Annotated in this window: 51 protein-coding genes and 2 tRNA genes (2 of these 53 only partly in view); 16 read left to right on the top strand and 37 right to left on the bottom strand. The window is 70.5% G+C overall.

The features are described from left to right. The 4 genes in view from ACWD3H_RS01230 to ACWD3H_RS01245 are tightly spaced (at most 36 nt apart) and all read left to right on the top strand, a layout consistent with a single transcriptional unit that may run on beyond the window. Positions 1-878: the 3' portion of a lantibiotic dehydratase family protein gene (locus ACWD3H_RS01230; protein ID WP_451953611.1), read on the top strand. It extends 1,147 nt beyond the left edge of the window; only the last 878 of its 2,025 coding nucleotides appear in the window; the start codon falls outside the window, past its left edge; it ends in the stop codon at positions 876-878. Beyond that, complete coding sequence (locus ACWD3H_RS01235; protein WP_451953612.1) at positions 875-1,936, top strand: lanthionine synthetase C family protein; 1,062 nt, start codon at positions 875-877, stop codon at positions 1,934-1,936. The genes ACWD3H_RS01230 and ACWD3H_RS01235 overlap by 4 nt, the downstream gene beginning before the upstream one ends. Positions 1,937-1,972: 36 nt before the next feature. Then, positions 1,973-4,021, top strand: coding sequence for a methyltransferase, FxLD system (gene fxlM / locus ACWD3H_RS01240; protein ID WP_451953613.1), 2,049 nt, complete (start codon positions 1,973-1,975; stop codon positions 4,019-4,021). A 15-nt stretch (positions 4,022-4,036) separates the two neighbouring features. Then, entirely contained in the window at positions 4,037-5,155 is a 1,119-nt protein-coding gene (locus ACWD3H_RS01245) for a hypothetical protein (protein WP_451953614.1), read from the top strand. Between the two features lie 120 nt (positions 5,156-5,275). On the opposite strand, the gene ACWD3H_RS01250 is transcribed toward ACWD3H_RS01245, so the two are convergent. Together ACWD3H_RS01250 and ACWD3H_RS01255 are read right to left on the bottom strand one after the other, a co-directional pair. Continuing rightward, positions 5,276-6,370 carry a hypothetical protein gene (locus ACWD3H_RS01250; protein ID WP_451953615.1) on the bottom strand — a complete coding sequence of 365 codons (1,095 nt, stop codon included), beginning with the start codon at positions 6,368-6,370 and terminating at the stop codon, positions 5,276-5,278. A 698-nt stretch (positions 6,371-7,068) separates the two neighbouring features. Next, positions 7,069-7,833, bottom strand: coding sequence for a DUF2637 domain-containing protein (locus ACWD3H_RS01255; RefSeq protein ID WP_451953616.1), 765 nt, complete (start codon positions 7,831-7,833; stop codon positions 7,069-7,071). 790 nt (positions 7,834-8,623) lie between these two features. Between ACWD3H_RS01255 and ACWD3H_RS01260 the strand changes: the two genes are divergently transcribed. From ACWD3H_RS01260 to ACWD3H_RS01270, 3 genes are all read left to right on the top strand, one after another. Then, positions 8,624-9,040 (top strand): PASTA domain-containing protein, encoded by a 417-nt coding sequence (locus tag ACWD3H_RS01260; protein ID WP_451953617.1) that lies wholly within the window; start codon positions 8,624-8,626, stop codon positions 9,038-9,040. Between the two features lie 252 nt (positions 9,041-9,292). Beyond that, positions 9,293-9,547: a hypothetical protein gene (locus ACWD3H_RS01265; protein ID WP_451953618.1), complete on the top strand. Its 255-nt coding sequence runs from the start codon at positions 9,293-9,295 to the stop codon at positions 9,545-9,547. A gap of 187 nt (positions 9,548-9,734) precedes the next feature. Beyond that, complete coding sequence (locus ACWD3H_RS01270; protein WP_451953619.1) at positions 9,735-10,028, top strand: hypothetical protein; 294 nt, start codon at positions 9,735-9,737, stop codon at positions 10,026-10,028. A 378-nt stretch (positions 10,029-10,406) separates the two neighbouring features. Here the strand turns inward: ACWD3H_RS01270 and ACWD3H_RS01275 are convergent, their stop codons facing one another. From ACWD3H_RS01275 to ACWD3H_RS01325, 11 genes are all read right to left on the bottom strand, one after another. Beyond that, a complete protein-coding gene (locus ACWD3H_RS01275; protein WP_355547407.1) occupies positions 10,407-10,604 on the bottom strand; it encodes a hypothetical protein in 198 nt (65 codons plus the stop codon). A gap of 38 nt (positions 10,605-10,642) precedes the next feature. Further along, positions 10,643-10,723, bottom strand: a tRNA-OTHER gene (locus ACWD3H_RS01280). A gap of 79 nt (positions 10,724-10,802) precedes the next feature. Further along, a tRNA-Tyr gene (locus ACWD3H_RS01285) sits at positions 10,803-10,883 on the bottom strand. A 142-nt stretch (positions 10,884-11,025) separates the two neighbouring features. Continuing rightward, complete coding sequence (locus ACWD3H_RS01290) at positions 11,026-11,838, bottom strand: enoyl-CoA hydratase-related protein (protein ID WP_451953620.1); 813 nt, start codon at positions 11,836-11,838, stop codon at positions 11,026-11,028. Next, entirely contained in the window at positions 11,835-13,016 is a 1,182-nt protein-coding gene (locus ACWD3H_RS01295; protein WP_451953621.1) for an acyl-CoA dehydrogenase family protein, read from the bottom strand. The genes ACWD3H_RS01290 and ACWD3H_RS01295 overlap by 4 nt, the downstream gene beginning before the upstream one ends. Positions 13,017-13,030: 14 nt before the next feature. Next, positions 13,031-14,164 (bottom strand): acyl-CoA dehydrogenase family protein, encoded by a 1,134-nt coding sequence (locus ACWD3H_RS01300; RefSeq protein WP_451953622.1) that lies wholly within the window; start codon positions 14,162-14,164, stop codon positions 13,031-13,033. An 11-nt stretch (positions 14,165-14,175) separates the two neighbouring features. Continuing rightward, on the bottom strand, positions 14,176-15,285 hold the full coding sequence (locus ACWD3H_RS01305; RefSeq protein ID WP_451953623.1) for a CaiB/BaiF CoA transferase family protein: 1,110 nt from the start codon (positions 15,283-15,285) through the stop codon (positions 14,176-14,178). A 93-nt stretch (positions 15,286-15,378) separates the two neighbouring features. Then, positions 15,379-16,146, bottom strand: coding sequence for an SDR family NAD(P)-dependent oxidoreductase (locus ACWD3H_RS01310; RefSeq protein WP_451953624.1), 768 nt, complete (start codon positions 16,144-16,146; stop codon positions 15,379-15,381). A gap of 44 nt (positions 16,147-16,190) precedes the next feature. After that, complete coding sequence (locus ACWD3H_RS01315) at positions 16,191-16,622, bottom strand: nuclear transport factor 2 family protein (protein ID WP_451953625.1); 432 nt, start codon at positions 16,620-16,622, stop codon at positions 16,191-16,193. A 174-nt stretch (positions 16,623-16,796) separates the two neighbouring features. After that, the gene (locus tag ACWD3H_RS01320; RefSeq protein WP_451953626.1) at positions 16,797-17,615 is read right to left on the bottom strand and encodes an SDR family NAD(P)-dependent oxidoreductase; all 819 of its coding nucleotides are present in this window, start codon (positions 17,613-17,615) and stop codon (positions 16,797-16,799) included. Then, on the bottom strand, positions 17,615-18,409 hold the full coding sequence (locus ACWD3H_RS01325) for an SDR family NAD(P)-dependent oxidoreductase (RefSeq protein ID WP_451953627.1): 795 nt from the start codon (positions 18,407-18,409) through the stop codon (positions 17,615-17,617). The genes ACWD3H_RS01320 and ACWD3H_RS01325 overlap by 1 nt, the downstream gene beginning before the upstream one ends. A gap of 621 nt (positions 18,410-19,030) precedes the next feature. Here ACWD3H_RS01325 and ACWD3H_RS01330 point away from each other — a divergent pair. From ACWD3H_RS01330 to ACWD3H_RS01340, 3 genes are all read left to right on the top strand, one after another. Next, positions 19,031-20,266, top strand: a complete 1,236-nt coding sequence (locus tag ACWD3H_RS01330; protein WP_451953628.1) for a cytochrome P450 — start codon at positions 19,031-19,033, stop codon at positions 20,264-20,266. 63 nt (positions 20,267-20,329) lie between these two features. Beyond that, positions 20,330-21,067: an SDR family NAD(P)-dependent oxidoreductase gene (locus ACWD3H_RS01335; protein WP_451953629.1), complete on the top strand. Its 738-nt coding sequence runs from the start codon at positions 20,330-20,332 to the stop codon at positions 21,065-21,067. A 461-nt stretch (positions 21,068-21,528) separates the two neighbouring features. Continuing rightward, on the top strand, positions 21,529-22,362 hold the full coding sequence (locus ACWD3H_RS01340; RefSeq protein WP_451953630.1) for an IclR family transcriptional regulator: 834 nt from the start codon (positions 21,529-21,531) through the stop codon (positions 22,360-22,362). Between the two features lie 35 nt (positions 22,363-22,397). On the opposite strand, the gene ACWD3H_RS01345 is transcribed toward ACWD3H_RS01340, so the two are convergent. From ACWD3H_RS01345 to ACWD3H_RS01400, 12 genes are all read right to left on the bottom strand, one after another. Next, a complete protein-coding gene (locus tag ACWD3H_RS01345; protein ID WP_355610991.1) occupies positions 22,398-22,589 on the bottom strand; it encodes a ferredoxin in 192 nt (63 codons plus the stop codon). 102 nt (positions 22,590-22,691) lie between these two features. Next, positions 22,692-23,366 carry an RraA family protein gene (locus ACWD3H_RS01350; protein WP_451953631.1) on the bottom strand — a complete coding sequence of 225 codons (675 nt, stop codon included), beginning with the start codon at positions 23,364-23,366 and terminating at the stop codon, positions 22,692-22,694. Continuing rightward, positions 23,363-24,022: an RraA family protein gene (locus ACWD3H_RS01355; protein WP_451953632.1), complete on the bottom strand. Its 660-nt coding sequence runs from the start codon at positions 24,020-24,022 to the stop codon at positions 23,363-23,365. The genes ACWD3H_RS01350 and ACWD3H_RS01355 overlap by 4 nt, the downstream gene beginning before the upstream one ends. Beyond that, complete coding sequence (locus tag ACWD3H_RS01360; RefSeq protein ID WP_451953633.1) at positions 24,015-24,413, bottom strand: RidA family protein; 399 nt, start codon at positions 24,411-24,413, stop codon at positions 24,015-24,017. Before ACWD3H_RS01360 ends, ACWD3H_RS01355 begins: the two co-directional genes overlap by 8 nt. After that, positions 24,410-25,072 (bottom strand): RraA family protein, encoded by a 663-nt coding sequence (locus ACWD3H_RS01365; protein ID WP_451953634.1) that lies wholly within the window; start codon positions 25,070-25,072, stop codon positions 24,410-24,412. The genes ACWD3H_RS01360 and ACWD3H_RS01365 overlap by 4 nt, the downstream gene beginning before the upstream one ends. Beyond that, positions 25,069-26,148, bottom strand: a complete 1,080-nt coding sequence (locus ACWD3H_RS01370) for an amidohydrolase family protein (RefSeq protein ID WP_451953635.1) — start codon at positions 26,146-26,148, stop codon at positions 25,069-25,071. The genes ACWD3H_RS01365 and ACWD3H_RS01370 overlap by 4 nt, the downstream gene beginning before the upstream one ends. Beyond that, a complete protein-coding gene (locus tag ACWD3H_RS01375) occupies positions 26,145-27,170 on the bottom strand; it encodes a DODA-type extradiol aromatic ring-opening family dioxygenase (RefSeq protein ID WP_451953636.1) in 1,026 nt (341 codons plus the stop codon). Before ACWD3H_RS01375 ends, ACWD3H_RS01370 begins: the two co-directional genes overlap by 4 nt. 75 nt (positions 27,171-27,245) lie before the next feature. Further along, positions 27,246-28,214, bottom strand: coding sequence for a PDR/VanB family oxidoreductase (locus tag ACWD3H_RS01380; protein WP_451953637.1), 969 nt, complete (start codon positions 28,212-28,214; stop codon positions 27,246-27,248). Then, on the bottom strand, positions 28,198-29,388 hold the full coding sequence (locus ACWD3H_RS01385; protein ID WP_451953638.1) for a Gfo/Idh/MocA family protein: 1,191 nt from the start codon (positions 29,386-29,388) through the stop codon (positions 28,198-28,200). Before ACWD3H_RS01385 ends, ACWD3H_RS01380 begins: the two co-directional genes overlap by 17 nt. A 10-nt stretch (positions 29,389-29,398) precedes the next feature. Further along, the gene (locus ACWD3H_RS01390; protein WP_451953639.1) at positions 29,399-30,748 is read right to left on the bottom strand and encodes a Rieske 2Fe-2S domain-containing protein; all 1,350 of its coding nucleotides are present in this window, start codon (positions 30,746-30,748) and stop codon (positions 29,399-29,401) included. 72 nt (positions 30,749-30,820) lie between these two features. Continuing rightward, a complete protein-coding gene (locus ACWD3H_RS01395) occupies positions 30,821-31,603 on the bottom strand; it encodes a citryl-CoA lyase (RefSeq protein WP_355611020.1) in 783 nt (260 codons plus the stop codon). Continuing rightward, positions 31,600-33,741 (bottom strand): acetate--CoA ligase family protein, encoded by a 2,142-nt coding sequence (locus ACWD3H_RS01400; protein ID WP_451953640.1) that lies wholly within the window; start codon positions 33,739-33,741, stop codon positions 31,600-31,602. Before ACWD3H_RS01400 ends, ACWD3H_RS01395 begins: the two co-directional genes overlap by 4 nt. Before the next feature lie 119 nt (positions 33,742-33,860). Between ACWD3H_RS01400 and ACWD3H_RS01405 the strand changes: the two genes are divergently transcribed. The 4 genes from ACWD3H_RS01405 to ACWD3H_RS01420 all read left to right on the top strand — a co-directional run bounded on the left by ACWD3H_RS01405 (position 33,861) and on the right by ACWD3H_RS01420 (position 38,091). Further along, the gene (locus tag ACWD3H_RS01405) at positions 33,861-34,061 is read left to right on the top strand and encodes a hypothetical protein (RefSeq protein WP_355619424.1); all 201 of its coding nucleotides are present in this window, start codon (positions 33,861-33,863) and stop codon (positions 34,059-34,061) included. 1,113 nt (positions 34,062-35,174) lie between these two features. Further along, positions 35,175-36,275, top strand: a complete 1,101-nt coding sequence (locus ACWD3H_RS01410; RefSeq protein WP_451953641.1) for an ABC transporter substrate-binding protein — start codon at positions 35,175-35,177, stop codon at positions 36,273-36,275. Between the two features lie 121 nt (positions 36,276-36,396). Next, positions 36,397-37,179, top strand: coding sequence for an ABC transporter ATP-binding protein (locus ACWD3H_RS01415; RefSeq protein WP_451953642.1), 783 nt, complete (start codon positions 36,397-36,399; stop codon positions 37,177-37,179). Positions 37,180-37,221: 42 nt separating this feature from the next. Next, positions 37,222-38,091, top strand: a complete 870-nt coding sequence (locus tag ACWD3H_RS01420) for an ABC transporter permease (RefSeq protein ID WP_451953643.1) — start codon at positions 37,222-37,224, stop codon at positions 38,089-38,091. Positions 38,092-38,164: 73 nt separating this feature from the next. Here the strand turns inward: ACWD3H_RS01420 and ACWD3H_RS01425 are convergent, their stop codons facing one another. The 6 genes from ACWD3H_RS01425 to ACWD3H_RS01450 form a co-directional block, all read right to left on the bottom strand. Beyond that, positions 38,165-39,349, bottom strand: a complete 1,185-nt coding sequence (locus ACWD3H_RS01425; protein WP_451953644.1) for an acyl-CoA dehydrogenase family protein — start codon at positions 39,347-39,349, stop codon at positions 38,165-38,167. 24 nt (positions 39,350-39,373) lie between these two features. Then, a complete protein-coding gene (locus ACWD3H_RS01430) occupies positions 39,374-41,713 on the bottom strand; it encodes a CoA transferase (protein ID WP_451953645.1) in 2,340 nt (779 codons plus the stop codon). Positions 41,714-41,727: 14 nt separating this feature from the next. Continuing rightward, positions 41,728-42,561, bottom strand: coding sequence for an enoyl-CoA hydratase/isomerase family protein (locus tag ACWD3H_RS01435; protein ID WP_386312169.1), 834 nt, complete (start codon positions 42,559-42,561; stop codon positions 41,728-41,730). 42 nt (positions 42,562-42,603) lie between these two features. Then, a complete protein-coding gene (locus tag ACWD3H_RS01440) occupies positions 42,604-44,877 on the bottom strand; it encodes a CoA transferase (protein ID WP_451953646.1) in 2,274 nt (757 codons plus the stop codon). 416 nt (positions 44,878-45,293) lie between these two features. Then, positions 45,294-45,554 (bottom strand): hypothetical protein, encoded by a 261-nt coding sequence (locus ACWD3H_RS01445; RefSeq protein WP_451953647.1) that lies wholly within the window; start codon positions 45,552-45,554, stop codon positions 45,294-45,296. Positions 45,555-45,783: 229 nt separating this feature from the next. Beyond that, the gene (locus ACWD3H_RS01450; RefSeq protein ID WP_451953648.1) at positions 45,784-46,227 is read right to left on the bottom strand and encodes a hypothetical protein; all 444 of its coding nucleotides are present in this window, start codon (positions 46,225-46,227) and stop codon (positions 45,784-45,786) included. A gap of 476 nt (positions 46,228-46,703) precedes the next feature. On the opposite strand from ACWD3H_RS01450, the gene ACWD3H_RS01455 reads away from it, so the two are divergent. Both ACWD3H_RS01455 and ACWD3H_RS01460 read left to right on the top strand, forming a co-directional pair. Further along, a complete protein-coding gene (locus tag ACWD3H_RS01455; RefSeq protein WP_451953649.1) occupies positions 46,704-48,785 on the top strand; it encodes a cellulase family glycosylhydrolase in 2,082 nt (693 codons plus the stop codon). A 376-nt stretch (positions 48,786-49,161) separates the two neighbouring features. After that, positions 49,162-49,833 (top strand): hypothetical protein, encoded by a 672-nt coding sequence (locus ACWD3H_RS01460; RefSeq protein ID WP_451953650.1) that lies wholly within the window; start codon positions 49,162-49,164, stop codon positions 49,831-49,833. A 211-nt stretch (positions 49,834-50,044) separates the two neighbouring features. Here the strand turns inward: ACWD3H_RS01460 and ACWD3H_RS01465 are convergent, their stop codons facing one another. The 6 genes from ACWD3H_RS01465 to ACWD3H_RS01490 all read right to left on the bottom strand — a co-directional run. Next, positions 50,045-52,027: an FtsX-like permease family protein gene (locus ACWD3H_RS01465; RefSeq protein WP_451953651.1), complete on the bottom strand. Its 1,983-nt coding sequence runs from the start codon at positions 52,025-52,027 to the stop codon at positions 50,045-50,047. After that, positions 52,024-52,737 carry an ABC transporter ATP-binding protein gene (locus ACWD3H_RS01470; RefSeq protein WP_451953652.1) on the bottom strand — a complete coding sequence of 238 codons (714 nt, stop codon included), beginning with the start codon at positions 52,735-52,737 and terminating at the stop codon, positions 52,024-52,026. The genes ACWD3H_RS01465 and ACWD3H_RS01470 overlap by 4 nt, the downstream gene beginning before the upstream one ends. A 165-nt stretch (positions 52,738-52,902) precedes the next feature. Next, the gene (locus ACWD3H_RS01475) at positions 52,903-53,346 is read right to left on the bottom strand and encodes a carboxymuconolactone decarboxylase family protein (protein WP_451953653.1); all 444 of its coding nucleotides are present in this window, start codon (positions 53,344-53,346) and stop codon (positions 52,903-52,905) included. After that, positions 53,343-54,167: a class I SAM-dependent methyltransferase gene (locus ACWD3H_RS01480; RefSeq protein ID WP_451953654.1), complete on the bottom strand. Its 825-nt coding sequence runs from the start codon at positions 54,165-54,167 to the stop codon at positions 53,343-53,345. The genes ACWD3H_RS01475 and ACWD3H_RS01480 overlap by 4 nt, the downstream gene beginning before the upstream one ends. Before the next feature lie 3 nt (positions 54,168-54,170). Continuing rightward, on the bottom strand, positions 54,171-55,844 hold the full coding sequence (locus tag ACWD3H_RS01485; protein WP_451953655.1) for a class I adenylate-forming enzyme family protein: 1,674 nt from the start codon (positions 55,842-55,844) through the stop codon (positions 54,171-54,173). Positions 55,845-55,858: 14 nt separating this feature from the next. After that, positions 55,859-56,998, bottom strand: the 3' portion of a protein-coding gene (locus tag ACWD3H_RS01490) for a CoA transferase (RefSeq protein ID WP_451953656.1). 624 nt of this gene lie beyond the right edge of the window; only the last 1,140 of its 1,764 coding nucleotides appear in the window; the start codon falls outside the window, past its right edge — the gene reads right to left on this strand; the stop codon is at positions 55,859-55,861.

A 56,998-nucleotide genomic window follows, 5' to 3' on the forward strand; every position in this document is an offset into this window, starting at 1 on the left:
GCGGTTCGCCCGCGGCCCTTGCTCCGCACTTCGAGGTGTGCGCACAGGTCCAAGCCCGTTCCCTCCCAGCGCTCGACCGAGGCGACTTCCGCGTCCGCGTTCACACCGTCTCCAGGGCGGCAGGAACGATGACTGGACGATTCCGGCACCTGTTCCCACAGGCCGCCGAGCAAGTAGCTCTTCCCACGGTTAATCCTGTGGCGAAACTGGCGCAGTTATCGTTCCATCCCTCCCGCGTCGAGGCCGACCTGCTCACGCGCACCCCGCAAGTCCTGCCGAAGCTGGTCAGCATCGGAGAGCACCAGGGCAGCGACGCCATGGTGTTCGTCCCCTCTGATCTGGTCGTGGGTCTGCACGGTAGCCACCTCTACCTCGCGGTGGCCGCCACCGGGGAGCGCCTGGAGCTGCTCGCGCCGACTGCGCTCAACTTCATGTGGAACAACTTCACCCCGCCGCTGGCCCGGTTCCTGGCCGAGATCAGCCGTGCCGCAACTCCGCAGGTGACCTGGTTCGACTGGGGTGCGGCGTGGACATTGCCGTTCACGCCGGGGCTGCACTATCGGCGCAGCATCATCGTTGCCGCTCGCTGGCAGCTTCGGGCCCGCGCCCTGCCCGGCCGTGCGGCGTGCCTGGACGAGTGGGCCGCGCAGTTGCACGCCTGGCGCGGCCGAGCGGGTGTGCCGGAGCGTGTGCTCCTGGCCATGGACGACCAGCGCCTGCTGCTGGAGCTCACCAGGGAGATGGACCTGGACGTGCTCCGTACGCACCTGTGCGGCTCCCCTATCGCGGTGCTCTACGAGGCGCCGCCGCCGGACATGGATGGATGGATCGGCGGGCGGGCCCACAGCATCGTCGTCGCGGTAAGGGCGGGCCGATGAGCCCGCCCACGACGCAGGCTCTGGCCGAGGGCGCGCTGGGGATAGCGTTGATGCACATCGAGCGCGGCAACCTTGCCGCAGCGCGGCCCCTGCTGGCCGAGGCGGTCACCGGTGGCGTCAGCACCGGCTCCAACGCTTCTCTGTTCCACGGCGCCCCGGCCCTGGAGTTCGTGCTTGGCCGTGCCGGGCGCGTCGACCAGACCGTTCAGGCGGCCGTCGACCGGGTCGTGACCGCTCGGCTCGCCGCGGCCCGCTGCCGACGAAAGGCGACCCGGCTCCCGACACTGGCAGAGTTCGATCTCATCCGGGGGCTCACCGGGCTGGGGGTGGTGCTGCTTGCCCGAGCAGGCTCGCCGCCGCCGCTGCTGCAGGAGGTGCTGGCCTACCTGGTGACGCTGGCAGTCCCGGCCGAAGCCGATGCCCAGGTCCTGCCCGGGTGGTGGTCGCCGGACAGCCCCACGCATGAGGAGATCACCGGTGGCCACGCGAACAACGGTGTGGCCCACGGCATCGCCGGCCCGTTGGCGCTGCTATCTCTTGCCGCCCGCCGCGGCGTCCTGGTGGAAGGCCAGATAGGCGCCATCAAGACGTTCACGGCCTGGCTGGAGAAGTTCGGCTCCTTCTACTGGATCACCCTGGACCCGCTCGCCACTGAGGCGTTGCAGGCGCCGCCCCTGCGCCCCTCCTGGTGCTACGGGGACCTTGGTATCGCCCGCACGCTGCAACTGGCAGCCTGCGCGCTCGGCGACGACGCCCGTAGGCAGAAGGCCGAGGAACTCGCCATCGCCGCCCTCACTGACCCGGCCCGCCTGAGCCGGGTCACCGATGCGTCCCTCTGCCACGGCTGGGCCGGGCTGCTGACCGTCACGACCGCCCTCGCCGCCGACAGCCGTACCCCCGACCGGTTCGCCGAGCCCATCCGGCAGACCCGCCAGAGGTTGGAAGCGGGGATCCCCGCACTGTCCAAGCCCGGGTTCATGGAAGGCCGAGCCGGGGCGGTCATGGCGCTGAAGGGCTCCAACGTGACCGGCTGGACCCGCGCCCTGTTGATCAACTGACCCGCCACCACAACCGAGCAGGAGCGAACCGAGGACATGGACTGGAACGACGAGAACCTACCGCTGCCCGACGAACCGAAGTGGTGGCACGCCACCATCCGCTTTCCCGGCGATGCCGGAGCGACCCCGAAGGCTGCGACCGCACTCGCGGCCGCGCTGTCCGGCTGGCGTTTCCACTTCCTGCGCAAGGAAGGCAGTCTCCGGCTGCGCACCGAGAAGCCCGCTGCCGACCTGCTCGATCAGCTCGTCGCCGACGAGGTCGCGGCCGGTTGGGTTGGCGGCATCTACGAACCGGAGATCGAAACCTTCGGCGGCGAGCAGGGTATGGCCATTGCCCACGAGGTGTGGTGCGCCGACAGCCCCGCGGCCTTGGCCGAGACCGGCAGCCCGTACGCCCGCGAGCGGTGCATCCTGCTGCTCTCCGCCATGAACCGCACGGCGGGCCTCGACCCGTTCGAGATCAGCGACGTGTGGGCGACATTCGGCAACCTCCGCCCGGCGATCGACCCACCTCAGGCGGCCTACCAGGCGTCTGCGATCACTGCCATGCGGCGCCTCGTGCACGCCGACGCCGCCAAGCGGGACACCACCGAACCCGGCTGGCCTGACCGCGTCGCCGCGTTCGAGGACGCCGGCCGCCGCCTGGCCCGGCTCGCGACCAGTGGGCAACTCCGGCGGGGGCTGCGCGCGATCCTCGCCCACCACGCGATCTTCGCTTTCAACCGCGCGGCCACACCCGTGGCCGAGCAGGCTGCCGCGGCCTGGCTGGGCTGGAACGTCGCCTTCGGAGACGGCGACCCAGCCACCGTGTCCAGCAGTCAATCCGCACCCGTAACCCTTGTTTTCAAGAGGATGGAGAGCACCATCACTACGACCGACCCCGCCGAGCTGCGCAACATCATGGTGGACAAGCTCACCGGCTCCGGCCACCTGCGCACTCCCGCGATCATCGACGCCTTCCGGGACGTCGAGCGCCACCGGTTCATCCCCGACGTCGAGGTCGTCGCCGCCTACGTCGATGACGCCGTGTCGGTGAAGAACGACCGAGACGGCGAGATGATCTCCTGCATCTCCGCGCCGTCTATCGTCGCCACCCAACTGGAGCAACTGGGCGCAGAACCCGGCCACAAGGTCCTGGAGGCCGGGGCGGCTACCGGCTACAACGCCGCTCTCCTCGGGCGGCTCGTCGCCCCCGGCGGCCGCGTGTGGACGGTGGACGTCGACACTGACCTCGTCAACACCGCCGCGAAGCATCTGGCCGCTGCCGGCGCGTCGAACGTGACCGCGCTGCTGGCCGATGGCGCGGCCGGTCTGCCCGAGCATGCCCCGTTCGATCGGATCCAGTTCACCGTGGGCGCCGGTGACATCCCCCTCCCCGTCCTGAATCAACTGGCCCCGGACGGCCGTCTCGTCATCCCGATGCGGATCCGCGGCAGTATCTCCCGCTCCTTCGCCTTCGAGCGCGACGGAGACGGCGAGACCTGGAAGACCGTCTCCTGCGAGATGGCCACGTTCGTCCCGCTGCGTAAGGGCGTGTGTGATGACGTCCGTACCGTGGTCCCCATGGCCGGGGAGGGCAACGTCCGGCTGGAAACCTACGGTGAGCAGCTCGTGGACCGGGAGGCGATGCGAACCGTCCTGGACGAGCCCTCCCACCAGGTCTACACGGGCGTGAAGCTCCGGCAGGGTTCACCCTGGGAGTGGGTCTATCTGTGGCTGGCGTGCGTCTTGCCCAACGGCCTGTCTCGGGTACCTGGCCGGCGGCCCGGGTTCACCCCGCATTTCGGGTGGGGTTCGATGGCGGCGCTCGACGGCGACAGCCTGGCCTATCTGACCGTCCGCGAAGGTGAAGACACCGTGGGCCGGTTCTGGGAGATCGGCGTCATCGGTCACGGCCCGCGCGCCGCCTCCCTCGCCGAGCAGGTCGCCTCCGCGATCCAGGAATGGGACCGCGACTATGGCAACGACGCCCCGGCCCCCGGCTTCCGCATGGCCACGGCCGCCAACCGCGATCTGCTGAAAGCCGCTGACTCACGCTTCGTCATCGACAAGTCCAACAGCCGACTCGTCATCGACTGGCCGTAGAGGGGGAGCAGCGTGATGAACCCTGCGATCGCCGCCCGTATCCCGCTGGTCTGCCGACCCAAACCCCCCGGGCTTCCACTGGACAAGCGCATTGCAGAGCTCACCGCGCTGACCGCCGAAACACCCGGCGCGGACCACTCCAAGCGAGTGGCCCGCGCCTGCGGTGTCCTCAATTTCTCCGCGCTCATCGCCTCCGACAGCGGCATACCCGACCTGGCAGCCGAACTGTGCTGGCGGCAGCACAAGGTCTTCGCCGAAGCCGAGGGCCTGGACCAGGACATCGCCGTGATGTCGCTGATGCCGCTGGTGAACATCGCCCGGCTCCTGATCCGCGAAGGTGAAGGTAGCGCTGCCTTCGCGGTGCTGCAGCAGTTGTACCGGGCCGCCGAGCAGCGTGGCGCCACCGTCATCCGCGATCACGCCGTCGACCTGGCGCCGTTGATCCAGACCGTCGCGGACCACCGCACGATCTGTACGGAGCTGTGGGTCGCCCTGCTGATCGACGGCGCAAGAGCCCTCGCGAGCGTCGGCCGTTGGACCGAGGCGGCCGAATCCATGGCCGCGCACCGCGGCGTCGGTCAGCGTCTTCTCGACGGCCGCCAGCTCACGATCATGTCGCTAATGGAACAGGGCCTCCCGCAGCAGGCCGCCACCATGATCGACTCCAGCGTTCCTGCAGAGCCCTGGGAGAACGCCGTCGCCGCCATCCTGCGCGTCTACTGCCGTCCTCCGACCACGCCGACACCACAGGACGAACTGGATCATGCGGGGCGGGAAACTCTCGCGCTGATCACCGACCCCGACCCGATGACCGCAGCGTTCCGGACTCGGCTCGCCCTGACCGTGCTCGACCTGACCGCCGACCGACCCACGGCACACGACTCCGACCTGCGGTCCACTGTCATCGGCGTGGCCTGCACGGACGCCTACGCTGCCCGAGAAGTCATGGGGCACCACGGGATGCGCTCCCGCATGACCCCGCAGCAGGAACAGGAAGTCGCCGACGTACTCACCGCCTCGGGATTCGGCGCCGGACACCTCCCAGCAGCCCACCTGGATGCCCTCACTGCCGCAGTCCGTCACGGCGAGGACAGCCTGCGCGCCCTGCTTGCCGAGCTACACGGAGCGGCCTGAGCCGACCACCCAAACAGAGAACAAAGGCCAAAAGTTAGATTGAACAGACTTAGCTAATCGCCGCCCAACTCGACGCTACTACGGCAGCCGGAATCTCCATTCCAGTCCTTGCCGGTGTGGTCAATGGATTCCAGACCATTCTCGAATAAACTCGCTCGAGTCACGGAGCAGATCGTCAACCATTGTACATAGCTCGTCGTATTTCAGGCCACCCATAAAGTGCTCGACAAGGCCGAACAGAGGGAGGTCAACTGGAAGCGAAGCAACCCCGGGAATTATCACACCGTAGTGCACCAGGGTGTTTCGCAACGCCCTTCCGCCCGGCGACAACACTTCCTGAACTTCAGGCGAGAAAAACACCGGTCCCGGTAGCGTCATGCCGTGCTCTTCAGTCAAGTACTTCAGGCTTTCGAGAATCTGGAACAGGGTGATGTATCGAAGTTTGAGCACCGGCACTGGCCACGAACCGTCCGGCAGACGTGGTGTCTCACCCGTCAGCAAGTCCGTCGTCGAGCAGGCCGCTTGCACCGAAATTAGCGCTGCCGCCATATTGGCCGGAACCTTCCCGGCAAAAACACCTCCGTAAAATCTGAGGGACTTCACATCCGAACTCTCCACCTCATGTTCATCCACAAGATCGAGCCAGCAAACCGTGCCCTCGGCCGCGGAATCTGGATCAGGTTGAGCGAAGGCCGCCATGCCCCTGGCCATCTCATGCATTCGTTGTCCCATGGTGGCCAGACCGAACACCTCGGGCGGCAGACCGGAGTTGTAGTGCACCGTATGCGTTGTGCCAATCAAGTGCTGCCGATAGCGCACAATCCCCAGATCATCCCGAAGCCAGTCCAGCAACCTACCGAACCTCCCTCGCGCATCGGCGAAGAAGACGTCGTGGTGCTGCTTAGAAATCAGCCCATAATGCTCGGCGACACCGTCGACGTATCTAGCGGTGTCGAGGAAGAGTTTGTTGGCGTGCCTAGACGCCCTAACGGCATCACCTTCGAGGGATGGCACGGCCGGAAGCTGCCCTGGATCGAACCTTTCCAAGTACTTCCTGCCCTCATAGTTGATCAGGGCAAGGTGTTGCAGAGTGCAGAACATGGGCCAGACAGTCGCCTCAGGACGTCGAACGCAGGCTTGCGCGACCTGCCAGAGGTAGTCGCGGTCCAACGCGAGCAAGCGAAGACCCACTTCACGCGGTATGAGATCCGGCATGAGGAAACCATACGCCAATCACTCCACACAGGACCAACGGTTATGCACCTGCTCTGCTAGCCGGATGTCAGCATTCAGAACGAAACTCACTCTGACACACAAGGCCTTGACGGCTCACACAGTCCAGACCTCGGACGTTAGCGCTAGATTAGCGCGGAGCGAGCAATCTTGTTTTAGGTAAAGCCGTGCGAGGGAGCGGTTATTTGCCCGACGGTTGCTCATTGGTACGTGATACGGAGCGGCACCGTGCACCATCAGCGGGCACTTTAACAGCGACGAATCTGGGCAGTCTAATAGAAACGGATATTCTGCGGCATTGGCCGACACTAAGAATGTATACTTTTAATCTGTAGGTTCAGGATTCGAATCCCTGGCGCCCCACCACTCACATACCAGATCGCTTTTATCCAAAGAGGAACTGCCACCTGGCATCACCTCCTCCATTGAGGAGGAGAATCTCTAGCTTGTCGGTGACGTATCCTGCCGTTGCTTCGGACGTACGAATCCTCTAGTCGCAAGCGAAGTTCGGCTGCACGCGCCCATGCTTCGCGGAACTCAAACTGATCTTGGTATCAATCCCGGGCCGCGATAAATGATTTATCGCGGCCCAGAACCTTGATCGCTTCACGATGGGAGACCGCCCGATGATCGAACTGGGCAATTGGATGACGACCCGACCACCCCGTTACCGATGTCCTTTACTGCGCGCCACAGGCCTCGCTCGTGCCGGTTGAACGGGGGCCGCCCAGCAACGGCACGACACTCTCCGAATCGGCCACCTCGACGATGGCGTGGGCCCGCTCCTTCTCCACCTCGGCGATGATCTCCTCGGCCTCACGCTGTTCCAGTCCCCACCGGCTCATCAGCGGGCGTCGGCCGACCCGCTGATTGCCCTCACTGAGGCTCTCGATATAGGTGAGCCGCGCCGCCTCGTACCGGTCGGTGGGCAGCAGCGGCACCGCGCGTTCCACCTCGACGAGAGTCTCAGCGGGCTGGCACACGTGGTCCTTGGCCAGCGTCTCGGTGGACGGTTGCCGGGTGTTCCGGACGATCCACATGAGCAGTTCGTACGCGCCCGCGAAAGCCAGCGGTGCCAGGGCACTGACCAGCCGCGATCCGAGTCCACCGGACCAGCCGTGCGCCACGTTCGCCGCCAGCGTCACCGCCCCGCCCAAAGCAAGCGCCACCCACGCCAGCACCGGAACACGTAGCCGACGACGCGAGCAGTAGACCATCACCAGCGACGCCATGACGATCACACCGTCAGACATCGCCGGATACAGAATGGCCATGTCGTGCCGCTCACCCAGAGCGATCGCCAGACCATAGAAGTGGTGGTACGAGACGTAGGCGGCCGCGCCGGCGACCGCCAGCAGGACAGCCACCGCAAAGCCCAGGATGATCCGGTCCCCGTACCGATCGCGCTGAGTACGCTCGACCCAAGCCCCTTCGACCGGAACCACCTCCCCGGCAATTTCTGGTGTCGAGGGGCGGCGCACGGCCTGGCTTCCGGGTTGATCAGATTGCTGGGATGCAGGAAGGGGTTCGGTGTTGCGATCACCGAGTTCCTGCCCCCTTACCACTGCAGTCCTGGGCGCAGTTGAGATCGTCTGCTGAAGACCCTGAACTGGCGGTTGCTGGGCTTCCCCGGCATGGGCGTGTGCCGCGAAGTAGGCCCTAATCTCGTTGAGGTGGCTGCGGGCACCGCCTCCCTGCACGCCTATTCCGGACATGAGAGGTCCAACCACGGAGCGTCGAAGCTACTCAGGAGATGGGCGAACGGTTCAAGTCCCCCCTCGGACACCAGATGGGTCCCGAAACTGTGCAGGTCACAGGTTCGGGACTTTGTCATTTCAGCCTCGATTCTGCTTGTGATACCGCCGCTGATACTGATCATGGTTTTAGACCCCTGAAACCAGGGTCGCGAACGTGTCTGCGGCATCCCGCTGATTGCCAGGAAGCACGTGGGCGTAGACCCCGAGGGTCACGACCGCGCCCGTGTGGCCGAGCCGCTCAGACACGACCTTGATCGGTACACCCTTGGCGAGCAGAAGCGTGGCATGAGCAGACTGAAGAGTTCGAGGCGGCTCTCGGCAAGGTCGCGCAGTAGCGGCTTCGGCTGGCGCCCCTGCCCTTTCGTGGTGAGGGGTGTCGTCGTACCTGGCACACCAACAGAACGACGTTCACCGGCCAACCCGCGGCCCCTTTCAACCGTCCTCACCTACCCGTCCGCCACAGCACAGGAGCGCTCGCATGAGAATCGCCGGCTCGATCGTCGTCGCTGCAGTCGTTGCCGCTCTCGCCGGGTGCGGGGCAGGTGCGGACACTGCGGCACCTGTCGTGACCGTCACCGCGCCAGCACCTGTGGAGAAGAGCCCTAAGCCGATCGAGCAGGACGACAAGGAGCCCGATCCCATTCCGGCCGAGGAGAAGGAAGCGGCGGCGGAGAAGAAGGTCCTGCCGGACGTTGTCGGGATGAACCTGCAGGAGGGGCAGGACACCATGCAGGCTGCGGGGTTCTACATTCTGAACGACAAGGACGCCACCGGGCAGAACCGCTTCCAGGTGTACGACCGCAACTGGGTGGTGACCAAGCAGACGCCGGCCGCCGGACGGAAGGTGACGGTCGACACGCTGATCACCTTGTATGCGAAGAAGATCGGCGAGTAAGACGAGTAGTGCGCGGCGCCCCTGCCCTTCGGGGGGCATCATCGTGTCCGGACCCCTCACAGGGGGCGATGAGGACTCGACAGCAGGGACCGGGCGGACATGACGGAGTACCTGTCGTTACGACCACCCCTCACAGGGGTGACGAGGACTACGGCCCGGGGCTGAGCCCCTACCCGCCTAACAACCGTTGCGACCCCTTGAAGGGGCAATGAGGACCCGTTGTGGCGTGCCCGGCTCGTTCACATGGCGTCGTTGCGACCCCTCTTAGGGGCGATGAGGACCAGCGGCAAGCGACGGCTTCGCTACCAGCAGCCGGACACCACCACCGACTACAAGTGCACAGGCCCATTCGACCTCAGCAGCAGCCTGGGACTGTGGGTCCACAGCTTCAACGGCCTGGACCCTAAGGGCACGATCACCGTCAAGCACACCCTGCACGGAGGCACCTATCCCGCGGGCGGCGGAGCTCAAGACCGCGTCACGGTGAATTACCAGTACCAGCCCTGAACCCAACAACGCCCCGCCTGCCCTCCGCGAGGAGGACGAGCGGGGCGCTCACGTGTTCAGGCCAGGCGAAATAACCTCGGCAAACGCACCATCCGGCCGAAATATGGAGAACCGGTATCTCCTCAAGCCCGGTAGCCGGTGCTCATCTGAAGGTGTTCTCCCTCCCGAATGTGAGGAGTCACCCACAATGAAGATCCGCCGATTACATTCCGCTGTACTCGCCGTGGCGCTGGGCGCCAGTGTCCTGGCCAGTACCGCGCCCGCCTTCGCCGCCACCCAGACCAGCGCGGCCGTGGCCGCCGGGGGCTGGCCGACACCGGACTGGTACCTGCAGGGCCCCTACCAGACCCTGGCCGCCTGCGACCTCGCCTACGAGGACGCTGCGCAGAACGGTCAATACACCGGGCTCGTCTACTGTCACTGGTTCCGCGGGGGTGGCCCTTATCTGGCGGGCTTCTACTACGAGGTATACATCCCCTGAGCTTCAACAGGTGTGATGGGCGAGCCCCAGCCACCAGTGCGGCGAGGCACGCCGCACACTCAGGCCTTGGCGGCCTTCTGCAGGCGCATCCACGCCGCGTGCCGGTTCAACGTCTCCGGGGCGACCAGGCGTGCTTCTCATACCTCTGCCAACCGCTGCCGTTGTTCGTCCGTGATCTCAGCCTCGCCGGCCACGATCGCCGTTGACGGCGGGAGCGCGTCCGTCACCTCCTGTACTGCGGCGTCCGCCTCCCCGTAGGCGCGCTGCGCTTTCGATCGGGTCGTCAGGGATCTCATAGTCAGCCATCGGCGCTCTCCCCCGGGGTGTTGCGACGACCGCTAGAAGGAAAGGAGACCAGGCGGGGCGCTTCTCGTTCGGTCAGGTGCGGGCCGCTTTCAGCAGGGCCGTCTTGGCGGCGTGCCGGTCACGCACCGTCGCCCACCACGAATGCCGGTTCATCTTCATCGTCTCCAGCGCGGTCAGCCGAGCCTCGCGTACCTCGGCCAACTGGGCGGCCTGCTCCTCCGTCATGGCCCGCTCCAAGACCTCCTGCGAGGACGGCAGTGCGTCCGTCACCTCCTGGACGCGCGCCTCGGCCTCGTCGTATTGGCAGTTGGTACTCTCGGCCGGATTCGAACCGGCGCCCGCCGCCCGCCGAAGCGGGCGTGTGTCCTCGGCCGCTAGACAACGAGAGCACCGCAGCCCCAGGGTCCCGCCGTCCGGCGGGAACTCCCCAGGGCCACTTCCAGACGTCACCGCAGTGCGCTGGCTACGTGCAGGAGGACGGAGTCGAACCGCCACAGCCGAAGCTTCCGGGTTACAACCGAGTGAGCTCACCACGTGCTCAGCCCCTGCATGTTGAGGTGAGACTACCGAGCACCCTCGACAGCTTCACCTCATTTTCGCCGCCTACCGCTGCGACATCGGCAGATCCGGGCGCGGCTCATGCTCCGCCCGATACCCCGCCACCGCCGCGATCGCCGTCGGGATCAAGGGCTCAGCGGGGGCGCCGGGTCCGGGACAGCAGGGCCTCGGTCGCGCGTCTGGCCTCGGGGGAGGTGAACAGCCGCGCGGACAGGTCGACCATCTCCTGGCCGAACTCGTCCATCCGGGCGCGCATCGGGGCGGTGAGCAGCGCCTTGGCCTCGCGCAGGCCCTGTGGGCTGCCCAGCAGCAGGTCCTCCAGGTACGCGTCGACCGCGACGTCCAGCTCGGCCTCGGGCACGGCGCGGGTCAGCAGCCCGGCCCGCTCGGCCTCGGCTCCGCCGAAGACCCGGCCGGTCAGCAGGTAGTCGGCGGCGGCCCGGTCGCCGAGCCGGGGCAGCACGGTGAGACTGACCGCGGCGGCGGCCAGCCCAAGGCGGACCTCGGTGAGGGCGTAGCTGCTCTCCAGCGACCCGACGGCGACGTCGGCGGCGGCGACCAGGCCCAGGCCGCCGGCCCGGACCGTGCCGTGTACCCGCGCCACCACCGGCTTGGGCATGGTCACGACGAGACGCTGCACCTCGACGACACCCTCGACGATCGGGGTCATCGCGCCGGAGCGCACCGCCGCGAGGTCGGCGCCGGAGCAGAACGAGGGGCCGTTGGCGCGCAGCACGACGACCCGGACGGCGTCGTCGGCCGCGGCCCGCCGCAGCAGTGCGGTCAGCTGGTCCAGCAGCGGGCGGGACAGCGCGTTGCGGTTGGCGACCGAGTCCAGGGTCAGCACCGCGACACCGCGCTCGCGGTCCGCGTCGTACCCGACCAACGCTGGTCCGGCGCCGGTCCCGCCCGTCCCGGCGACGCCGGGGGTCCCGGGGGCGCTCATCGGGGCGCCCTGGGCAGGCCCAGGCCCACGGTGGCGATCAGCTCGCGCTGGATCTCGCTGACGCCGCCGCCGACCGGCAGCTTCAGCTCGGTCTTGAACGCGTGGTCGGTGTCGCGCAGCACGGCGGCGGTCAGCTCGTCGGCGGGGTCGCCGTACCGCTGCACCAGCTGTGCGATCCGGGCGCCGGCCTCGACCAGCCGCTCAGAGTTGTACAGCTTGTTCACCGAGGCGTCGGCGGCGCCCAGCGTGCCGGTGCCGGTGTCGGCGACGATCCGCCAGTTGAGCAGCTCGTTCGCGGTGACGATCGCGTCGAGCTCGGCGAGCGCCCGGCGTACCTCGGGCAGGTCGGCCATCCGGCGTCTCCCGCCCGGCCCGCCCAGCGGCGTCTCGGCGGCCCAGTGCCGGAGCCGGTCCAGGTGTGCCTGGATCTTGCCGGCCGGGCCGACGATGAACCGCTCGGAGTTGAGCTGGCTGACCACCACCGACCAGCCCTTGTTCTCCCGGCCGATCAGCCGGTCCGCGGATACCCGGACGTCGTCGAAGTAGACGGCGTTGACCTGGTGCGAGCGGTTCAGCGTGCGGATGGGCGTCCAGCTGACGCCGGGCAGGGCGGTGTCGAGCAGCAGGATCGAGATGCCCCGGGTGCGCGGCTCCTCGGGGTCGGTGCGGCAGGCCAGCCACAGGTAGTCGGCGGTGTGCGCGCCGGAGATGAACATCTTCTGGCCGTTGACGACGTAGGAGTCGCCGTCACGCCGGGCGGAGGTGGTCAGCGAGGCCAGATCGGTGCCGGAGCCGGGCTCGCTGTAGCCGATGGAGACCTGCAGGTCGCCGGCGAGGATGCGCGGCAGGAACTCCCGCTGCTGCTCCGGGGTGCCGAACTCCTGGAGTGCGGGGCCGACCGAGTAGACGGTGACCAGCGGGTAGGGGACCTCGTACCGGAAGGCGGTGCTGACCACGATCTGGTCGGCCATCGGGCCGAGGCCCCGGCCGCCGTGCTCCTCCGGCCAGCCCAGGCCGAGCCAGCCGTCGCGGCCCAGCCGCCGGGACACCGCCCGGTACGCGGGGCCGAACTCGTCCTCGTGCAGCTGGGCGCGCTCCTGCTCGGTCACCACGCCGGCGAAGTAGGCGTCCGCCTCCCGCTGGAGCTCGCGCTCCTCGGGGGTCAGGTCGATGTACACGCTGGTGTCCTCTCTCAGCTGACCCGGGCGGAGCCGGCCGCCGCGTCCAGGCAGGCCTCGGTGCCGCCCAGGAACTGGCCGAGGGCGAGCCCGCCGGTGACGTACCGGTGCAGCGGGTGGTCGATGTCGAGGCCGGTGCCGCCGTGCAGGTGCTGGCAGGTGAGCAGCGCCGGGACGGCGTCGTGGCAGACCAGGTAGCAGGCGGACGACAGGCTGCGCCGGGCCTCGGCGGTGCGGCCGGCCGCCAGCTGCCAGGCGGCGGCCAGGTAGGTGTTCTCCAGGATGCGCTGCGCCGTGAAGACGTCGCCCATCTGCATGGTGACCGCCTGGAACTGGGCCAGCGCGCGGCCGAACTGCTTCCTGGCCTTCACGTGCTCGGCGGTCAGCTCCATGGCGCGCTCCAGCAGGCCGGAGGCGGTGGCGGCCACACCCAGCAGCGCGGACAGCTCCAGGTGTCCGGCGGCCTCGGCGGCCAGGGCCGGCCCGCCCAGCAGCGCGTGTCCGGGCACCGCCACCGCGTCCAGGGCGATCCGGGCGGTGGGCACGTGGTCGGTGACCGGGTGCGCCGCGACGGCCAGCCCCGGGGCGGCGGCGTCCACCACGAAGACCCCGACGGTGCCGTCCTCCGGTCCGCTGGTGATCCGCGCCGGGACCAGGATCGCCTCGGCCTGCGCGCCGAACGGGACGTAGGTCCGCACCCCGGTCAGCCGGTGGCCGCCGTCGTACGGCTCGGCCGTCACGTCCGTGTCCAGGGCCCGGCCGCCGCCGGGCCCGCGGACCGCGCCGGTCACCAGGGCGCCGCCCTTGGCCACGCTCCCCAGCAGGTCCCGGTGCCCGGTGCCGCCGTACCTGGCCAGGGTGTGCAGGCCGTAGGCCAGCACGGGCAGCGCCGGAACCATGCCGCCGTACCGGGCCGCCTGCCGCAGCACGGCGGCCAGCACCACGGCGTCGGCGTCGGTGCCGCCCAGGTCCTCGGGGAGGAACGCCTCCAGGACGCCGGCCCCGGCCAGGCTGTGCCACGCCTCCTCGGAGTACCCGGCGGCCTCGAACTCGGCCGAGGCGATCCGCTCGTCCGGCAGCCCGCGGGCGAGCAGACCGCCCGTCAGCCCGCTGAGGGTCTCCGCCGTCTCGTCCAGTCGGAAGTCCACGTCGATTCCTCCTAGGCCTCGTCGCCGACCCGCACCGGGAAGCGGACGTAGCCGATGTCGCCGGCGGAGGTGAACAGGCCGCGCTCCCTGGCGTGCGGGGAGTCCGCCAGCTCCAGCGGCGACAGCACCCGCATCACCGGGACGTCGGCGGCCTCCAGCGTCTCGATCAGGGACTTGGCGTCCCGGCCGCGCACCGCCGCGGCGATCCTGGCGTTGATCTCGCGGGTGTCGCGGCGCCGGCCCCCCAGGGTGGCGGTGTCCAGGCCGGACAGGTCCAGGTCGAGGGCGGCGACGGTGCGCTGCCAGAAGTGCTCCTCCAGGGCGGCGATGCTCAGGTACTCGCCGTCGGCGGTCTCGAAGACGCCGTAGGCCGGGCGGGTGAAGACCGCCTCCCTGGCCTCCCGCAGCGAAGCGCGGCCGTCGGCCTGGAGCTGGCCGATCACCATGTTCATGCCGTGCATCAGGCAGTCGGTGATGGAGACGTCCAGGTGGCGGCCCCGGCCGGTGTCCTTGCGGGCGAGCAGTGCGGTGAGGGTGGAGCTGAGCGCGTACACCGCCCCCAGCAGGTCGCCGACGGGGGCGCCGACGCCGAGGGCGGGCGGGCCGTCGAGCTCGCCCATCAGGCCGAGCAGCCCGGAGGCGGCCAGGTAGTTGAGGTCATGGCCGGGTATCCGGCTCAGCGGCCCCTCCTGCCCGAAGCCGCTGATGGAGACGTAGACCAGGCCGGGGTGCCGCTCGGCGAGCGTGCCGTACCCGAGGCCGAGCCGGTCCATGACGCCCGGGCGGAAGCCCTCCACCAGCACGTCGGCCCCGGCCACCAGTTCCTCGGCGCGGGCCAGGCCGTCCGGGGTCTTCAGATCCAGGACGTGGATCCGCTTGCCGTCGTTGAGCACCCGGTAGGTGCCCGGGTGGGTGGAGAAGGCGCCGTCCCTGGCCGGGCGCTCCACCTTGTCGATCTCGGCGCCCAGGTCGCGCAGGCACCGAGTCAGGAACGGGCCGGGGGCCAGTTCGGAGAAGTCGACGACCTTCAGCCCCGCCAGGGGCGGCCCCTGCCCCGGCGGTTCCGGCACGGACGGTTCCGGCACCGGCAGCCCGGTGCCCGTCGTCTCGTCACGCTCCACTTTCCACCCTCCAGCCGGCCGCGATCGACATATCATCGCGACCTTTCGTAAATATATCCGATATTTCGTTATAAAGGCCAGTGGGGTGGCCGATCACACCTGGGTGGTCGGCCGGATCACGATCCCGTTCAGCGCCACCTCGCGGGAGCGGGTCACCACGTACCCGACGGCGTCGGCGACGTCGTCCGCGGACAGCCGGACGATGTCACCCATCCCCTTCCTGCGCTCGGCCAGCACCTCCGGGCGGACGTGGTCGGCCAGTTCGGTGACGGTGGCACCGGGCTCGACCAGCGCCACCCGGACCCGCTGCCCGGCCAGTTCCTGGCGCAGCGACTCGGAGAAGGCGGCCAGCCCGGCCTTGGTCAAGGCGTACACGCCGTTGCCGGCCCGCGCTCCCGCGCCCCGGCCGGCCACCGAGCCGACGTTGACCACGTCGGCCACCCGGCGCGGCGCGGACTCCGCCGCGGCCAGCAGGTGCGGCAGGGCCGCCCGGGTCGTCGCCAGCACGGCGCGGAGGTTGAGGTCGAGCATGCGCTCCCACTCCTCCTCCGGCGCGTCCGCCGCCGGGCCGAGCAGCATCACCCCGGCGTTGTTGACCAGGACGTCCAGCCGTCCGTACGCGGCGACCGCGTCCTCCACCGCACCGGCGGCCCGGGCCGGATCGGCCAGGTCCGCCGGTAGGGCGACCGCGCCGCCGCCCAGACCGGTGATCTCATCGCACAGGTCGCGGAGCCGGTCCTCCCGGCGCGCGACCAGCGCCACCGCGGCCCCGGAGGCGGCGAGCCGGAGGGCGGTGGCCCGCCCGATCCCACTGCTGGCCCCGGTGACCAGGGCGACGGCGCCCTTCAGTTCGTCCGTCACGGTGTTTCCTCCGCCGTTTCCCGGCTTCCCGGATCCGGCACGTCTCAGTCCAGGGACTCGCCGATGGCGGGCACGCTGCGGTAGGCGACCCACCGGGTGATCCGGGCCTCGGCGTCGAAGGTGCCCGCTCCGGCGAAGGAGGACCGGATCGGCCCGCCCTCGGACTCCCGGACGATGCCCTCGATCAGGCAGCGGTCGTCGGCGACGAAGAGCGTCTGGATCTCGTGGAACCACTTCCTGGTGCCGCGCCTGCCCTTGAGCAGCGCCCGCACCGCCTCCCGCCCGATGACCTCGGCCCGCTTCTGGCTGTCCGGGTCGAAGGGCGGGTGGGAGTAGAAGGCGTCGTCGGCGAACAGGTCGGCCACCGCGTCGAACTCGGAGTTCTCCAATCCCCGCACGTAGCCGAGCACCGTCTGCCGGATGGCGTCGCGGGAGGGGTGGGCCGTGGTGCCCGCGGTTCCAGTGGTCTCCGTCATGGTTCTCCTTCCGGGCCGGGCGCGGGCGACCGCGCACCCGCCGGTTCGGGCTGCGAGCCCGGCGTCGTTTCGGGGCTTCGCATGGTCATACGACAAGTCGGAATACATCCGGCGTACCAGGTCGGCGATTGCCGCCTGGAAGCCAGTATTCGGCTGACCGTAAACAGGTAACGGTCAGCGGTTGGCGGGATGGGTGCTCGGCAGCGGGGACACCACGCCGATCCCGCCGTCGACCGGGATCTGCGCGCCGTTGACGTACCCGGCCAGATCCGACAGCAGGAAGAGCACCACCGAGGCGATGTCGTCGGGGAAGCCGCAGCGGCGCTGCGGGACGACCGCCTCCACGGCGCGCACCGCCTCCGCCGGCGGGCTCGGCGTCCCGCCCGAGCCCAGGATCCGGCCGACGACGACGGCGTTGGTCCGGACTCCGTAGGGCCCGAACTCCTGCGCGCAGGCCGTCGCCAGGTGGTGCACGGCCGCCTTCGCCGTGCCGTACAGCCCCAGCCGGGGCGTGTTGGCGGCCCCGGCCAGCGAGCCGATGAACACCACGCTGCCGTGCCCGAGGGCGGCCAGCCGCGGGATCGCGACCTGGGTGAGCAGCACCGGGTGGCGCAGTACCAGGTCGAACTGGCGGCGCATCGACTCCTCGGTGCCGTCGGCCAGCAGCTCGGCGAAGGAGACCCCGACCACGTCGACGATGCCGTGGAGGCCCTCGCCGAACAGCTCCCCGGCCCGATCGAACACGGCCGTCAGCTGCTCCCGGTCGGTCACGTCGGCGGTCATCGCCTCGCCACCGCAGCGCGCCGCGGTCCTCCCCGCGCGCTCGCCGTCCAGGTCCGCGCACAGCACCCGGCCCCCGGCCTGCGCGATCGCGTCGCAGACCGCGCCGCCGATGCCGTCGCCGACGCCCAGCACCACGTACCCGCGTCCGTCGAGCCGGAGCCGGCCCGGATAGTCGGGCCTCGCCTCCGGGGCGTACGGCCCCGGGGTCATCAGAACTCCTCGCAGTACGGCCGGATGTCCATCTCCTGAGTCCACGCGGTCCGGGGCTGTACGGCGACCTGCCAGAACGTCTCGGCGATCTGCTCGATGTCCACCATGCCGTCCGCCGGGCGGCTGTCCTTGGCGTGCGGGAACGCCGAGTTGAGCCGGTCGCCGTCGATCGGGCCGTGCACGATCACGTTCGCGACGTGCACGTTACGCGGGCCGAACTCACGGGCCAGCGCCTGGGCCACCGCGCGCTGCCCGAACTTCGCCGAGGCGTACGCAGCGAGCTTGGGCCGGGCGATCAGGCCGGAGACGGAGCCGGTGAACATGATCACCCCGCCGCCGGAGGCCGTCATCCGCCGGGCCGCCTCCCGGCCGGTGATGAAGGAGCCCAGGCAGTTGGTGCGCCAGACCGACTCGAAGAACTCGGTGTCCATCTCCAGGATGCCGGGCTTCCACTGCGAGCCGCCGGCGTTGTAGGTGGCGATCGCCAGGGTGCCCAGCTCGTCGACGACCACCAGCGACTCGCGCAGGCCCTCCTCGGAGCCGGCGTCGCCGACGACGGCGGTGGCCCGGCCGCCCGCGGCCTCGATGTCCTCGGCGACCGCGGTGACCTTCTCCTTGGTGCGGCCGGTGACGACCACGTGCAGGCCGGCGGCGGCGAAGCGGCGGGCCACGGCCGCGCCGGTCCCCTGCCGCGCCCCCACTCCGACCACCCAGGCCACCGAGCCCTCGGGCGGCGGGCCGCCGTGGACCGGCCACCCGCTGAACCGCTGTGCCTCTTCTGTCGGTGGCGCCATCCTCATGCCCTTCTCTGGTCGCTGCCGCTGCCGATGCGTACCGGATGCGCCGTCCCGTGGAAGGCCCACGGGCGGGCGCTGCCCGGGCCCGGCGGCGGCCACGGCGGGAACCGGCCCGGCGGGGTCAGCCGGTCCACACCCACGCGTATCCTCAAGCGTCACGACTCGCCCTCATCGGCCAATCGTGTAACTTCGTGGAAATCTACGATATTTCGCATACATGCCGCAAGGGTCACCTGTAGTCGAACCCTCTCTTGTCCAACTTCACGCCACGCGCCGATGCCTCCGATCACACCAATGGCGACGCCTATCCGTGAAGTCCTGCGAGATACCGTAACTTCGACGTCGCAGCCTTGCCGAAGCTCCCACCGCCCGGCCCGCCGGCCCGGAGCACCCCGCCCGATGGACGGCCCCGCAGCCCACCCGACTCATTACGGACACCCCCAAAGCATTGGCCAACACCACGAAATACCGTATAGTGCAACAGAAGTTCGCAATAGGGTCATCCGGCTGGCCGTCCTGCCAGCCGGTCCCGCACGCATGACCGCCGTCACCGGCGATGAATCGCCGTGCCCGCCTCGTAGAGCCTGCACGGAGCACACAGAGGAGGCCAGAACTCGCATGGCAACCGATCTCGCGGCGTCGCCGCAGAGCCGGAGCATCGCCGAGGAGGCGATGCTCTACCTCACGTCGCACCACCCCGACCGCGGAGAGATCACCACCGACCCCTACCGGTTCTTCGACCGGCTGCGTGAGCACGCGCCGGTCTACCGGACCGCGCAGGGCCCGATCCTGGTGACGTCCTACGACGCCACCCAGCAACTGGTGAAGGACCGGCGCTGGAGCCGGGAGGAGATGGACGGCAAGGAGGGCGTCACCCCGACGCAGCAGATCTTCCTGGAGAGCCTGGCCTTCCGCGACCCACCCGACCACACCCGGCTGCGCGCCGTCGTCTCCCGGCTGTTCACCCCCCGGGCGGTCGAGCAGAACCGGCAGGACGTCAGCGAGATCGTCCAGGACCTGCTCGACGGGCTGCGCGACCGGGCCGAGTTCGACTTCATCCAGGACTTCTCCTACAAGGTGCCGCTGCGGCTGATCTGCCGGCTCGTCGGCGTCCCCCCGACCATGGAGGACGACTTCCTGGCCTGGGGTGAGGCACTGCACGGCTCGCTGGAGCCGCTGGCGCAGCCCGCCGACGTCGCCGCGCGCCGCGAGGCCACCGCCGCGGAGTGCTTCGCGTACTTCGAGGAGCTGATCAAGGAACGGCGGGCCAACCCCGGCGGGACCGACATCATCTCCCAGCTCATCGGGGCCGCCGCCGGGGAGATCACCGACCTGGAGATCATCGCCAACTGCATGCTGCTGCACTCGGCCGGGTTCAGCACCACCAAGAACCTGATCGCCAACGGCATGCACCTGCTGCTCACCCACCCCGAGGCCTACGACGACCTGCGGGCGAACCCGGACGTGATCCCGTCCGCGATCGAGGAGATGCTGCGCTACGAGGGCCCGGCCCGTAACAGCCTGTGCCGGATCGCCCCCGAGGAGATGGAACTCGACGGCGTGCGGATCCACAAGGGCGAGCACGTGTACGCGATCCTGTCGGCGGCCAACCGCGACCCCGCGGTGTTCGAGGACCCGCATCGGTTCGACATCCGCCGCGGCAACTCACGGCACGCGACCTTCGGCGGCGGCATCCACATGTGCCTGGGCGCGAGCCTGGCCCGGCTGGAGGCCCAGGTGGCCTTCGCCCATCTGGCCGCGGCACCGCGACTGGCGCTGAACACCGACCGGGTCGAGTGGCTCGGCTCGTTCCTCACCCGTGGCATGGCCGGTCTCCCGGTGCGCTGGGCCTGACCGCCCGCGACCACCCGGCCGGGAACGGCCGGGCACCGGACGCTCGACAATGGAGGATTACTCGTGCCGGAATCAACGGGCACCGCGACACTGGTGACGGGCGGGGGCCGCGGAATCGGTAAGGCCATCGCCCTGGAATTCGCCTCGCGCGGTGATTCGCTCGTCATCGCCGACCTCGATCCGGACAATGCGCAGGCGGTCGCCGCGGAATGCGGTGAACGCTTCGGAGTGGCCGCCTCGGCCGTCCGCACGGACATCACGCAGCCGGATGACGTACGTTCTCTCATACAGTTCACGGTCGCCGAGTACGGGCGTATCGGAACCGTCGTGAACAGCGCCGGTGTTTTCCCGTTCGCACCCGCGCTGGACACCACGGACGAGATCTGGAACCTCGTCATCGGCGTCAATCTGACCGGCACGTTCACGGTGTGCCGGGAAGCCGCCCGGAGCATGGTGGAGACCGGTGGCGGATCCATCGTCAACATCGCCTCCGGCGCCGGTTCCATGGCCAATCCGAATCTCATCGCATATTCGGCCAGCAAGGCCGGGGTGCTCGGGATGAGCCGGGCGCTGGCAGCGGAACTGGCCCCGCTGATCCGGGTCAACGTGGTCTCGCCAGGCCCGACCCGGACCGAGGGGACCGCCCGGGCGGGTGCGCCGCTGGACACCTCCAGGATTCCGATGAAGCGGACCGGGGAGGTGGAGGAGATCGCCCACGCCGTCGCATTCCTGGCATCGGATGAGGCAAGTTTCATCACCGGCCAGACACTCCACGTCAACGGCGGCAAGTTCATGCCGTAGCGGCCGTTCCGGGAATCACCGGGCCGGGCGGCCCGGTGATTCCCGGAACCGGCGGGGTCGTTCGCCCCCACTCCGCGCTCGTACCCGGTCACCTGACGAAACGGTCGCTGCCGGGAAGTCCGGAAGATCCACCGCCGTAGCGGACCATGCCCCCGTCGCACGATCCGCGCGGGGCGGTGGATACGAAGAATTCGCGGACATCCGCCTATGCGGTGTTCTCCGGCGATGATTAGGCGCCCTCATCACGGTATCCTTGTCATGCTTCACACCGGCTGGCGCGCCATTCGGTCACCCGTGGCCGACGGCGCCCGGCGGCACCGGCGGCGGACGCGGTTTGCGGCTTTTCTACCTTTATCGCATGTCCGGCATTGATCATCCGATTGTCGCCTTCCGCCCGTTGGGTATCAGGGACGGATGTCGCGCAGCGCCTACGTGTGCGAAAACTGTGAGAGGGTTTGCCAATGGCACAGGCGGCGGAACCGGCCCTGTCCGGGGACACGGCCGCATCCGCGCGGCGCGGACGGCGGTCGCGCGGGGGGCCGGTGGAGGCCGGCGGCACCACCGTGCCCGCGGCGGCCCGGGCGATGGCGCTTTTCGAGATCTTCGCGCGGGAGAAGCGGGAGCTCACCAAGTCCGAGGTGGCCCGCCTGCTGGACATCCCGGAGAGCAGCAGCTCCGATCTGCTGAACACGCTGCACGAGCTGGGCTACGTGAGCCGCACCGCGACGACGCGGCGCTTCTACCCGACCGGCCGGCTGCTGGCCACCGCGACCGCCATCTCCGAGAACGACGCGCTGGCGGCGTTCGGCGCGGAGGCGAGCGGCCTGCTCGCGCAGCGCTCCGGGGAGACGGCCTCGTGCGCGGTGCTCACCGGGGACCGGATAAAGATCGTCGCGGTCTCGCAGGGCGGCCACCGGCTGCGGTACGTGGTGGAGGTCGGCGACACGTTCACGATCAACGGCACCGCGATCGGGAAGGCTCTGCTGAGCGGGCTCGACGACCATGACCTGAGTCGGCTGCTGCGTCTCAAGCCGCTCCCCCGGCTCACCGAGAACACCAAGACCAACCCCCGGGAGCTGGAGGAGGAGGTGCGCAGGCACCGCGAGCTCGGCTGGTTCCGGTCCGTCGACGAGGGCACGGTCGGCGTCAGCTCCTTCGCCGTCTCGGGTAGCGTCGGGGACGAGGTCGTCGGTCTGGGCATCATCGGCCCCTCCGACCGGATCCAGGCCGACGAGAGCCGGCTGCTCAAGATCGTCCTGGAGGTCCGCGACACCGTCTTCGGCCGCGGCGCCTGACCCGCCCAGGCGGGCGGGTCAGGGCGGGACGGTCGTCAGCCGGTGACCTGGATGGCACCGGTGGGACACTGCTCCTCGGCGTCGAGGACCAGGTCGCGCAGGGACTCGTCCGGCTCGGGCCGGAGCACCACGAGCTCGCTGTGGTTCTCGATCGCGAACACCTGGGGTGCCACGAACACACACGTGCCGGTGCAGACACACCGGTCCAGATCGACGCTGATTCTCATCTCACCCTGCCTTGTCTCGCAACATCAGCCCCGCTCCGGAAAACGGCCGGGCGGCGGTTCCACCACGGTCGCGGCGTCCCGGGGCCCGGGACGCCGACGGCCTCAGCGCCTCTTCTGGAGGCGGTGGTAGCCGACGTCCTCGCGGGCGGCGCGCAGCGAGCGGCCGTTCCGCACCGCATCGCGGATCCGCTCCTCGGCGTTCCGGATCTCCTCGGCGACGGCGACCACCTCGTGCACCCGGGACGCCGGGATGCACAGTACGCCGTCGCCGTCGCCCAGCAGCCAGTCGCCCGGCTCGACCCGGGCACCGCCGACGGACACCGGGCCGCCGATCTCCTCGACGCGCACCCGGTCCTTGCCGGTGCGCATCCAGTTGCCGCGGGAGAAGACCGGGTAGCCGGTGCTGACCGAGCGGTCGACGTCGCGGCACACGCCGTCGATGACGGTGCCCTCGACGCCGTTGCGGATCGCCGTGTAGGTCAGCAGGTCGCCCCAGACGGTGGCGTCCAGCCGGCCCTGGTTGTCCAGCACCACGACCTGGCCGGGGCCGAGGTCGTCGATGTAGTCGCCGACCGTGCCGGGATCGCGGCCCACCGGACCGTAGCGCAGCGTCCAGGCGCGGCCGGCCAGCCGGAACGAACGGTCCAGTGGCATGATGCCCAGGCAGTGCCCGGCGATGCCCAGCCGGTCCATCGCGTCGCTGACGTCGGTGCAGCTCAGCGCCTTGAGCGCGGCGGTGGTCGCGGTGTCGGCCGCGGTGGTCGTGGTGGTGCTCATCGGTTCTCCTGCAGCATCGTCTCGTAGCGGGCGCCCATCACCTGGGACACGGGCACGCCCGCCCTCACCTGTTCGGCCATCGCCCGTTCCCGCTCGGCGACCTGCTCGGCGGCGGCGAGGATCTCCCCGGCGCGCGCCGCGGGCAGGAACACCACCCCGCTGCCGTCGGCGATCACCAGGTCACCCGGGGCCACGCCGACCCCGCCGACCGTGATCGGGACGTTCCAGTCACGTTCGACCACGCGGCCCCGCGCGGTGACCGGGACGGCGGCGCGGGCGAACAGCGGCAGTCCCAGCTCGCGGCTCTCGTCGACGTCGCGGCAGGCGCCGTCCACGATCACCCCCTCGACGCCGCGGCCGACCGCGGCCAGCGAGAGGATGCCGCCCCAGCCGGACACGTCGGTCCGCCCGTGCTCGACCACGATGACGTCACCGGGCCCGGACGCCTCGACGGCGGCGGTGCCGAGATGCCGCCCGCTCGGCGGCGTGTCGGCCGCGTCGCCCAGCTGCACCGTGGTGACCCGTCCCGCGATGCGGCGGTGCCCGGTCAGCGGGGCCAGGCCCGGCACGGCCCCGGCCAGGCCCAGCCGGTCCATCGCGTCCGACACCGCGCAGGTGTCCAGCACGCCGAGCCGTGCCACCAGGTCGTCACCCATCCGTCTCTCCTTCCGTCACGTACGCCGTGGCCTCCAGCTGCACGAGCATCCCGCCCGGCAGGTCGTGCCGGATCAGGTGCCGAGCGGGCCGGGAGGCCGGGTCGGGGAACATCGCGACCCACTCCTCGTTCACCGCGGCCCGCACGTCGGCCGCGGCGAACACCGTCACGTGCAGCACGTCCCCGGTGGTGCCACCACCGGCCTCCAGCACGGCCCGCAGGTTGGCGAACGCGTGCCGGACCTGGCCGGGGACGTCCGCCGGCAGCTCGCCGGTCACCCGATCGACGCCGCGGACACCTCCGGTGGCCAGCAGCGGGCCGACCCGGGAGGCCGCCGGAATGGGGTTCGTCCCGTGCTCCAGGCCGGGGACGACGACGCTGCGCCGCCTCACGACTTCCCCTCGCCGGGCAGCCGGTAGACGTCCAGGCTGGTCTCGCCGGCGGCGAGCCTGTCGAAGATCTCCTGCTCGGCGGCCTCGCGTCCGGCCGCGGCCCGCACCGCCCCGGCGGCGTCCGCCGCGGGCAGCACCACGACGCCGTCGCCGTCGGCCACCACCAGGTCGCCGCGGTGCACGGTCACGCCGCCGATCCGGACCGGCGCGCCGACCGAGCCGTGGCCGTCCGGGTCCTTGCCGGTGCCGCGGATGCACAGCGACGGCGCGAACGCCGGGAAGCCGCGCTCGGCCATCTGGTCGCCGTCCCGGACGCCGCCGGAGGTGACCAGGCCGGCGATGCCGCGGTGCAGAGCCGCGACCGCCATGACCTCGCCCCAGTGACCGTACTCCAGCGGGTCGGACCCGTCACCGAAGGCCACCACCAGCACGTCGCCGGGCTCGGCCGCGTAGATGGCGCGGTGCAGCCACAGGTTGTCCCCGGGCGGGCTGAGCACCGGCAGTGCCGGGCCGGCCACCCGCATGCCGGGGCGGACCGGGCCGATCGCCGCGGGCAGCGCGCCGATCTTCCCGGCGGCCTCGTGCAGGGTGGCCGCGGGCAGCGCGGCGGCCTCCCGGACCAGCTCGGCGGTGACCGCTCCGGTCGTCGCGGCGGTCACCGGGCCAGCCTGGAGAAGACGCGGCGGGCGTTGCCCTCGTAGATCAGGGCGCGGTCCTCGTCCGTCAGGAAGCCGATGCGGTCGATGGTGTACTTGAAGTCCTCGAAGGAGCGGCCGGTCGCCGGGTTGATCGCGCCGCCGCTGCCGGGGCGCTCGGTGCCGAACAGGCAGCGGTCGGTGCCGACGGTGCGGAAGAGCAGCTCCAGCGAGTGGGAGCTGTGCACGTCGGTGTCGAACCACAGCTGCCGCAGCGCGTCGTCGAAGCTGGTCAGGTCGGCCGGGGCGTCCGGCAGCGGCTCGCCGTTCATCCCGGCGTGCTCCAGGTCGCGGAAGTACTGCGCGATGTGCTTCTTCTTGGTCGCCAGGTCCAGCCACCAGTGCGCGCGCCAGCGGCCGATCTGGTACGGGATGGAGCCGCCGCCGTGGCTGACGATGATCTTCAGGTCGGGGTACCGGTCGAACACCTCGGAGTGCACCAGCGAGGTGACCGCCAGGCTCTCCTCGGTGGCGAAGTGCTCGTCGTAGGTCTCCCGGCCGCGGCAGCCGGCGCTGTGGATCAGCGCGGGCACGTCCAGCTCGACCAGCTTGGCCCACAGCGGATACCAGTACGGGTCGGACAGCCGCGGCGACCGGCCGCCACCCTCGTCCGGGTCGGGGTTGAGCAGCACGCCGACGAAGCCCAGCTCGCCGATGGTGCGCTCCAGCTCGTCGAAGACGATCTCGACGGGCTGCCCGGTCACCTGCGGCAGCCCGGCCATGCCGCGGTAGCGGTCCGGGTGCAGCGAGACGGTGCGGTGGATGAGGTCGTTCTGCAGCTCCACCCAGAGCCGCACGTCCTTGACGACCGGGTGCGAGTGCATCAGCACGAACGGCCGCGGCGAGATGAGCTGGACGTCGGTGCCGACCTGGTCCATCAGCCGGACGCCCTTGTCGGCGGAGGCCGTGATCTCCTCGTCCCGGACGTACCGGTTCAGGTACCACTCCTTGGAGTGCTGGCCGTTGGATGCCTGCAGGACCGTGCGCACCGCGAAGACCGCGGGCGGGGTGATGAGGTGGCCGTGCGCGTCGATGATCACAGGGAGCTCCCGGGTGCGGAGGGGGCGGGCCGCCAGACGAGGAAGGCGAGCCCGATGCCGGTCCCGGCGGGGGTGCGCTGGACCGGGATGTACTCGGAGTCGGTCACGGTCAGGCCGTCGACCGCCCCGGCGGTCATGATCCAGTTGAGGATCTCGGAGTTGCCGGAGCGCAGGCCGGACGGCGGCAGCGCGCGCAGCGCGTCCACGTCCCCGGTCTCCAGGGCGGCCAGCAGCCGCCGGTCGAGGTCCTCGTCGACCGCGAAGTGGGTCAGCCCGCCGGAGGCGACCACGCCGACCCGCTGTCCGCCGGGCAGCGCGGCCAGGGTCCGGCCGATGACCTGCCCGATGTCGTAGCAGCGGCCGGGCCGCGGCACGTTGGGCGGGAAGTAGGTGTTGAGCATGACCGGCAGGATCGGGATCGGCCGGTCGCCGCAGAGCCGGTCGATGACGAAGCCGTAAGCGTGCCCGAAGCCGGCCCGGTGCGGGTCGGTCACCTCGCTGGCCACCGCGACGTCCACGCCCGCCTCGATCAGCCCCTCGATCAGGCCGTCGGCCAGGTCGGCGGCGACCGGATGGCGGTGCACCGCGTCCATTTTGTAGCCTTTGTTGGCTTCCTGGTACCAGCCGGGCAGGTTCGGGTTGACCTCGTTCTTCGGGTGCGTGACGATCTCCGGGCCGTTGTAGACGGCGATCGCCGGCATGTGCGCCCGGCTGAACAGCTCCTCCTGGTCGTCGCCGATGACGACCAGGGCGTCCAGCTCGGCCCCGGCGATGGCCGCGGCCAGCCGGTCCAGCGCCTGCTGCGCCTGCTGCGCCTGCTTCTCGAAGTTCTCCGGCACGGCCCGGCCGGCGTACCGGCCGCCGGTCTCCTCGGCCAGCTCCGCGTAGGACACCACCCGGCCGTCGGCCAGGTACAGCTCCTGCTTGCGGTGGTCGTCCTTGGCGCGTTCGGCCCACAGCGCGGGCTCGATGGCCAGCAGCGGGCTGTGCGAGGTGCCGATGCCCAGCACGATCTCAGCCACTCGTTCCTCCTTTTCGGCCTTGCCGGCCCAGCCGGCCCTGTCGGCTCGTCGGTCGCGGTCCGCCCGCGGACCCGTTCACAGCTCCAAGACGAGCCGGGCGCTCCTGCTGCCGGAGCAGCAGATCATCATGGTCTCGCCGGCCTCCCTTTCCTGGTCGGTGAGGATCAGGTCCCGGTGGTCGGGCGTGCCGGAGATCACCCGGGTCTCGCAGGAGCCGCAGACGCCCTCGCCGCACGAGTACGGCATGTCCACCCCGGCCTCCAGCACCGCGTCAAGGATGGTGGACCCCTCGGGGATGGTCAGCGTGATCCCGGTGCGGGTCAGCTCGACCTCGAAACCGCCCTCGGTGGCCACGTCGTCCTTGCCCGCGAAGTACTCCAGGTGGCGGCGCTCCGGCGGCAGCCCCGCGGTGGCCTTCTCGAACGCCTCCAGCATCGGCACCGGCCCGCAGCAGTACAGGTGCGCGGTGTCACCCACCGCGGCGACCACGGCCTCGATGTCCAGGAAGGCCCCGTCGTTCTCGTCGTCGACGTGCAATCGCACCCGGTCGGGCCGACCACCGGCCAGCCGGGCCAGCTCGTCCAGGAACGCCGCCTGGCCACGAGCGCGCACCGCCAGGTACAGCGTCCAGTCACGGCCGAGTGCGGCCAGCCGACGAACCATGCCGAGCATCGGCGTGATCCCGATGCCGCCGGCGATGAGCACGCTGTGCTCCGCGTCCTCGGCCAGCGGGAAGTTGTTGCGCGGCACGGACACCGTGATCGTTTCGCCCGCGTGCACGTTGGCGTGGATCCACTCCGAGCCGCCGCGGCTGTTCGGGTCGCGGTTGACCGCGACCACGTAGCGGTCGGTCTCGGCCTGGTCACCGCAGAGCGAGTAGCCGCGCACCAGGCCGTTGCCCAGGTGCAGGTCGATGTGGGCGCCGGCGGTGAACGGCGGCAGCGCCGCCCCGTCCGGGCTGCGGAACTCGTAGGAGAGGACCGAGTCGGCCTCCCAGCGCACCGCCTGCACACGGACCGTCAGGGGCTCAGCGGACTGGGACATGGGTGGACACCTCCTGGGTGCTGAGGAAGACCTCGCGCCGCTCGCGGGTGGATTCGGCGATGGCCAGGCAGGTCCGGACGGTCTCCCGGCCGAACGCGCCGTCGTGCTGGGCGGGCCGGTCGTGCACGACCGCGTCCACCAGTTCCTGCAGGACGTCTCCCCGGCCCGGCCACCACGGCGTCTGCGGCACGGCCAGCTGCTCGACGCCGCGGTCGGTGTAGGCGGTGACGCCGTCCGCCGAGCAGCGCAGATCGGCGCCGGCACAGGTGACCACCAGCTCGCCGAAGTGCGGCTGGTGCGGCGGGGGCAGCGGGGAGCGAGCGCCGTACCCGAAGTCGGCGGTGCGCGACCGCCGCTCCTGCTCGGGGGTGAGCCCGGCCAGCCGGAGCCGCGTGGCGCCGTGCGCGGGTGTCTTGGGCCCCCCGCCCTCGGCGATCCAGTCGTGCAGCTCGTCGCTGTCGAAGTGGTCGTAGCCGCTGTACACCAGGCTGGCGACGGCGCCGCCCTCGAACTCGATCAGCGCGGCGCACGCTCCCTCGGTGGGGCGGTCCGGGTCGAGCATGGCGGCGGTGGCGCGCACCGAGCGCACCGGCCGGTCGGCGACGGTGCGGGCGATGTCGACCTGGTGCGGGATCTGGTTGTACAGGATGCCGCCGCCGCGGGCGCTGTCCAGCTCCTCGGGACGGCGCGGCCGGTACAGGAAGTCGGTGTAGTTCCAGAGCGCGATCATGCCGAGCGGGCCGTACCCGCCGGAGCCGACCAGGTCCCGGATGAGCGCCACCGCCGGGTCGAACCCGTGGGTGTGCCCGACGACCAGGACCACGCCGGCCGCCCCGGCCGCCCCGATCATGGCGTCGCAGTCGGCGACCGTCAGCGCCATCGGCTTCTCGACGACGACGTGCTTGCCGGCCCGGGCCGCGGCGACGGTGTGCTCGCGGTGCAACTGGTGCGGCGTGGCCACGTACACCGCGTCCACGTCGGGCTGGGCCAGCAGCCCCTCGATGCCGGGATGGGCCGGCAGCCCCTCCGCGTCGGCGAACCGCTCCCTCAGCGCGGGGTCGGGGTCGGCCGCCCCCGCCAGCCGGATGCCCGGGTGGGTGCGGGCGGCCGACGCCATCACACCTCCGGCGAGGCCGAGCCCGACCAGGCCGAGCCCGAGCGTGCGTGCGCTCATCCGCCGGCCCCTACTCGACCGGGACCGGCCGGCACACGCCGGTCGCCCGGGTCTCCTCGCCATAGGCCGCCATGAACTCGTCGAAGCTCGCGATGGGGGTGAGCTTGCTGATCGCGCGGACGCCGAACGCGTCCGGGTCGGCGACGACGGCCGGTTCCACGCCCTTCTTCAGCGCGTCGGTGAGGTTGATCAGGATCCGCCGCGCGGCGACCACCGCCCGGTCGGAGCTGACCAGGTGCTCGGCGGACCGGTCGATGATGCCGGGGTCGGCGCCGCCGATGCTGCGCGAGTTCTCGGCGAGCGCCCGGTCCTGGTCGTGCACGCCCCAGATGCCGGTGAAGTTGACGGTGCGCTGCATCTCCCGGTCCAGCAGGTAGTCGTTCTCCTTGTTGGCGAGCGGGAGCCAGGTGTCGATCGCGTACCCGTCGGGCAGCACGTACCGGCCGCGTTCCATCCGCGGCGGGAACAGTGCGCCGCTGTTGTAGTAGGTGTCCAGTTCCTCCTGGCCGATGGGCTGGTCGACCCGGTAGCCGAAGGTGAAGACGGTGGTGTGGTTGTCGTCGACCGGCACCCAGGCCCGGCCGCCACCCGCGACGAAGTCGCCCGGCACCCGCGGGATGAGGCTGAACATCGGGAGGATGAACTGGGTGACCCGCCACAGGTATTGACCCTCGTGCTCGCGGCGGGCGCCGTAGACCAGGCCGTACTCGGTCTGCCGCAGCTCGATGTGCGGGGCGGCGTCGCTGGACATCTGCGCGCCGGTCGATTTCTGCTTGGTGGTGTTCTTGTCGAAGTCGCGGTGCAGCCAGCTGATGTGCGAGCTGTCGATCTCGCCCTCCATGCCCTGCGACCAGTTGGTGCGCTGCAGCCAGCGGGCGGCGAACGCGTGCTCGGCCGGGACGTTGGCGTACTCCAGTGCGGGGAACGGCGGCTGCACCTCCTTCGGCCCCATGTAGATCCAGACGACCCCGGCGCTCTCGTGCACCGAATAGGCGGTGATGCCCACATTCCTGCGGATGTCCGGGGCGCCGGGCGGCACGTTGGGCGTCTCCATGCACCGGCCGCCGGTGTCGAACTTCCAGCCGTGGTAGACGCAGCGCAGCCCGCCCTCCTCGTTGCGCCCGAAGAACAGCGGCGCCAGCCGGTGCGAGCAGTACGCGGCGACGATGCCGACCTTGCCGGCGGAGTCCCGGAACGCGACCAGGTCCTCGCCGAGGATGCGCAGCCGCACCGGGGGGCAGTCCGGCTCGGCGACTTCGGAGGTCAGCACCGCGGGCAGCCAGAACCGGCGGAACAACTCACCCATCGGCGTGCCCCGCCCCACCCGGGACAGGGTCTCGTTCATGTCAGTGCGCAGCATGGCGGCACTCCTCGGCGGCTCGGCGGCCCGGGTTCTCCACCCGGTCCGCGTTCCTCGTCAGGTCCGGACTCCTCATCGGGGGTCCCCGGGCAGCTTGTTCCGCTCGTCCTGGCGCAGCACCAGGTCCCACAGCTCCTGGCCGATCGGGGCCTGCTCGTCCTCGATGAGGTGGCCGAGCAGGCCGGCGCACCGGCCGACCAGGGCCAGGCCCCGAGCCAGGTGCAACGGCAGGTCCATGCTGAGCACCATGGCGCCGACCGCCCCGGCGGTGTTGGCGGGCAGCCGCCGCGAGTACACCGTGGAACTGGCCTCGTCCAGGGCCAGCAGTAGCCGCCAGTACCGACCGAAGTAGCCGTTACGTTCGGACACGGCGCGCAGCACCGGGATCCGCGGGTCGCCGTCGACGTGGATGTTGTGGCCGAGCCCGTACAGCGGCGCCCGGGCGGCCCGGCGCGCGGCGGCGAACTCGCGGGCGGTCTTGGCGACCTCCTCGTCCGAGCTGTCCTCGGTGAGGTCCCGGCCGGCCTCGCGGAGCATGACCGCCGCGTCCTGCATGGCGCCGAGGAACACGCTGCCGGCCCCGAGCAGGCCCGCCGCCACCGCCGCCTGCGGCGCCTCGGGGGCACCGAGGTAGGTGAGCCGGGCGGCCAGCGCGCTCGGGGTGAGCCCGTGGTCGGTGACGGTCACCATGATGGCGTTGAGCATGTCCTTCTCGTTGCCCTCGCACCGGCGTCCGATGGTGACGAGCAGGATCATGTCGACGAAGTCGATCTGCCCGATCAGCTCGTTCGCCAGGTCGTGGCCGCGGACGGTGATGCGGTCCGGGGTGGTCTGGCCGATTTCGGTCTTGATCACTGGGTTGCCTCCACGGACCCGGTGGTGACCAGCACCGCGTCCAGGGCGACGACGCCCTGTCCCGCGGGCAGCACCCGCACCGGGTTGAGTTCGAGTTCGTCCACGGCCGCGGCATTGGCCTCGACGAAGCGGGACACGTTGACCAGCAGGTCGACCAGGGCGTCCACGTCGCCGGGCTCGCCGCCGCGCACGCCGTGCAGCAGGGCGGCGCAGCGCGGCTCGTCGACGAGGGCGCGGGCCTGGTCCGGGGTGAGCGGCAGCAGCCGCCGGGACACGTCGCCGAACAGCTCGACCAGGACGCCGCCCAGGCCGAAGGTGACGACCTGGCCGAACACCGGGTCGCGGGAGACGCCGACCAGGACGTCCAGGCCGGCCGGGGCCATGGCCTCCACCAGCACGCCGCCGACCTCCGTATCCGGCCGGGCGGCCGGCACGGCCTCCCGGATCCGGTGGTAGGCCGCGCGGACCTGCCCGGCGTCGGCGAGGCCGACGGCGACGCCGCCGACGTCGCTCTTGTGCGTGATCTGCGCACTGACCACCTTGAGGACCACCGGGTACCCGACGCGCTCGGCGACGGCGACCGCCTCGTCCGCGGTCGCGGCGACTCCGGAGGCCGGGACGGGCACACCGTGCCGGCCCAGCAGTTCCTTGGCCGTCGGCTCGGTGTGCACGATCCGCTCGCCGCCGGACGGCGCGACACCGAGCGGACGCCACCCCTCCCGGTGGGTCCAGCGGCCCCGCTCGACCCAGCGGCGCAACGCCGCAGTGCCGTTGCGAACGCTGCGCACCGGGACCAGCCCGCCCTTGACCAGCTCGTCGTAGCCGGGGCCGAGCCGGTCGCTCATCCACACCGGCAGGATCGGCGTCTCGGTCTCCCGCTGGACCTGGGCGATGGACGCGCCGATCGCCTCGGTCAGCTCCTCGTAGTCGCAGGGGAACGGGTAGAGCACCAGGCCCACGTCGGGGTCGTCGGCGACGGCGCGCAGGCTCTCGTGGCCGATCTCGGTGCGGGTGAGGATGTCGGAGGTGGCGTCGACCGGATTGGCCACCGCGGCGTAGTCCGGCAGCACCTCGCGCACCCGGGCCAGCGTCTTGTCGGAGAACTCGGCCAGTTCCAGCCCGGCGTTGCCGACGGCGTCGGCGCCGAGCGCGCAGCCGCCGCCGGAGAACCCGTACACGGCGACCCGCTCACGCCCGGTGGGCCGCTTGCGGGCGAACAGCGCGGCGGTGTCGATCAGCTCGTCCATGTCGTCGACCTCGACGACCCCGGCCTGCCGGAACACCGCGCTGTTGACCTCGGCGGCGCCGGACAGCGAGCCGGTGTGCGAGGCGACGGCCCGGGCGCCGTAGTCGGAGCGGCCGACCTTCAGCGCGATGACCGGCTTGCCGCGCTCGGCGGCGTACAGCGCGGCGTCCACGAAGGCGGGGCCGTTCTTGACGCCCTCCATGGTGCTGGCGATGACGGTGATGGCGTCGTCGTCGGCGTAGTGGCGGATGAAGTCCGCGACGGTCAGGTCGACCTCGTTGCCGGTGGACGCCCACAGCCCGACGCCGACGCCGCGCTCCATGGCCTGCAGGAAGCAGCGGCCGATGCCGCCGCCCTGGGTGGCCAGGCCGATCGGGCCGGCGAACTGGTCCAGGTGGAACGACGGGGAGAACATCAGGCCGAGCCGCCGGTTCAGGTTGCACAGGCCCGGCGAATTGGGCCCGTAGATGCGCATCCCGGACTCGCGGCCGATCTGCGCCATCTCCGCCTCGGCCCGCTTGCCCTCCTCGCCCATCTCACCGAATCCGGAGGTGAAGACGATGGCGAACCGGGTCCCCTTCTGGGCGCACTCGCGCAGCACGGAGAGTGTCTGCGCGGCGGGGACGACCAGCAGGGCGACGTCGGGGGACTCCGGCAGGTCCAGCACGCTCTGGTAGCAGGGCAGGTCGTGGATGGTCCTCTTGGTCCGGCTGATCAGGTACGCCGTACCGGTGAAGTCCGAATGGTCGAGAAGGTTTGCGACTGTTCGTGAGCCAAGACTGCCCGGGCGGTCCGATGCTCCAATGATCGCCACAGACGAAGGGTTCACCAGCCGGGACAGATCCACCCGTCCGACCAGACCCGTGGCCGCCTCGATACCGACCGCTCCCATGCGCCACCCCGCTTCCATTTTCATGTTATTTCGTTGAATCTTACGAGATATCGCGACTCGAAGGCAATGAGTCGGACTCACCCGGCCACCGGACGGCCCCGCCGGACACACCCAGGCGCATGCCCAGGGCGGACTCCTCGGTCGCGGCGGAGCGCCCGAACTCGCACGAGCAGGCGGGCACGCCCGCCCACGTGACGGTGAGGCAGTGCTCGCAGCTGGTCACCAGCGGGGGAACCGGGCCGGCGGCGGGGTCCCCGAGGAGAGAGCGGGCGCTCATCGCGACCCCGCCCCGGCGGCTGCTGCGTCTACTGGCACGATGACCCCCCCAAGGATCTGCTACTGCGACCTTTCGTGATGCTACACGAAATTCCGTTGCTCGCGAGAGGCCTTGAAGCCGAAGGCCGGCCGCGATGGCCGTGGACGGTGAAACCTGCTTTGACGTGTGGAAAGCCACTCCCAGACCGGTCGGCCGATCCCAGCAGAGGCCCGTTCTCCCACCGGATGGCACTCCCAAGTACGGGATGCCGCGACCTACACCGGGATTACGGGACCTATCTATAAGGCCCAAAGGCGCCACCCCGCGGGGCGGCGAGAACCGGCCCCGGCGGGCGCCGGCCCCACGGGGATCCAGCGCCGGCGGGACGGGGTCACCCGCCGCGGAGCACGGGACCGGTCGCCGCGACTCGGGCGCCGAAACCGGCGCGGTCCGGACGGGCGCGGTCCGGACGGGCGCGGTCCGGACGGGCACAGGGCCCGGCGAGCGCGTCCGGCCCGCCAGGCCGCCCGTATCTGCAACCGACACGCCCGACTACGTCCCTTGCAGGCGTTTTATTACCATTTCGTCAAGACACGTAGTATTTCATCGCTATTTCGGGATACGCTACGGTACGTCGTTACCCAAGACAAGAGTGTCGGTACCACGGCGTACGACCGTCCGCCCGCCGCCGGCCCGTCCCGGAGTGGACAGAGCAGTCCACCGGCCCACCCCGGATCTCGGCCCGTCACCGCAGGACGGACCGGACAGCCAAGCGGGACACCGGATACGGTCCTCCGCAGAGACGAGGCCGCCGCATCCTTGACGCAGTGTGTCCCAGACCATATTTTTGCACGAAATACCGGCATATATTGTGAGATATCGAGATGCTCGATGAAGTATCTGACTGACCGGTAGCCGGACCTCCCGACCCGGTCGGCTCCGGCAACGCGAGGACGCCCGGACGTGTCACCGACACGGCCGCCCGCGACCGCGCCCCCAAAACGACAAGCCACCAGCCGACCATGAGCGCCGTACCGGCGGGCCAGCAGTGCCGCGCCGGTGTCAGGCGACTCCTGATCCCCCCGTCACCGAAATCCCGCCGTCACCCGGCCGTCATCTCCTCCCCAGCGATGAACGGCCTGCGGGATTGATCCGCAGCCCATGAGGAGGCTGAACGATGCGTCCCACCTTGAGGCTGATGGCAGTGGCGATGCCGCTGGCCCTCACCCTGGCCACCGCCGCCTGCGGCGGCGACTCCGGCGCCACAGAGAAGCGAGAGGTCAGCGCCTTCTCCGCCACGGGCGACGACGCCCTGGCCGCGCAGCTGAAGCCCAAGCCACTCGCCGAACGCAAGACCATCAAGATCGGCATCTCGTCGATCGTCGGCTCCTACGCCGCAGTCGCGCTCGCCGACAGCCTCGGGGAGTTCGAGAAGGAGAACATCCAGATCCGGTTCGAGTTCCTGCAGACGCAGGATGCGCTGGTCATGATGACGCAGGGCAACGTGGACGTGCTGGCCACCCAGGTCTCCCCCGGCCTGCTCAACCTCATCGCGTCCGGCGAGGACATCCGGATCGTGTTCCCCGGCGGCGGCCGGCCCGAGAGCACCGACCAGGGCCTGTACGTCAACAAGAGCATCTTCGGCGACAACGGGAAGTTCGACCTGACCGACCTCAAGGGCGTCAAGCTCGCCGGCCCCGGCGGCAACCGCCCCGCGCTGTGGGCCTCGCTGTTCGAGCACCTGAAGAGCAACAACGTCGCCATCGGCCCCAAGGACGTCGAGTGGCAGGACCTGACCTCAGCCGACTCGATCAACGCGCTGCGCAACGGCGCGGTCGGCGCCGCCTACGCCTCGACCCCGTACCAGAAGGTGGTGGCCGGTGACGCGTGCTGCGAGTTCGTCAAGGGCGCGATCGCCCCGACCACCGGTGTCTTCTACATGTTCGACGACCGCCTGATCAAGGACGACCGGGAGACCGGGCTGGCCTTCACCCGGGCGCTGGCCAGGACGACCCAGAAGTACCTGCTCAAGGACTACCGGCAGACCAAGGAGGTGGTCGCCGCCCTCGCCGCGGCGCAGAAGATCCCCGAGGACTCCATCCGCACCACCGAGCCCTCGGCCTTCGAGGCGGACTACAACGTGCACACCGAGAACGCCTCGATCTACCAGGGCTACTACCGCAGCATCGACAGCGGGCTGCTCCAGTACAAGGACGATCTCGGTGAGCAGAACCTCTTCAACACCTCCTTCACCGAGGAACTGAAGAACGCCGGCTGAGCCTGGCGGCGGGGTCCCGCTGCGGCGGGGCCCCTTTTTCACCTATCGGGCACCGGATGACGACGGCAGGGAGCGACCGCCGCCGGCCGGAAGAGCCGAGAACCGGAAGAGCGGAGAAGTCGTGAACGACAGTAGAGTCGCGGTACGCGGCGTGGAACGGGTGTTCGCATCCGGTGGTTCCAGCATCCAGGCCCTGGGCCCCATCGACCTCGACGTCAGGGACGGGGAGTTCCTCTGCATCGTCGGCCCGTCGGGGTGCGGGAAGTCCACCCTGCTGCGCATCATCGCCGGGCTGCTGAGCCCCAGCGCCGGCGAGGTGTCGCTGCGCAGCACCAGCGGGGAGGCCCCGCTGACCTCGGTGGTGTTCCAGGACTACAGCATCTTCCCGTGGAAGACCGTCGAGGCCAACGTCCGCTTCGGCCTGGACATCGCCAAGATCCCGGCGGCCGTGTCCGAGGAGCGGGTCTCCCGGTGGCTGACCCGGCTGGGCCTCGCGGACTTCGCGTCCGCCTACCCGTCCGCACTGTCGGGCGGTATGAAGCAGCGGGTCTCCATCGCCCGTGCCTTCGCGGTGGAGCCGCAGATCCTGCTCATGGACGAGCCGTTCGCCGCACTGGACGCGCAGCTGCGCCAGATCATGCAGGCCGAGCTGCTCGAACTCTGGCAGGAGGACCGCAGGACCGTCATCTTCATCACCCACAACCTGGACGAGGCGATCCTGCTCGGCGACCGGGTGATGGTGATGAGCTCCCGGCCGGGGTGCGTGGTGGCCGAGTTCGAGGTGCCGTTCGAGCGGCCCCGCTCGGCCGACATCCGCCGCAGCTCCGAGTTCGCGGAGCTGGAGGGCGAGATCTGGGACCAGTTGCGGTCCGCGATGGAGCCGCGCTCCCGGGTGTCCGCGTGAGCGGGCGGCCGAAAACCGTGGGGAAGTGAAGAGGTGGGAACGATGACCGACCTGGTACAGACGGAGAAGCGGGCGCGGACCGGCCAGGAGGGCGGTGGCACCGTCCTGCGCCGGCCGGACCTCGCCGAGCGCGACCCCGTCCGGTTCCAGCGGCGCCGGGTCCTGGTCGACAACCTGCTGCGGTTCGGCACGCCCGTCCTCATCCTCGCCGTATGGCAGGCGATCTCCAGCAGCGGGCTGGTCGACCAGCGGTTCTGGCCGCCGCCGAGCGAGATCGTGGTCTCCTTTGTCGAGCTGGTCTCCTCCGGCCTGGTGATCGAGGCGGCGGCCAGTACGCTCCAGGTGCTCATACTGGGCTACCTGGGCGGATCGCTGGCCGGCATCCTGCTCGGCGTGCTGCTCGGCAGCATCCGCAAGCTGCGCACCGCCATCGAGCCGATCATCAGCGCTCTGTACACCGTGCCCAAGCTCGCGGTGCTCCCGCTGCTGCTGATGGTCTTCGGGCTGGGCATGACCCCGAAGGTGCTGCTGGTGGCGTTCGGTGTCTTCTTCATCGTGGTGATCTCCACCATGTCCGCGGTGGCCGGCATCCCCGAGGGCTACCTGGAGCCGGCCCGGTCCTTCGGGGCGAGCCGGCTGCAGACGTTCCGGCACGTGACCCTGCCGGCGATGGTGCCCGAGGTGTTCACCTCGCTGCGCATCGCCATCGGGACCGCGGTGCTGCTGGTCATCGGCATCGAGTTCGTGCAGGGCCGGGACGGCCTGGGCTTCCTCATCTGGAATTCCTGGCAGGTGTTCCTGGCGGACCGGATGTACGCGGGCATCGTGACGGTGTCGCTGATCGGCGTCGCGCTGCAGTCCGCGGTCACCTGGATCGGCCGCCGCGTCGCCCCCTGGGCCCCGCGCCGTTAGCGCGCCCCGCGGACACGGAGAAGGCCGCCGTCCCCGAGAGGGGACGGCGGCCTTCTCCGTGTCCGCAGCCAGGTCAGAGGTCGCGGGCGATGGACTGCTTCATGATCTCCGAGGTCCCGGCGTAGATCCGCAACACCCGGTTGGAGGTGTAGATCCGCGAGATGGGCGTCTCGTCCATGAAGCCCATGGCGCCGAACAGCTGCACGCACCCGTCGACGACCCGGTTGGACATCTCGCACAGCCACAGCTTGCCGACGGACCCCTCGGTGGCGGTGGCGACGCCGCTGCGCACCTTGCGCACCATCTCATGCAGGTACGCCCGGCCGACCTCGATCTCGCTCTTCATGCCGGCCAGCGCGAACTTCGTGTTCTGGAACTCGAACAGCGGGCTGCCGAACACGACGCGCTGCTTGACGTACTCCACCGTCTGCTGGAACGCCAGCTCGGCCTGACCGAGGGCGCGGAAGCCGATCTGCAGCCGGTCCAGCGCCAGCGAGCCCATCATGATCCGCATCGCGCCGCCCTCACCGCCCAGCACGTGCGAGGCCGGGATGCGCACCCGATCGAAGTGCAGCTCGGCGGTGTTGCCGGCCGGGAAACCGGTGGTGGCCAGCTTCCGGCGGGTCACCCCGGCCATCTCGGGCGTGACCAGGAACATGGTCAGGCTGCGCCCGCGCCGCTCCTTCGACGTCTTGGCCACCACGTACAGCATGTCCGCGATGTCGCCGTTGGTGATGTACGTCTTGTCACCGGACAGCAGGTAGTCGTCACCGTCTCGCTCCGCGAAGCTGCGCATGGCCAGCACGTCGCTGCCCGCGCCCGACTCGGTGATGGCCATCGACTGGATGGCCTCCCCGGCCAGGATCCGCGGTGCCCACTCCCTGGCCAGCTCCGGCGACGCGCCGTCCAGGAAGGCACTGGTGGCGAGGTCGGTGCAGTACAGGCTGCCCACGGTGCCGTAGCACTGCGAGCGGGCGATCTCGTAGGAGAGGATGACATTGGCGATGGGGCTCGCGCCGGGGCCGCCGTACTCCTCGGGGATCACCGCGCCCAGGATGCCTGCGCGGCCGGCCGCCCGCCACGCCGCGTGCCGGGACGCGCTGTCGGTGCCCAGCTGGTGGAAGGTGGGCTCGATCTCCTTGTCGAGGAAGGACCGGACAGTCTGCCGGTACAGTTCCTCCTCCTCGTCGAACGGCGCGTGGTAGGCCAGCTCGGGCGCGACCGACGGACCGTCGAACGCTCCGAAGTCAGCGGTCATGGTGAAACTCCTCGGTTGGGGATGTCATCGGACGACACCGGTCCGCAGCAGTTCCTCGGCCTCGGCGCCGGTGTAGCCGAGTTCGGCGAGGACCTGCCGGGTGTGTGCGCCATAGCCGGGGCTGCCGGGCAGGCCGTCGGCCGGGGTCTCGGTACGGGAGAAGGAGACCAGCGGGCCGAGGCAGCCGGTCAGCCTGCCGTACCGGTCGTCGGCACGGTCGGCGAGCAGGCGCGCGACGGCGGGGTCGCGCTCCGCGCCGTCCGGCCCGGCCCGTTCCACCCGCTCCAGCTCTGCCAGGCCGTCGGTGCGGCACTCCTCGGCCCAGACACCCGCCTCCGCCAGGGCGGCGAGCAGATCCGCGGCGGCGCGCCCGGCGCAGGCCTCGTCGAAGCGGGCCGCGACCGCACCGTCCCAGGCGGCGCGCGGCAGCGGCGGCTCCCCGGGCAGCATGACCCGCCACACGGCCAGCGCGGCCTCCTCGGTGCGCGCGGCGATCGCGATCCAGCCGTCCGCGGCCCGGTACAGCCGCTCTCCGGGGTGCACGCCCTGCAGTGCCCCGTCCAGCGGCGGCGCCCCGCGCAGCGTACCGTCGGCCTCCCGCAGCAGGTCGGACAGCAGGAACATGCCGGCGTTGAGCAGGCTGACCCACATGTCTCCGGCCCGGCCCGCGGTCCGGCGCCCGTGCAGCGCCATCAGCACGGCGACCGCGCCGAGTGTGCCGGACACGTAGTCCAGGTAGGGCGTCCTGATCCACAGCGGCGGGCCGTCCGGGCCGCCGGCGCGGCGTTCCAGGCCGAGCAGCGCCTGGATGACCATGTCGAAGCCGGGTGCGTCGGCCCGAGGACCGGTCGGCCCGAACGCGAACGCCTGAAGGGTCACCGCGTCCGGCCTGACCGCGCGCACCGCCTCGGGCGAGACGCCCATCCGCTCGGCCGCTTTGGGGCGCAGGTTGTGCATGACCACGTCGGCGCGGGCCAGCAGGCGGCGCAGCACCTCGGCCCCCTCGGGGGCCTTCACGTCGACCGCCACGGCCCGCTTGCCCACGTGCGCGGCCAGGAAGTGCCGTTGCAGGCCGCGGTTGGGGTCGCCGCCGAGCGACTCGACCTTGAGCACGGAGGCACCGAGGTCGGCGAGCAGCCGGCTGGCGAACGGGCCGGCCACGTAGGAGCCGAAGTCGAGGACGGTCACACCGGCCAGCGGCGGCCCGCCTCCGGTAGGGCCGGTCGCCACCGGACCATCCGTCTCCGCGGGAGCGGGCGCCGAACCGAGGGAGCCGATCACGTTTCCGGTCCCGGTGGTCCCGCCCCGGTCGACCAGCAACCCGTTGGCGGCGAGCTGCTCGTCGTCCAGGAACTCGCCCAGGTCGAGCACGGGCGCCGCGGGCAGCCCCTCGGCCTCGGCCGCGGCCAGGATGCCGGCCCGGTCCAGCTTCGCCACGTGCGCCGCGATCAGCGGCCGATCGCCGAAGTAGGTGTCCGGTGAGGCGCCCACCCGGGGGATGCCCCTGTCTGCCGGGTCGACCGGCACGTCGATGCCGAGGATCCGGTACAGCTTGGCCACCGCCGACGGCACACCCATCACGAACTGCACGTGGCCGCCGTCGGCGCACTGGAAGATCAGGTGCTTGACGTCCTTCGGGGTGACCTTGCCGAACTCGGCGTCCGGCCGCTCGGCCCGCATCCAGAACGGCATCATGAACAGCGCCGCCCCCTGCTGGAGGGAGGCGCCCACCACCTGGCCGCGCCCACTGCCGGCCCGCTCCAGCAGCGCCGCCCACACCCCGAGTGCGGCCAGCATGGCCTGCCCGTAGGTGGGGAACGGCACGGCGAAGTACAGTGGCCGGCCGCTGAAGTGCTCGGCGACCATCCCGGTGCGGGCCTGCACCAGCAGGTCCACCGCAGGTGCGCCCGGCGCGTGCCCGGCGGCGTAGCCGGTCAGGTGCGCCACGACGAGCCGCGGGTACCGGTCGGCGAGGTCCGCGGCGTCGTGCCGCGGGGTGACCGCCGGGTGATCCTCGCCGCCGACCAGGCACACGTCGGCCCGTGCCAGCAGGGCATCCAGCTCGGCCGGGTCCGCCGGGACGGTCACCGACCGCCAGCCACGGTGCGCCGGATAGACCTCGTCGAAGACCTCGTCGCCGGGCGGGGCGACCCGGTGCACGACCGCTCCGGCGTCGGCGAGCAGCGTGCTCACCAGTGCCGCGGCCATCCCGGTGCCCAGATCGACGACGCGCAGCCCGTGCCCCGGCAGCCCGCCGCCGGACGCCGCCGAGCCCGCGCCGCCACGTCCGGGATTCCCGTCGGCGGGCGCCCGGTCTCCGCGCCCCCCGGGGGCGTGGCCGCCGGAGGGGTGCTCGGTGCTCATCCGGTCCTGCCCGCTCACCTGGCCTGGAACTTCGGCAGGCGCTTCTCGGCGAAGGCCCGGCCGGCCTCGCGGAAGTCCTCGGTGAGGTCGAGCCGGGACAGCTGCATCTGCTCGTCCAGCGCGGTCGCGATCGGCACCCACTGCTTTCGGGTCACCCGCACCGCGTCCCGGGTGGCCAGCGGCGGCGCCTTGAGCACCTCGCGGGCCAGTTCCTCGGCGGCCTTCAGGTGCTCGCCCGCCGGGACCAGCCGGTTGACCAGGCCGAGCCGGTGCAGTTCCTCGGCCTTGATCCGGCGACCGGTGATGAGCATCTCCGAGGCGAGCTTCGACGGCATGAAGGTCTTGATCTTGGCCCAGGTGCGCGAGCCGGACATGCCGGTCGTGGTCTCGCTGATGGCGAACTGGGCGTCCTCGGCGGCCACGATCATGTCGCACTCGGCGGCCAGGTGCGCGCCGCCGCCCAGCACGTAGCCGTGCACCGCCGCGATGACCGGCTTGTAGTTGGCCGTCCGGCCCAGCCAGCCCTCGCCACCGGTGCCGCGCAGGTGCTGAGCGCCGCCGACATGGCCACTGCGCACCGCCTCCAGCGCCTTGGCCTTGCGGGTGGCGTCGTCGGCGCCGAACGAGAACGAGCTGTGCTCCTTGACATCGAGCCCGGCGCAGAACGCCCGGCCCTCACCGTGGATGATCAGAACCCAGAGGTCGTCGTCCAGGTCGAATTCCAGCAGTGCGGTGCGGATCTCGGACTCCAGCTCGTCGCTGAGCGCGTTGAGCCGCTCGGGGCGGTTCAGCTTCAGGTAGGCCAGACGCCCGTCGGCGGTGAACTCGATGGTCTTGTACGCGGTCATGCGGTCATACCGTCCTTGAAATCGTGCTGCTGCAGATGCCGTTCAGGTGGTGGGTATCTGGTCTGTGAGCATCCGGCCGCCGGGGGCGGCCCGGACGATGCCGTCGCGCTCCAGGCGGGCGCGCTCGTCGGCGGAGTAGCCGGCCTCGGCCAGCAGGGCGGCGGTGTGCTCGCCGGAAAGCGGCGCCGAGCGGAAGCCATCCGGGTCCGGGGTCCAGCCGGAGAAGCCGATCAGCGGACCGAAGCAGCCGGTGACCCGGCCATATCGGGGGTCCGGCGCGCTGATCACCAGACCGGACCGGTGCGCCGCGTCGTCGGCGAGCATCGCCGCGAAGGCGTCGCCGGTGCACCGCGTCGCCCACACTCCCGCGGCGCCGAGCAAACTCAGAGCGTCGTCGCAGGTCAGGCGGCCTATAGCGGTGCCGATGGCACGGGCGGCCTCCTCGTTCCATTTCGATGGCGGGCCGAGCCCGGTCAGCTCCAGCGCGTCCGAGAGCGCGGCGGCCATCGACTCGCCGTACGCGGCGACGGCAAGCCAGCCGTCCGCAGCCCGGTACAGCGCCTCAGTCGGATGGAAACCGGTACGATCCGCGGACAGCACCGCGGCGCCCGCGATCGAACCGTCCGGTTCCCGCACCAGTTCCCCCCGCAAGAACATCGCCGCGCCGAGCAGGCTGGTGTGCGCGTCCACCGGGGCACCGGTCGCGTCCCGCTCGTACAGGGCCGAGAGCAGGGCGATCGCGCCGAGCGCGCCGGCGCAGTAGTCCACGAAGGGGGCGCGGTACCACAGCGGCTCGTTCCCCTCTCCGCCCGCACGCACCTCGTGCCCGCACAGCGCCTGCATCACCATGTCGAACCCACCGCGCAGCGCACGCGGTCCGGTTCGCCCGTAGGCGGTGGTGTGCAGATACACCAGGCCGGGCCGGCACTCCCGTAGTGAGGCGGCGTCCACGCCAAGGCGCTCGGCGACACCGGGCCGGAAGTTGTGGTGCACCGCGTCGGCCGTGGCGGCCAGCCGCCGCACGATCTCGTGCCCCTCGGGGGTCTTCATGTCGACGACGATGCTGCGCTTGCCGCGGTTGGAGGTCAGAGTATTGCGGATGCCGGTCAGGTTGGACAGCCCGGTCGGCGGCTCGACCTTGATCACGTCGGCGCCGAGGTCGGCGAGCAGCTTGGAGGCGAACGGCCCGGCCACCCAGTTACCCAGGTCGATGATCCTCAGACCGGCCAGGGGTGCGCTCTCGCCGCACCGCACCCGCCGCGGGACCGGCTGCACCGCCGGCGGGTCCCCCGCCACCGAAAGGTCCACCGGCCCAGCCGGATACTCACGCCCGTCCGGAGCGGTGGCGACCAGCCCTGCCGCGCGTACCTGCGGGTCGTCGAAGAACTCCCCCGGTGCCAGCACCGGCTCCACCGGGACTCCGGCCACGGCGAAGGCCTCGACCAGTTCGTCGCGCGGGAAGCGTGCCGCGTACCGGCTGAACAGGTCACGGTCGGCGAAGTAGTTCTCCGCGCCGCGGGCCAGGCTGGGAACACCCCGGTCGGCGGGATCGACGGGGCCGGGGATGCCCAGCACCCGATGCACCCGGGCCACCGCCCCGGGCACGCCGAGCACGATCTGCAGGTACCCGCCGTCCGCGCAGCGCAGCACGAGGTGCTTCACATCCCGCGGCGGCACCGTGTCGAACGCCTGGTCGGGGTGTTCGGCGGAGAGCCACAGGTGCGGCCAGAACAGTGCCAGCCCCTGCTGCATGGAAACCCGCACCCGGCCACCGCGCCCGGTGCGCCGACGTGCGTGCAGCGCCGCCCACACGCCTATCGTGCCGAGCAGGGCGGCACCGTACAACGACGGGGCGAATGCGAGCTGCGTCGGCCGGTCGCTGAACTGCTCGAACACGAATCCCGTCCGGGCCTGCACCAGCAGGTCGACGGCGGGCGTGGGGTCGTTCGTGCCCCGGACGTAACCGCCGATCTCCAGCACGACGAGCCGAGGGTGCCGACAGGCCAGCTCAGCGAGTTCAAGACGCGCCGGCGGCCCCGCATCCGGGTGGTCCTCAGCACCGACGAGGAGGACATCGACCGAGGCCAGGGCATCGTCCATGCCGTTTCCGGCATCGACCTCCGTCCAGTCACGGGACCATGACCGCAGCGCGGGATATCTCTCGCTGAACGGGTCGGGTCCCGTCCGCGCGGCCCGCAGGACGGTCGCTCCGGAGTCGTGCAGCAATCGCGCCACGATGGCCGTCGGGAGTCCACTCCCGGCTTCCAGCACACGTAGTCGTGTGATCGAACCGGGGCGTTGTACGACTCGGCTCACGCCGGACTCCCCCACTCGTTCACTGGGCGACCGTCTTCCCGCCGACGCACCGGCAGCCGGACACCGCGCGTCGACTCACGCATCGACGGCTCTCACAAGAGCCTCGGAACGGCTTCTCTGCCCCAGGGAGTCCACGGCGGCCTTCCAGACATACCAGTAACTTCGATATTTCGTCATACATTACGACACCTCGCATACACGAGCAAGGGTGCCCACAAAACCGCCCAATGGACATAAAACCTGACATCACCCCATGTCACGAGCCCCTCTCACCACGGAGCCGACCGGACGTCCTGCCGCAGCCCGGCAGACCAGGGCCGCTGATGCCGGCGGTCCAGGGGCGGCTCGGCGTGGACCCGGCAGCCACCGTGGACGCCGCGAGAGGCACTGTGGACCTGGCGGATCATGCCGGTCAGTCAGACATGCCGGACGGCCCGGACCGGCGGCGGCCGGTTGCGCCAGGCGTGGAAGCCCGATTCGGAGACGTCCATGACCAGGCAGGCGGTCTGGACCGGCAGGCCTTCGCCGGTCATCACGGCGATGGCCACGAACCGTCTTTTGGGGACAACCGCCTGCTTGAGCAGCTCGCCGACACGTCGGGTGACGGCCGGTTCGGTCTCCGGCTCGGCGATCCGGCGCCGCGCCGCGACCAGCTCCGCGTTGTCAGAAGAGGTCACGCCGGGCTTCCGGCCGGAATCGATCAGGTCCTGCTCACGCCGGTTGCAGATCGTCTGGCCGGCTGATCTGTGGATCGAATGCGACCCCTCGCACGGTACGACCGGCCTTCAACAGGTCCAGGACCTTCCGGCGGAACTCAGCGGGATATCTCCTTGACATGCCGACCTCCGCTGAAAGGGGCAGAGGCGCGGCAGTCAACCAGAGCGACTCCACGGAACCGGGGGCACATCAGTTCTCCGCCAGGACGATCACGCTGTCGTCCTGGGCGAGCGTCAGAGGGTCGGATTTGGGCGGGTTAAGAAGCACCCCGCAGGAAGGCGCCTCCTCACCATGACGCTTGAGACGGTAGCCGATTGCGGTTTCGCCGCGACGCCGTGCGGCCTCGACAACCGTAGCGAAATTCGCTTCTTTCCCCGGAATGAGATAATCAGAGGATGGCTTGAGATAAATCTCAGATCCGTCCGGCTCGAAAAGATGGGTGAACACCGCATTAAGGTGCTTATTCTCCGCCATCTGGGTGAGCAGTAGACTGATGAGCTTCGGAATCTCGCCCGCCCCCTGCCCCCTCCAGTGTTGACTTAAGAACGGAAAGGACCGTATCAGCGGCCGTCCCGGCCGGTGAATCTTCACTACAGAAACCCCCTTATGTGAGGGTTTGTCCTCTTTTGCCATCAGCTATTCACTTGCCTCAGGCGGGGTATCTCCGCAGGCAAGGCGCCCTGTTCCCAACCTGAAATGCACCCTTTGGCAGCGATAAAGCCTCCTCACCTCACCTGCCACTTCACCCCATTTCACGACGAGCGACTACACCGGCTTCGCACCCGACTGCGGGGCGTCCGTCCCCGCCACCCGGACAACATGCCAGGGCCGTGCTCGACGAGTACACGGCGCTTCAGCCGGTTGGGTGGTTAACAACCACAGCTTCCACCATCCGGAATGACCTCAGCCCCTCAATGCGGCGTTCCTGCGCATGAGGGCGGCCTGCCCGCCCCACCTGCATCGCTGAAATTTTCATACCTCCGCTGAATTCTTCATGCCAAGGAGCAGGTCAGCGGTACGGCCTGGGGAAACGTCCTGTACACGCGCGCGAAACAGGCCAAACATGGGAGCGCTCCCATATGAGTGTTTCCTCCATGGAAGGCTTGAAGATGAAGACACTGCGTTTGTGGGCTCTGTCCACAGCGGTCGCGCTCCTGGCGGCGATCGGGGCGGCCGTCACCTCACCCGCGGCCCAGGCGGCGGTCGCCTGTTCCGTGACCTACACCAAGGCCTGGGACAACGGCAGCGGGTTCGGCGCCAACATCACGATCAACAATCTCGGCGACCCGGTCAGCCCGTGGACGCTGCGCTACACCTGGCCCGGCAACCAGCAGGTCACCCAGGGCTGGGGCGGAACCTGGACTCAGTCGGGCCAGAGCGTGACCGTGACCGCCCCGTCGTACGCCCAGGGCCTGGGCACGGGAGCCGGCGTCACCGTCGGCTTCAACGGCAGCTACAGCGGCACCAACACCAATCCCACCGCTTTCGCCGTCAACGGCGTGGCCTGCGGCGGTACCCCGACGCCGACGCCCACCCCCACCCCGACCCCCACACCCACCCCCACACCGACGCCGACGCCGACGCCGACGCCGACGCCCGGCAACGCACAGGCTGTCGTGGCCGCGATGCAGCCCGGCTGGAACCTGGGCAACTCCCTCGATGCCACCGGCGCGGACGAGACCTCATGGGGCAACCCGCGGATCACGGCGGCGCTGCTCGACAACATCAGGGCACAGGGCTTCAACAGCATCCGGATCCCGGTGACCTGGGGTCAGTACCAGGGTGGGGCGCCCAACTACACCATCAACGCGACGCACATGAACCGGGTGAAAGAGGTCGTCGACTGGGCCCTCGCCGACGGTTTCTACGTGATGATCAATATCCATCACGATTCGTGGCAGTGGATCCAGAACATGCCGGGCGACCGCACGAACGTACTCGCTCGGTACAACGCGATCTGGACCCAGATCTCCAGCACGTTCCGGAACTCCTCCGCCAAGCTGGTGTTCGAGAGCGTCAATGAGCCGACCTTCACCGGCAGTTCCGGAGACGCCCAGAACGCGACGCTGCTGAACGAGCTCAACACGTCCTTCCGAAACATCGTGCGCCAGTCGGGCGGCAACAACGCGACTCGGCTGCTCGTCCTGCCGACCCTGCACACCTCGGCCGACCAGGCCAGAGTCGACGAGCTGGTCAGCACGTTCAACGCGATGAACGACCCCAACCTCATCGCGACGGTCCACTTCTACGGATACTGGCCGTTCAGCGTCAACGTCGCCGGCGGCACGCGCTTCGACGCCACCGTTCAGCAGGACCTGACCGGCGCCTTCGACCGGGTGTACAGCGCCTTCGTGACCCGCGGCATCCCCGTGATCATCGGTGAGTACGGCCTGCTGGGCTTCGACCGGCACACCGGCACGATCCAACAGGGCGAGAAACTGAAGTTCTTCGAGTTCCTCGGCCACTACGCGCGTACCAGGCAGATCACCACCATGCTGTGGGACAACGGCCAGCACTTCAACCGGACCTCGTTCCAGTGGGCCGACCCCGAGCTGTTCGCGCAGATCAAGTCCAGTTGGACGACGCGCTCGGGGACAGCCTCGTCGGATCAGGTGTTCAACGCCAAGGCGTCCGCCATCACGAGCAAGACGCTCACGCTGAACCTGAACGGCACCTCGTTCGTGGGGATCCGCCAGGGCAGCACGGATCTGGTACGCGGCACCGACTACACCGTCTCGGGCGACCAGCTCACGTTCACCGCATCCGCGCTCACCCGGCTGACGGGCTCCCGGGCCTACGGCGTCAACGCGACGCTGTCGGCTCGGTTCTCCCAGGGCGTCCCGTGGCGGATCAACATAGTCACCTACGACACGCCGACCGTGCAGAACGCGAGCGGAACGACGAGCTCCTTCGCCATCCCCACCACGTTCAAGGGTGACCAGCTCGCCACCATGGAGGCCAAGTACGCCAACGGCACCAACGCCGGCCCCCACAACTGGACGTCGTTCAAGGAGTTCGACGTCGCCTTCGCGCCCAACTACAGCACCAACACGATCACGCTGAAGCCGGAATTCTTCGCCGAGGTCAACGACGCCTCAAAGGTCACGCTCACCCTCCACTTCTGGAGCGGCACGACCGTGACCTACTTCGTCACCAGGTCGGGAAGCACGGTCACCGGCACCACGACCTGATCGAGCGGGCTCCCCGCCCAGCAGTGTCCCGGCGGGCCACGGTTCAGGAGAACGGATCGTGGTCCGCCGGCATCCCAGGCCATACCGGAACGTACGCCTGCGACCTCATCCGGCCGATGTTCGGCCTGACGTACAGCCGAATGATCATTTGAGGGGCCGTGACCTGACCTGCACGGCGTGCGCCTCGATCCAGTCATCCAGGTACTCCACCACCGTGATCGCGTTCCGATCGACGCGGGCGCCTTCTCAGACCGGGGCCGGCGATGCGAAGACCGCTCCACACGGAGGGTGATCATCGGAGCACGAACGGCGTTTACGGCAGTTTTAGGCGGCCTGATGCATTGTTCTCCTACTACAGCTAGTGGGAGGAAGAAAGATGACCTCTGGGTCGGACGAATTCAGCACCGCGGAAATGCTGGCGAACGAGCCACCCAGGCGCCGCATCCCCCGCTCCGCACTGCTCATCGCCACCACCGCACTCGTCGTGGTCACGGGTGCCGGCGTCGCCACCGCGGCCGCGTTCTCGCCCTCGCCCTCGCCGTCCTCGACACCCACGGCCGGCGACACCGCGACACCGTCGGCGGCCCCGTCCGAGACATCTTCCGACAAGGCGCCGGGACAGGACCGGGGCCGGGGCCACAGGATGGGCTTCGGCGGACCTTCCATCCACGGCGAGTTCGTCGTGCCCGACGGCGAGGGCAGGTACGTGACCGTCGCCACCCAGTACGGCGACGTCACGGCCGTCGACCAGGACTCGATCACGGTCAAGAGCGAGGACGGCTACACCAAGGAGTACGCGATCAACGGCGACACCCGGATCAACCGCCGCGGTGAGGACGGCGACGCGGTGAAGACCGGGCAGAAGGTCATGGTCATGGCGAAGGTGGACGGCAGCACGGCCACCGCCGTCGCGATCCACGACGCGACCATGCGCGACGGGCAGGGCCGACACGGCAAGGGAGGCCAGTGGCACGGCAGGGGAGACCGCTCGCACCACGACCACCAGCCCGGCCAGTCACCGACCTCCTCACCCACGCCGACCTCCTGAGCGCTGGGAATCACCCCCGTCCCATGCCCCCCCCGACGCGGCATGGGACGGGTTACCGCCCCCTGAAGAGAACCGGCGTTGGCCCTGCGCCGACGCCTCGGCCGCCCACCGACGACAGCCCTCGTCGGGGGTGTGATCCGTGGAGACGCCATCGACGGAGGAGAGGGCGGTCCGAACACGCGGTGATCTCGACGCTACGGTTTCGGCGATGTCAGTCCGGTCGTGGGGCCGGGTTGGCGGTGACCGAGCGGAGCAGGGGCCGTGACAACGCGCCCGCCCCCAGCACCCCGGCGAACCCCACGGCGACAGAGGTCAGCAGCGTGACCGCCCCGCTCACGCTCATCGCCGCGTACACGAACGGCAACGCGCAGAACATGCCGATCAGGATGGAACCGCCGCCCATCACCGCGAGGGGAACGAGAGTCTCGGTACGCCGCGCCCGATCCAGCACTTCGAGCGGGGTCCCGGCCAGGCGGAGCAGGGCGTACGCCTGCCGCCGGTCGAGCACCGACGAGGCAGCCGTGATCCCCGCGCTCGCGATCGCCACCAGGAAGGAGACCCCGAGCACGACCAACGTCCCGGTGCGGACATCGTCGAGCAGACGGATGCCCTGCCACTGGTCGTCCACCGGCGAGGTGGCGATGCGCCCCGGCACCAGGCCGGCGAGTGCCGTACGGGCGGTGTCGACCCGCACGGTGTATCCGTCACCCGAGGGCAGGCTGATCGTGAGCGTCCTCTCCTTCGCCCGGCCGGACCCCGACCCGCCGGAGGTCGTGACGTGAGCGTCGACCCCGGCTCCGGAGAGCCGTTCCCTCGCCTGCTCCGCGAGGGCGGCCGCCTGGGCGTCGGGGACCACAAGGCGCAGGCCGGCCGTGGAGGGGGGAGCGCCCAGCAGGTCGGACGACGGGCTCAGCAGCCCGACGAACCCGGCGATGAAGCCGGTCAGTGCCACTCCGCTGACGGTCCGCCAGGCCGACTTCGGGTCGTCGACCAGGCGGCGGCCGGCCAGCAGCCTGGCGGGCCGCCGCGCCGTACGGGTGGTGATTCGGCCGATGACGCCCACCACCCAGGGCCCGACGAGGTTGACGCCGAGGAAGGCCAGCCCGAGCACGCCCGCGACGACCGTTACCGACGTGTTCCGGAACGACAGCGGGACGGCGATCAGGATCACGAACAGCGCGACCACCCGGACGAACCGCATCGCGGGCGGCGTCTCCCGTTTCGCCACCCCGAGCGGGCTGACCACCACCCGCCGCAGCCCGACCACCGCCGACAGGCCGACCAGCAGGGGTACGGCCAGCAGTACGCCGAGCGCGGGGAGGATTCCGGGCCACAGGTCGGCGGCGAACCACGACCCGCCGGCCATCTCGATCCGGCTCAGCAGCGGAATGGCCGCGCCGTACAGCACCAGGCCGAGCACGGCCCCGCCGAACGCCGTGATCACCGCCTCGGCGACCGTCATCATGACGACCTGCCACGGCGTCGCCCCCACCAGCCGCAGCGCGGCCAGCCGCTGGTCCCGCCGCGCCACGGTCAGCCGGGCCGCCGCGCCCCCGAACACGAGCAGCGGCACGACCATCAGCACGCTCGCGATGAGCGCCATGATCTGGTAGACGACGGTCTCGTCACCGGCCCTCCCCGCGAAATCACTGATCTTCGTCGGCGGCGTGGACGTCAGCGGGTGGTCCGTCCGGGAGACCGCCATCGCGGGGTCGGCGGCCGTGCGTCCCACAACGGCGACGAGCTCGTCCGGGTACAGCAGCCCGTCGTCCCCGATCGTGCCCGCCACCTTGCCGGGGAGGCGCGCGGCGAGCTGCCCGGCCGGCAGTTCCCTCATCAGCTCCGCGAGCCCCGGCGACACCCACACCTCACCCGGCCTGGGCATCCGGCTCATCCCCGGCGGCCTCACCCCGGGAGCGTCCCGCAGCGGCGCGACGTCCACGACCGTGATGCTCAGGTCCCGGACGTAGTCCTTGGCCGTGGCCTCGATCGCGACGGGCGTCCCCGTGGCCTCCACCGGGTTGCGCCACGCCTCCCGGTCGGCGCGCGCCGCGAAGGCGACGTTGGCGGCCAGCGCGAACATCAGCAGCGCCGACGAGATCGCCACGGCCGCGGCCGTCAGCCCCGTCCCCAGCATCGACTGGCGTCCGCCGCCGCGGAGCAGCCGCCAGCTCAGCTCCAGCAGGTTCCTCACGCGTTCCCCCCGGACAGCGCCTGGGGGTGGTCCTGCCTCTGGCCAGGGGCGAGGATCATGCCGTCGCGGACCTCGACGACCCGGTCGCACCACCGGGCCACCTCCGGGTCGTGGGTGACGACGACCAGGGACGCGCCGTTGTGCTTGGTGGCCTCGACCAGGATGCGCATGATCTCATGGCCGGTGGCCTGGTCGAGGGCGCCGGTGGGCTCGTCCGCGAAGATCACGGCGGGGCGGGTGACGAGCGCGCGGGCGATCGCGACCCGCTGCGCCTGCCCTCCGGACAGCTCGCCCGGCCGCCGCCCCTCCATCCCGCCCAGTCCAAGCGGCCCGAACCACGCCCGCGCCTCCGGTACGGCCCGCCCTCGCGCCGTCCCGCCGAGCATCAGCGGCAGCGCGACGTTCTCGTCCGCCGGCAGTTCGGGCAGGAGCTGCCCGAACTGGAACACGAATCCGAACCGGGTACGGCGCAGCGTGCTGCGAGCCCGCTCCCCCATCGTGTCGATCCGTTCTCCCAGCAGACGCACCTCTCCGGAATCCGGCTTCATGATGCCCGCGAGACAGTGGAGCAGAGTGGACTTCCCCGACCCGCTCGGCCCCATGATCGCCAAAGCCTCCGCGCGGCCGATCCCGACATCCACCCCCGCCAGGGCGACGGCCGGTCCGAACCGTTTGACCAGGCGGTGGCCGGAAAGCACGAATTCACTCATGCCTCCGACCCTGGCCTGCCCGCCCTCTCTCCCGGATCGGCCGACCGGCTGATCGTCCATGTCCCGCATCGGCCGAAAGTCCACCCTGGTAAAGACGCCGCCCAGGTGCGGTGGCGGCCGGAAACATCACCGGCTGAAAGGCCACGCCGCCGGTTGGGACCGGGATCAGCGGAACGTCACTTCGCCCGCGGCGGTGGCGACGCCTATCCGGTTCCAGGCGTTGATCGCGGCGATCGTCCACAGCAGATGGACCAGTTCGGTGTCGTCGAAGTGCTCGGCGGCCGCGTCGAGGACCTCGTCGGGAACGCCCTTCTCCGCGATCAGGGTCACGGACTCGGTCAGTGCCAGGGCCGCGCTTTCGGCTTCGGTGAACAGTGGGCTCTCACGCCAGGCCGACAGGGCGTCCAGACGGCGCGGGTCCTCTCCCGCGTCCAGGGCGGCCCGGGTGTGCAGGCCACGGCAGAACGCGCAGCCGTTGAGCTGTGATGCGCGCACCCGCACGAGCTCGACGAGGGCCGGCTCCAGTCCCTCGCACGCGGCCGCGTCGAAGACCGTCATGACGGAGTGGACATACGGTGCCGTGGCGTGCACGTTGACGCGCGGCTTCATCGGGCCTCCATCGGGCGGCGGCCCTGCACCGAGTAGATCACGCACGAGCCGGCCCGGAAGCCGGGGTCGGCCAGCAGGACGCGCACGTCGGCGAGTTGCCGGTCGGTCATCCCCTCCTGGACGAACTGATCACGCAGGTGCCGGGTGTGGTGGGCGACAAGGTGCACCCCCGGGGAATCCGAATGCCACAGCTCCAGCCTGGGCAGCGGATCGATGTCGACCAGGCCGGCACGGCACATCGCGGCGGCTGCGTGGCGCCCCCACGCCACATCGGCGCCCGCGCGGGTCATCAGGCGGATCTTGGCCTCCATGAACGTCTCGTAGAGCCGCCGCGCGGCGGGGTCGGGCATCAGCAGCGCGGGACCGTAGGTGATGTCGAACTCGTCGAGTTGGAGCACGCCGCCGGGTTTGAGCGCGCGTACCAGGCGGTCCAGCACGGCGAGACGTTCGGGCAGGTGCAGCAGGACCAGCCTGGCGTGTACGAGGTCGAACTCGGCTTCGGGCAGCGGGTCGCGCACGATGTCGTGGCGCAGGATCTCAAGGCCGGGGACGGCGGGAATGCGCTCGGGCTTGATGTCGGTGGCCACCACGCTCCCGGTGGGACTCACCCGCCGAGCCAGCCACACCGCCACACTGCCGCCGCCCGCCCCCACCTCCAGACACCGCCACCCCGGAGCGACCCCGGCCTGGGTGAGGCGGTCCGTGGTCATCGGGTCGTAGGCGCGGGCCAGGCAGCGGTGCTGGTCGAGGGCGTGCTCACCGTGATTGTCGAAGACGTAGCGCGACGCGCTCGTCCCGGCGGCGGTGACGGTTGGGTGCATGGGTCACTCCTCGGTCGGTATGAGAGAGCCGGGGACGGCGGACTCGGCCGCGATGCGGGCGAGGGTGGCGGCGCAGACCTTGCCGGTCGGGCCGAGCGGCAGTTCGGGCAGCACCACGAACCGTTCAGGCAGTTTGCGCGGCTCCAGGCCACGCTCGTCGCGCAGGTAGGCGGTCAGTACGGCCGGGGACGGCGACGGGACGCCGTTCTTCGGGGCCACACACGCGCACAGGCGCTCACCCAGGTCCGGGTCGGGGACCGGCACACAGCACACGTCCGCGACATCGGGGTGGGTGCCGAGCTCGCGCTCCACTTCGAGCGGAGAGATGTTGAGCCCGCCCCTGACCACCACACGCCGGATCCGGCCGACGACCCACAGCGTGCCGTCGGCTTCCAACCGGCCCAGGTCGCCGGTGCGTACCCACCCGCCCGCGGCCCGGTAGCGGTCGTCCAGCTCGGGTGCCGCCACGTGGCACAGCGGGCTCATCGGTCCCAGCGCCCAGATCTCCCCGATCTCCCCGGCGGGCACCGGTCGCCCTTCGCGGTCCCGGACGGTCACCTCGGTCACGTCGGGGTCGGGGCGACCGGCCAGCCCGGGACGCCACCGGCCGGGGTCGTCTCCGGTATGGCAGTTGACACCGTCGGTGGACCCGTAGACGTTGACGACGGGCCGGTCGAACCGCCGTACGCAGGCGTCCCACGCCTCCTGATGCAGCGGCGCCCCGCTGGCGATCACGGCCCGCAGGGACGACAGGTCCGCGTCGGCGTGACCGTCGAGATCGGCCATGCGGCGCAGCATCGTGGGTACGCCGAGCAGGTGGCTGGGGCGGTGCCGCTCGATCGCGCGCAGCGCGGCGGCGGGGTCGTAGCGGGACAGCAGCACGAGGGTGCCGCCGTGCCTGGCCAGGGTCACCGAGGTCCCGCAGGACCCGAACGAGGACGCCAGGGAGACCAGCAGCAGATTGCGCATCGGCTCCGGGCCGAACCGCAGCGCCGCCAGGTAGTTGCCCCGCCCGCCCGCCATCGCGTTGTGCGAGTAGGCGACCATCTTGGGCTCGGCCTCCGAGCCCGAGGAGACCAGGATGCGTGCGGGCGCCTCCGGGTCGGGGCGGGTGGGACGCCAGCGCCGGACCTCGTTCGCTGCGGGACGGTCCAGGCCGCGCGCCCCTGTCACGGGCCGGCCGAACGTCCACAGTTCGCGAAGGTGCGGCATCTCGCACCGCCGGTCGCGGGTCGCCTCGACCGTGGCCGGGACGGTGATGAGGGCTCCGGCCCGGGACCTGGCGAGCAGGGCGACGACGTCGCGAAGCCCCCGGGCGTCGGGAATGGGCAATGCCACGGCGCCGATCGCCGCGATCGCGAGCTCGGCCACCACCGCGTCGCGTCCGTTGGGCAGCAGGACGCCGATGATGTCAGCCGAGCCCCAGCCCGCCCCGGACAGGGCGGCGGCGGCGCGGCGGACCCGGATATCCAGCGCGGCGTAATCGAGGGTGCCCGCCTCGTCGATGACCGCGGGGCGGCCGGGCGCCGTCCGGACATGCTCACCGAACAGGGTGTACAGATCCCGGCCGGGGCACAGTCCACGCGCGGTCCACTCCACGCGCAGCCGTCCGGGAACACGATCGGTCAGGACGATGCCGTTGGCGGAGGTCCAGGGCGGCACATTGACGGGTCTCATCGGGCGTTCTCCAACTAAAGGGGCGCGGTTGCCGGGACGAACGTCCACGGCGCGCGGCTGTAGACGGCCTCGCCGCCGATGTCGAGCGCGGCCGAGAACGCGGGGTCGGCGGCCATCTCGGCCAGCTCGGTCACCACGGTGACGGCGCCGGTCCTGCCCGGCCACCGGGCGGGTGAGCAGGCGGGCGCGGCGCCGATCTCGGTGCCGGTGCGCGTGGCATCCCCCCTACCGTGCGGGACGGTGGTGTCGCGGATGAGGCGGGCCGCGTCGACCAGGGCCGTCTCGGCGCGCACCCCCGCGCCGGTGCGGGCGCGGGCCAGCAGCGCGGCGACGATCCCCTCCGCGCTGATGAGCCCGCCCAGCACATCGGTGAGGGTCAGCAGGGACGGCGCGGGCGGCTCGCCGGGGCCACCGACCAGGGCCGCCACTCCGCAGTACGCCTGCACCAGGTAGTCGGTGCCCAACGGCTGGGGGTCGGGCAGGAGGTCCGCCCACCCCCCCGCGTGCGCGTGAACCAGGCAGGGCCGCACGACGGCGAGGGCCTCATGGTCCAGGCCGAGCCGGGCCGCACGGCCCGGCGGCCAGTTGTGCAGGAACACGTCCGCGGTGGCGACGAGCCGCAGGGCGGCACGACGGCCAGGCGCGGACTTCAGATCGGCCTCGACCACCCGCTTTCCCCGGTTCAGCGCCTGGAACCTGGCCGAGCACTCTCCCGCCATGGGCGGAACTCCCCGCATGGGGTCACCTCCTGGCGGTTCGAGCCGGACGACCTCGGCGCCGAGCAGGCCGAGCAGGTGTCCCGCGAGCGGGCCCTGCACCCTGCTGGTGGCCTCCACGACCCGCAGCCCGGCCAGCGGGGCGTGGTCATGTGGACCGAGTGGCGGAAGGGCGGACGCCGGGGGGGTGACGGCCCGCCCGCGCAGCCGCCACGGCGACGCCGGGGCGGGGGGAAGAAGACCGGGGGCGTCGGCGGCCCGCACCGGCAGCACGCTGACGCCGCTGCGCTCGGCCACGGCTCGCACGGCCCGGTAGTCCAACGCGGCCGCCGCCGTCCCGAGCGCGGCGGGCAGTGGGCACGTCGCGGTGGCGAAGCGCTGCTGGAACGGTGGCCAGCCCGCCGCGACCGCGGCGGGGCCGGCACCCAGTTCCGTCCA

It is taken from the genome of Streptosporangium sp. NPDC002607 (genome assembly GCF_053592655.1).

What these genes read in the sequence shown, in the direction of transcription:
- ACWD3H_RS01235 (WP_451953612.1), top strand. Translation starts at nt 875, where the DNA reads ATGAGCCCGCCCACGACGCAGGCTCTGGCCGAGGGCGCGCTGGGGATA.
- fxlM (WP_451953613.1), top strand. Translation starts at nt 1,973, where the DNA reads ATGGACTGGAACGACGAGAACCTACCGCTGCCCGACGAACCGAAGTGG.
- ACWD3H_RS01245 (WP_451953614.1), top strand. Translation starts at nt 4,037, where the DNA reads ATGAACCCTGCGATCGCCGCCCGTATCCCGCTGGTCTGCCGACCCAAA.
- ACWD3H_RS01250 (WP_451953615.1), bottom strand. Translation starts at nt 6,370, where the DNA reads ATGCCGGATCTCATACCGCGTGAAGTGGGTCTTCGCTTGCTCGCGTTG.
- ACWD3H_RS01260 (WP_451953617.1), top strand. Translation starts at nt 8,624, where the DNA reads ATGAGAATCGCCGGCTCGATCGTCGTCGCTGCAGTCGTTGCCGCTCTC.
- ACWD3H_RS01270 (WP_451953619.1), top strand. Translation starts at nt 9,735, where the DNA reads ATGAAGATCCGCCGATTACATTCCGCTGTACTCGCCGTGGCGCTGGGC.
- ACWD3H_RS01290 (WP_451953620.1), bottom strand. Translation starts at nt 11,838, where the DNA reads ATGAGCGCCCCCGGGACCCCCGGCGTCGCCGGGACGGGCGGGACCGGC.
- ACWD3H_RS01315 (WP_451953625.1), bottom strand. Translation starts at nt 16,622, where the DNA reads ATGACGGAGACCACTGGAACCGCGGGCACCACGGCCCACCCCTCCCGC.
- ACWD3H_RS01320 (WP_451953626.1), bottom strand. Translation starts at nt 17,615, where the DNA reads ATGACCCCGGGGCCGTACGCCCCGGAGGCGAGGCCCGACTATCCGGGC.
- ACWD3H_RS01325 (WP_451953627.1), bottom strand. Translation starts at nt 18,409, where the DNA reads ATGGCGCCACCGACAGAAGAGGCACAGCGGTTCAGCGGGTGGCCGGTC.
- ACWD3H_RS01330 (WP_451953628.1), top strand. Translation starts at nt 19,031, where the DNA reads ATGGCAACCGATCTCGCGGCGTCGCCGCAGAGCCGGAGCATCGCCGAG.
- ACWD3H_RS01340 (WP_451953630.1), top strand. Translation starts at nt 21,529, where the DNA reads ATGGCACAGGCGGCGGAACCGGCCCTGTCCGGGGACACGGCCGCATCC.
- ACWD3H_RS01345 (WP_355610991.1), bottom strand. Translation starts at nt 22,589, where the DNA reads ATGAGAATCAGCGTCGATCTGGACCGGTGTGTCTGCACCGGCACGTGT.
- ACWD3H_RS01350 (WP_451953631.1), bottom strand. Translation starts at nt 23,366, where the DNA reads ATGAGCACCACCACGACCACCGCGGCCGACACCGCGACCACCGCCGCG.
- ACWD3H_RS01355 (WP_451953632.1), bottom strand. Translation starts at nt 24,022, where the DNA reads ATGGGTGACGACCTGGTGGCACGGCTCGGCGTGCTGGACACCTGCGCG.
- ACWD3H_RS01380 (WP_451953637.1), bottom strand. Translation starts at nt 28,214, where the DNA reads ATGTCCCAGTCCGCTGAGCCCCTGACGGTCCGTGTGCAGGCGGTGCGC.
- ACWD3H_RS01385 (WP_451953638.1), bottom strand. Translation starts at nt 29,388, where the DNA reads ATGAGCGCACGCACGCTCGGGCTCGGCCTGGTCGGGCTCGGCCTCGCC.
- ACWD3H_RS01390 (WP_451953639.1), bottom strand. Translation starts at nt 30,748, where the DNA reads ATGCTGCGCACTGACATGAACGAGACCCTGTCCCGGGTGGGGCGGGGC.
- ACWD3H_RS01400 (WP_451953640.1), bottom strand. Translation starts at nt 33,741, where the DNA reads ATGGGAGCGGTCGGTATCGAGGCGGCCACGGGTCTGGTCGGACGGGTG.
- ACWD3H_RS01405 (WP_355619424.1), top strand. Translation starts at nt 33,861, where the DNA reads ATGCCCAGGGCGGACTCCTCGGTCGCGGCGGAGCGCCCGAACTCGCAC.
- ACWD3H_RS01410 (WP_451953641.1), top strand. Translation starts at nt 35,175, where the DNA reads ATGCGTCCCACCTTGAGGCTGATGGCAGTGGCGATGCCGCTGGCCCTC.
- ACWD3H_RS01420 (WP_451953643.1), top strand. Translation starts at nt 37,222, where the DNA reads ATGACCGACCTGGTACAGACGGAGAAGCGGGCGCGGACCGGCCAGGAG.
- ACWD3H_RS01425 (WP_451953644.1), bottom strand. Translation starts at nt 39,349, where the DNA reads ATGACCGCTGACTTCGGAGCGTTCGACGGTCCGTCGGTCGCGCCCGAG.
- ACWD3H_RS01430 (WP_451953645.1), bottom strand. Translation starts at nt 41,713, where the DNA reads ATGAGCACCGAGCACCCCTCCGGCGGCCACGCCCCCGGGGGGCGCGGA.
- ACWD3H_RS01435 (WP_386312169.1), bottom strand. Translation starts at nt 42,561, where the DNA reads ATGACCGCGTACAAGACCATCGAGTTCACCGCCGACGGGCGTCTGGCC.
- ACWD3H_RS01450 (WP_451953648.1), bottom strand. Translation starts at nt 46,227, where the DNA reads ATGGCAAAAGAGGACAAACCCTCACATAAGGGGGTTTCTGTAGTGAAG.
- ACWD3H_RS01455 (WP_451953649.1), top strand. Translation starts at nt 46,704, where the DNA reads ATGAAGACACTGCGTTTGTGGGCTCTGTCCACAGCGGTCGCGCTCCTG.
- ACWD3H_RS01460 (WP_451953650.1), top strand. Translation starts at nt 49,162, where the DNA reads ATGACCTCTGGGTCGGACGAATTCAGCACCGCGGAAATGCTGGCGAAC.
- ACWD3H_RS01470 (WP_451953652.1), bottom strand. Translation starts at nt 52,737, where the DNA reads ATGAGTGAATTCGTGCTTTCCGGCCACCGCCTGGTCAAACGGTTCGGA.
- ACWD3H_RS01475 (WP_451953653.1), bottom strand. Translation starts at nt 53,346, where the DNA reads ATGAAGCCGCGCGTCAACGTGCACGCCACGGCACCGTATGTCCACTCC.
- ACWD3H_RS01480 (WP_451953654.1), bottom strand. Translation starts at nt 54,167, where the DNA reads ATGCACCCAACCGTCACCGCCGCCGGGACGAGCGCGTCGCGCTACGTC.
- ACWD3H_RS01485 (WP_451953655.1), bottom strand. Translation starts at nt 55,844, where the DNA reads ATGAGACCCGTCAATGTGCCGCCCTGGACCTCCGCCAACGGCATCGTC.